Genomic DNA, 55,529 nt, shown 5'->3' on the forward strand with positions numbered 1-55,529 from the left:
GCGCTGCCGGCCATCCTGCGCTTCGTCTCCCCGCGGACGGGAGGCTGACATGATCGCGATGTTCTGCGACGACGGCTGGGTCGAGTGCATCAAGAACATGATCCTGGGCACCGTGTCCCTCGCAATCGATGGGCTGATCAAAGTGATCTTCGATCCGATTTTCGACGCGCTGGCCAAGGCCGTCGGCAGTGTGATGGGCACCATCGGAACGTTCTGGGTGTACGTCGACACGCCGTCGATCGGGAACTCCAGCACCGGTAAGCCGGACTTCGCGATCGACTGGATCTGGCAGCACACCGCGTGGATCGCGGTCTTCGCGGCGACCATCGGTGTGATCGTGGCCGGCTGCCAGATGGCCTGGACGCAGCGGGGTGAGTCGGCCCGTGACCTGCTCCGGTCGCTGCTCACCCTGGCGGTCGCGTCGACGATGGCGGTCAGCGTCGCGCAGGTGCTGATCACGGTCGGCGACAAATTCTCCGAGTGCATCGTGTCGACCGCGCTGACCGACAACGCGCAGGGGTTCGTGTGCAACCGGCACGAGGAGAACGCCGCCGGCTTCGGCCGGGCGATGCTGGTGCTGCTGGGACTGAGCGCCCCGACCGGCACCCTGGGCGTCGGGCTGATGATCGCCATCGCCATCATCGCGTTGCTGGCCTCGCTGATCCAGGTTGTCTTGATGGTGGTCCGCTACGCGATGCTGATCCTGCTCATCGGGGTGCTGCCGATCGCTGCGTCGGCGACCAACACCGAGATGGGTAAAGGCTGGTTCAAGCGAATAATCTCCTGGCTGATCGCCTTCATCCTCTACAAACCCGTGGCCGCTCTGATCTATGCGACCGCGATCAAGCTCACCTCGGCCAACTTCGCGAAGGACAAGCCGAAGACCGGCCCGCTGGCCTTCGCCGGCCAGACCGACGGCGACAAGATCATGAACATGGTTACCGGCATCACGATGCTGGTGCTCGCGTTGTTCGCCCTGCCGGCCTTGATGCGGTTCATCGCGCCGATGGTGTCGGCGACGGCCGGGTCGGCCGGCGCGGGCATGATGGCCGCCAAGATGCTCGGCGCCGACAAGGTGGGCGAGAAGGTTCAGGACTCCACCCGGGGGCAGAGCGAGAGCGACGGTCCCACTGGCTCGGAGACCCCCGGCCCCTCCCGGCAACCGACCTCCAGTACCGGCGGCTCCGGTTCACCGAGTGGCAGCGGAGGCGGCAGCAGCGGCGGCGGTAGCGGTGGCAGCGGCGGGGGCGGCAGTGGCGGTAGTGGAGGCGGCGGCGCCGGTGGCGGCGGAGGGGGCGCCGGCGGCGGTGCTGGTGGAGGTGCCGGTGGTGGCGCGGGCGGTGGAGCCGGAGCCGGTGCCGGAGCAGGTGGCGCGGCCGGTGGTGGCGCCGCAGCAGGTGGCGGCGCGGCGGCCGGTGGTGGTGCGGCCGCAGGTGGTGCCGCGGCCGGTGCGGGTGCAGCGGCCGGACCGGTCGGGATCGCTGTCGTCGCGGCCGCCGCAGCGGTCAAGAAGGGCATCGACACGGCCAAGGAGTTCACCGAGGACGTCGGCAAGGAAATAGACGGAATGGATGAGGGACCAAGTGGCAGCGGCTGACAGCGTGCGGAGCACGCCCAGGACCTACGGCAACTGGCGCCAGCCGGCGTCGGCGGGCATCGCGGGTCTGGGCACGCTCGGCACCATGATCATGATGGGCGGCCTGGTGGTGACGCTCATCGCCACCATGGCCGGCGGCCTCATCGGCGCGGTGATCTCGATGACGATCGTCGGGATCACGCTGCTGATGCTGATGACCAAGGACAAGCACGGCCAGTCCAGCCTGCAGAGACTCTCGACCCGAATTGGATGGCAGCGAGCAAAGATGGCCAAGCACAACATCTACCGTTCCGGTCCGCTCGGCCGGACGCCGTGGGGCAAGTTCCAGCTGCCCGGTCTCGCGGCCGCATCGCAGCTGAGCGAGTACCAGGACTCCTACGGCCGCCCCTTCGCTCTGCTGTTCTACCCGAGCACCCGGCACTTCACCGTCGTCATCAACGCGGAGCCGGACGGCGCCTCGCTGGTCGACGAGGACCAGGTGGACAACTGGGTCGCGCACTGGGGCCAGTGGCTCGCGTCGCTCGGTCACGAGCCGGGCGTCGTCGCGGCCTCGGTCACCGTCGAGAGTGCGCCCGACACCGGTATCAGATTGCGGCGCGAGGTCACTCACAACACCCAGGACGGTACGCCGGCGATCGCGCGCGCGATGCTCGCCGAGGTGATCCAGACGTACCCGGAGGGTTCCGCGCTGGTGTCCGCCCGGGTCGCCCTGACGTTCAAAGGCACGGACCGGCAGGGCAAGCGCCGCAAAGAAGAGGACATGGGCCGCGAGCTCGCGTCCCGGCTGCCCGCTCTCACCCAGAGCCTGAACTCGACCGGCGCCGGTGCCGCCCGACCGGTGACCGCACAGGAGCTCTGTGAGACCGTCCGGATCGCGTACGACCCGGCCGCCGCAGTACTGATCGACGAGGCTCGTAGTCAGGGCATGTCGCCGGATCTGCAGTGGACCGATGTCGGGCCGGCGGCGGCGCAGTCGTTCTGGGACAAGTACAGGCACGACAGTGCGTGGTCCGTGACGTGGCAGATGACCCAGGCGTCGCGCGGCGAGGTGTTCTCGTCCGTGCTCTCGCAGTTGGTTGCTCCGCACCCCGACATCGACCGCAAACGCGTCACGCTGCTGTACCGGCCGCTGGACGCGGCCACCTCGGCGCGCATGGTGGAAGCGGACAAGCGCAACGCCTCGTTCCGCGCGACCGCCTCGGCTCGCCCGTCAGCCCGCTCGCTGGCCGAAGCAAGGGCCGCCGACCGTACTGCGATGGAAGAAGCGCGCGGGGCGGGCCTGGTGAACTTCGGCATGGTCGTCACCGGGACGGTGATGTCCGCCGAGCAACTGCCCGACATGATCGCCGCGATCGACAACCTCGGTGCCACCGCCCGGGTGCTGCTCCGGCCGGCGTACGGATCGCAGGACTCCGCCTTCGTCGCGGCGCTGCCGCTGGGTGTCGTCCTGCAGAGCCACCTGTCGGTTCCGGCCGGAATCCGGGAAGCCCTATGAGCCAGCGGGAGGCCCAGTGAGCAAGAAGAAGAAGCCGGTCGACCCGATGCGGGGCGGCAAACGCCCGATGCCACGCGGCTGGCCCGGCATGGGCGGCGGCTACTCGACGTACCTGCAGGCTCCGGCCGAGTGGCGCGGTACGACGGTGCAGGTGTGCGGGATGTGGCCGTTCGCGGCCGGCACCGGCAGCCCGATGGTCGGCGTACCGATCGGCCGCAACATCCTCTCCGGCGCGACCATGTGCTGCGACCCGATCAGCTGGTTCATGCGCGCCAAGCTGATCTCCAACCCGTCCGTCTTCGTGCTGGGCAAGCCGGGTCTGGGCAAGTCGACGATCATCCGCCGGATGGCACTCGGCCTGGCCGGGTACGGCGTGATGCCGCTCGTGCTCGGCGACCTCAAGCCCGACTACAAGGACCTCATCGAGGCGCTCGGCGGCCAGGTGATCCAGCTCGGCCGCGGCCGTGGCCACCTGAACGTGCTCGACCCCGGCGAGTCCCGCAAGGCCGCACTGCGGCTGACCGGCAGTGCTCGCCAGGCCATCCAGGCCGACGCGCACGGCCGCCGTTCCACGATGGTGTCGGCGTTGATCTCGATCATGCGCTCGGCCCCACCGACCGACCGCGAAGAGACCATCATCGACGAGGCCCTGAAGGTCCTCGACGAACGCCACGACGGCACGCCGGTACTGCGGGATCTCCTGCGGGTGGTCCAGGAAGCTCCGGACCGGGTCCGCGACGTCGCGCTGGACCGCGGCAGCATGGAGCGCTACCGGCAGATCACCGAAGGCCTCGAGGCCTCCCTGATCGGTCTGGTCGGCGGTGGCCGGCTCGGTGAGATCTTCTCGGAGCAGACCGACCACCCGATGGCGATGGATCGTCCGGTCGTGTTCGACGTCTCCAACATCGACGACTCCGAGACGAGCTTGCAGGCCGCGGTGCTGCTGGCCTGCTGGTCGTACGGCTTCGGTGCCGTCGCCGTCTCGCAGGCGCTGGCCGATGCCGGGCTGGAGCCACGACGGCACTACTTCGTCATCCTGGACGAGCTCTGGCGAGTACTGCGCGCAGGGCGTGGTCTGGTCGACCGGGTCGACGCACTGACCCGATTGAACCGGCAGCGCGGTGTCGGGATGGCGATGATCTCGCACACCATGTCCGACCTGCTCGCGCTGGAGCACCCCGAGGACCGGATGAAGGCGAAGGGTTTCGTCGAACGGTCCGGCATGGTGATCTGCGGCGGCCTGCCGCGCGCCGAGATGGAGAACCTGACCGCCGTCGTACCGCTGTCGGGTGAGGAGCAGAACATGCTCATCGGCTGGCAGGACCCGCCCGCTTGGGACCCGGCCACCGGTGAGGAGGCGGCGCCACCCGGCCGAGGGAACTTCCTGGTCAAGGTCGGTGGCCGCCCGGGCATCCCGGTGCACGTCGCGCTCACCTCGGTCGAGCGCGAGATCAACGACACGAACAAGCTCTGGAAAACCGGCGCGGACGGCCGGCCACTGAAGGTGGAGATCGGCGACGACGGGACGGAGGAGGTCGTCGAGGAGTACACCTTCGACGACCCGGCGATGCTGCCGCCGCCCGACCCGAGCACCCGGCTGGCCCCGCCGCCCGACCCGGCCACCCGCATCGTCGCGAAGGCTGGAGTTGAGGAATAGTGGCCCAGGGCAAGAAGTCCACCGGTCCCGCCGGGTTGTCGGTCGAGTCGATCCTGGTGTTCGTCGGGATCGGCCTGTTCGTGATCGTGGTCGGCGGCATCTGGTCGTCGCTGAAGATCGCCGCCGCGATCAACAACACCCGCGACGTCGGCGGGAACCCGGTCGGCGCGATCACCGACCTGATCGACGGCACCGTGGAGTGGTCGGGCGCCGCGACCGGGGTGCTGCTGCTGGAGATCGTCCTGCTGGCCGTGCTCGGTGGCGGCGGGTACTACCTCGCCGTACGGATGGGCAGGCCCGGCTCCCGGGTCGACCGGTCCGCCCAGCTGATGTCGAAGCGCAACGAGATCTACAAGCTGACCCGCGAGGGCGCCCAGGAGATCGCCAACCGGCTCGGCGCCGGGCATGCGGGTCCCGGTGTCATGATCGGCCGCACGGTCCGCGACAACCTCGAGGTCTTCGGCTCCTGGGAAGACATGCACGTCGACGTCTGGGGACCCCGGACCGGTAAGACGACCTCGCGGGCGGTGCCGGCGATTCTGGAGGCGCCGGGGTCGGTGATCGCCACGTCGAACAAGCGGGACATCGTCGACGCCACCCGGGATCCACGCGCGGCCAAGGGACCGGTCTGGGTGTTCGACCCGCAGGAGGTCTGCGGCGAGGAACCCAACTGGTGGTGGAACCCGCTCAGCTACATCACCGACGAGACGAAGGCACGCCAGCTGGCCGAGCACTTCGTCGCGTCGCAGCGCTCCGAGTCGGCCCGTACGGATGCCTTCTTCGATGCCGCCGGCACCGACCTGCTGGCCGGCCTGTTGCTGGCCGCGGCGGTGGCCAAGCGCCCGATCACCCAGATCTACAGCTGGCTCGCCGATCCCCGCAACGACGAGCCGGAGCGCATCTTGCGATCGACTCCGGGCTTGCAGTTGTCCGCGGACGCGCTCGCCGGTGTCATCAGCGCGCCCGACAAGCAGCGCGGCGGTATCTACGGAACCGCCCAGCAGAGCGCGCAGTTCCTGATCAACCGCAAGGTGACCCGCTGGGTCATCCCGAACGGGCCGAACGACAACCGCCCGCAGTTCAACCCGTACCAGTTCGTCCGCGAAGGCGGCACGCTGTACAGCCTCTCCAAGGAAGGCGCCGGTACTGCGGGCCCGCTGGTCACCGCGTTGACCGTCGCCGTCGTCGAGGCCGCCGAGGACTACGCGAAGACCTGCGCGGGCGGCCGGATGCCCAGCCCGCTGGTCGGCGTACTGGACGAGGCAGCGAACGTCTGCCGCTGGAAGGACCTGCCGGATCTCTACAGCCACTTCGGCTCGCGCGGCATCGTGCTGATGACGATCCTGCAGTCCTGGGCCCAGGGGGTCGAGTGCTGGGGCGAGCGCGGCATGGAAAAGCTGTGGTCCGCGGCGAACATCCGCGTGTACGGCGGTGGCGTGTCCGACGCGAACTTCCTCGAGCGACTGAGCAAGCTGATCGGCGACTACGACATCACGTCGAACTCGGTGTCGTACAACAAGGGTGAACGCGGTACGAGCAAGCAGACCCAGCGGCACCACATCATGGAGGTCTCCGACCTCGCCTCGATGCCGCCCGGGCGCGCGGTGGTGTTCCCGTCCGGGATCCCGGCCACGATGATCAAGACCGTCCCGTGGATGGCCGGCCCGTACGCGGCGGCGGTGAAAGCCTCGTTCGCGCACCACGACCCGGGTGCGTCGGCTCCGGCCATCACCCAGACCGGCGCGGGCGCGTGGATCGCCGCGGGCCGTAACCAGCCCGCTGCCCCGGTCGCTCCGAGCGGACCGCCGGCACCGGTCTGGGAGCAGACCGAGGAGCAACGCCGTGGATGGTGAAGGCGAGCTCTTCTACCCACACGTCGCGGCGTTCGTCGAGGACCGGCTGGTCTACCTGTACTGCCGGCGCATCGGACAGCAGTTCGTCTGGTGCCCCGAGTGGTACCGGCATGCCGAGGCGCTGAGCCGGCTGGACTCGATCTGGCGGGCCTGGGAGCACCTGCGGCTCGACCCGGCGACCGGGATGTCGGTGTGGTGGCGTGACCATGCCGACCCGCACATGATGGCGTTGCTGGACCCGGACGGGCCGTTCGCGGCCTGCCGTGGTTCGCACAGCGACTACCCGATCCCGCCGCTGCCGGTGCAGGAGCCACCGGCCGGCCTCTTCTTCGACCAGCGGCAGCCGAACCTGCGCGGGGTCTGAGTTCGGGATCGGCGGATGTCGCCGCTGGTCCCTAGGCGCTCGGTGCTGGTAGGCCGAGGGATTTGCCGAGGCGGATCAGTTGGTGGTCGAGGTGGGCCGGGAACTGGGTGACGGTGTTGGTGAACTGCCCGAACAGTTCCAGGCTCACCAGGCCGCATAGTGACGAGAAGGCCAGCAGACCGCGCGCCAGGATCTCCGGCTTGAGCTCCCCGGGCAGTGAGGGTCGCAGCCGGTCCAGCTCGCGCCGGAGCGCCGCCGTCATCGGTGGGTCGTCCTGAGACGGCTCCAGCCCGGCATCCGCGAGCAAGCCGAGCAGCAGGAGCGGAACCCTGCTTCCGGCGGCCGTGGTCCGCTCAGGCGGCGCGTGGTACCCAGGCACCGGGCTGCCGTAGAGCAGGGCCCACTCTGCCGGATTGGCGACGGCCCACCGGCGTACGGCGCGTCCGATGGTCAGCCAGCGCCGGCCGAGGTCACCGCGGCGGATGCGAGCCTCGGCGAACTCGACCGCGTCGCCGAATGCGTTGTACGACTCCTCGATCAGCAGCGTGAGCAACTCGTCGCGGCTCGGCACGTAGCGGTAGACGGCTGACGAGACCAGGCCGAGTTCGCGGGCGATGGCGCGCAGCGAGAGGGCGGCCGAGCCCTCGGTACGGAGTTGCTGGTGGGCGATCCGGAGGATGTCGCTCATCGTCTGCTGATGCGCACGCTGTCTCGGCGTCGTCATCTGCCGATCATCACCGCTCGCCGGAGCGGGTGCAACTTCAGAGAGCAGTGCTCTTGCTTTCTGCTGACCGATCGCCAATACTGGAAGCAAGAGAGAGCGGTGCTCTCACAAATGTGAGGAGTGGGGACGATGCAGGAGATCTGGCGCTGGAGCAACCTGGGACTGGCCTTCGCGGTCGAGCTGGCCGGGCTGGGGATCTTCGCGTGGTGGGGCTGGCGCACGGGCGGCAGTACGCCGATCAAGCTGCTGCTCGCGATCGGACTGCCGGTGCTGGCCGCCGTCGTCTGGGGTCTCTTCGCCGCACCGACAGCGAACTACGGCAGCCCGGTCGTCACCGCGATCGTCAAGATCGCGTTCTTCGGGCTGGCCGGCCTCGCGCTGTGGAGCCTCGACCACTGGCTCCTCGGCACCGTCTTCGTCCTGGTCGTAGCCGCCAACCTCCTGATCATCCGCGTCGGCCACCTCACGGCCTGACCACCAACCCGCGAACTTCAGCGCCCGGTCCCCACGCCGATCCCGGCGCCCGTCCACCCCGGCGCCTCGCGCCGCCTGCGGGTCGCCGTGCGGGTGCGGTACTACTCGCCGAGGCCGAAGTCGCGGAGTTCTTTGGTTTTGGGTTTGCGGCTTCTGAGGTTCTTGCGGGCGCGCGGGGTTCGCTGCGGGGGATTGCGGACCGCTTCCGCGGCGGGCGGTTGTTCGAGCCTGCGGGTGTCCGCCTCGCGGCGGTGCTCGCGGGCGTCGGTGCCGTAGGTGTCGGCCGTGGCGTCGTCGCGGTTCGCCCGGGCGTTCTCGACCGACCCCGACACCCGTGCCCGCCCGGCCTTCGCGCGGTCCGCCTCGGCGGCAGGATCGTCCCGGCCGGCCGCACCTGCTTCCAGCCCGGCCGCCCGGCCGAAGTCCTGCCGGGCAAGCCGGCGCTCCGAGTCCGCGTGCGAACGGAAGTTGTCGCGCCCGCGCTCGTCCACATGTGCCAGCCGCAACGCCTCCGCCACCTCGGCCTCCGCCCGGTACACATCGAGCCGCCGCCGGCTGTCGAGCCGTTCGCGCTCGTCCCGGGCGTCCTGCTCGGCGTCTTCGCGATGCCGCTGCGCCTCGTCCTCGTCGGCTTCCTCGTCCAGACCGGCGGCCTCCGCCTGCGCCAGGTCGGCGCCGGCTTCCCACTCCTTGGCACGACGATCCTCGCCGGCGGCTTCCGCGCCGGGTGCGCCCTCGTCCTCACCCTTGGCGTACGCCGGGTCCAGCCCGACGCCCTGCTCGTCGTCCGTGTCGGCCATGCCGCTCCTTCCGTTCAGGGCTCCACGATGCCGCAAGGGCAGGTCAGCTGCACAGCAGGCGTCCAGGGAAGATCGCGCCCGGAGCCGCTGTTGGGGTCGAGTATGAAGATCGGCGCGGCCGCCAGGGCCAGCGGTGTGAGCGCGAGGTCGCTGCGGTACTACGAGGACGAGGGCCTCATCGTCCCTGGCCGGTTCAGCAACGGCTACCGCGACTACTGCCAGTCCACCATCGACAGGGTCGCCGTGATCCGCTCGCTGCTCGACTCCGGGCTACCGGTCCGGCTGGTGCGAGATCTGCTGCCTCACCTCGGCGCCGGCTCGGTCTGCGCCGAGTTCGTGGACGAGGTCGAGCAGTACCGCGATCGGCTAGCGCACCGAGTCGCCGTACTAAGTGCTCAGCAGGCGGCGCTGGAGGACTACCTGCGCGAGGTCGGCCGCATCGCTTGACCTTGACGCCTGTGTGAGAGTTCTACGTTCCGGTGCATGGAGAGCAACGAGACGATGCGGGCGCTGGTCCAGCAGTCGCACCGCGGACCCGATGACCTGATCCTGACCGACGTACGCCGACCGTCGCCCGGCCCGGGGGAGTACCTCGTACGAGTGGGTGCCGCCGGGATCAACTTCGCCGACGTCATGCAGACGTACGGGCGCTACGGGGGAGGACCGAAGCCGCCGTACGCAGCAGGCTTCGAGGCGGCCGGAGAGATCGTCTCAGCGGGTCCAGAAGTGGCCAGTGCGTTGCCCGTCGGCACACATGTCATCGGAGCGGGTCGGGGAGCCTTCTCGGAGTACGTCGTCATGCAGGCGGCCGAGGTGCTTCCGGTGCCGACAGGCTGGAGTGACGCCGAGGCTCTCGGATTGGTGTTGAACTGGGCGACCGCGTTGGCGGCGTTGAAGCCTGTGGGCGGTCTGGCGTCGGGGGAGACGGTCCTCATCCACGCTGCGGCGGGAGGCGTGGGGCAGGCTGCTGTGCGCCTCGCTCACCACTACGGCGCTCGAGTGATTGCGACAGCTGCGTTGGCGAAGCACGAGATCGTGAGAGCGCTCGGTGCCGACGAGGTGCTGGACAGTGCACGCTCCGACCTTGCAGCAGAGCTCACTCGCCTCACCGGTGGAGTGGACCTCGTTCTGGAATCGGTTGGACGTTCTACCTTCGCGGCCAGCCTGTCCGCCGCCAAGGGGATCACCGGACGCATCGTCGTGTACGGCGCTTCGTCCGGCGACGCTGCGGTGACTACTCACGACCTGGTCTTCACCAACCCGGTGCAGCTCAAGGGGCTGCACATCGGCGCGCTGGCCGCCGCTGTGCCGACTGTCTATCGCTCGCTGATCACAGAACTCCAGGAACTCGTTGCCCAAGGCGTCTACCCTCCAGGCCGGCCACAGCTCCACGCACTGGCCGACGGACCCGCCGTACTTCGGGAGCTCGAAGCCGGCCGGACCACTGGCAAACACGCACTCGACCCTTGGCGCTAGCTGCTCCCAGCATCAGCGGACGGCGCCGGTGACCAGCCAGCCGTCCCGGCGTTCTCGGAGCGTCAGCGTGAGGAACCGCAGCAGCATGTATCCACCGAACGCCCACCACAGCGCGACGATGCCACGATCGAACCACTGCACGCTCAGCGCGAGCGGAGCGAACAGGAGCAGCGCGATGATCCCTGCCACTGCCAGATAGGGACCGTCGCCGGCACCGATCAGTACGCCGTCCAGCACGAACACCACCCCGTTGACCGGCTGCCAGATCGCGGCAACCAGCAGGATCGCGGCCAGCGTGTGGCGCACCTCGGGGTCTTTGGTGAACAGCGGCACGTAGAGGTCGCGCAGTCCCCACAGAGCCAGGCCGCCCACCACTCCCGACACCAGTCCCCACCACATCATCCGGCGGGTGATCGCCCGGGTGCCGACGACGTCTCCCGCGCCCAGTGAGCGCCCGGTCAGGGCTTGGGCAGCGATGGCGATCGCATCGAGTGCGAGCGCGAGGAACGACCACAGTGTGAAGGCGACCTGGTGCGCTGCGACCGACGTAGTACCGAGTGAGGTGGCCACGAAGGTGGTGAGCACGATGGCTACTCGCAGCGTGAGGGTTCGTACTACGAGCGGTACTCCGGCGTGTGCGGAAGCGAGGATTCCTGGGCGGTCTGGGCGGAGCTTGGCGCCGTCCCGCCGAGCGCCACGGACCACCACGACGACCAGTGCTGCTCCGGCTGCTGTTTGGGCGATCGCAGTACCGAGTGCTGAGCCTGCGATGTTCAGGTCGAGGCCGTAGACGAGCAGGACGTTCAAGGCGATGTTGGCGAGGTTGGCCGAGACGGCGACCACCATGGGCGTCTTGGTGTCCTGCAGACCGCGCAGTACGCCGGTAGCCGCCAGCAGCAGGAGCATGGAAGGAATGCCTAGACAGGAGATTCGCAGGTAGGTCACCGCGTAGTCCGCTACGTCCGGCGAGGGGTGGAACCCAGCAATGGCGAGCGGAGCAAGCAGCAGCCCGGCAACAGCCAGTACTACGCCCAGCAGCAGGGCCAACCAGAGTCCGTCGATCCCCTGCGCGAGTGCTCCCTTGTGGTCACCTGCGCCGATGCGTCTGGCCACCGCTGAGGTCGTCCCGTACGCCAGGAAGACGCAGATGCCGACCAGCGTCTGCAGGATCGTCCCGGCGACGCCGAGGGCCGCCAACTGCGGTGTACCGAGGTGTCCGACGATCGCCGAATCGGCCAGCAGCATCAGTGGTTCGGACACCAGCGCGAAGAACGCCGGCACGGCCAGCCGGAGGATCTCCCGGTCCTGGGTCTTCCAGGTAAGGGGCATGCGGATCATTGTGCCTGGCGGGGGCTGTGCACAGAGCAGCGGACCTGTGGGTATCGAATCTTTTTCTTCTCCACAGTTGTGGGCGGACAAAACCGCAGGTCAGAGCGGGGTTGTGGATCTCTGTGCACAGATATCCACAGGGATATGCCCAACCTGTGCACACCTGAGCGCCGGGTTATGCACGGCTTGTCCACACCCCCTGTGGACGGCTGGCTACCAGGGTTCGGGGTGTCGGGCGTACGGTCGCGGGACTGACGCCGTCCGGCCGCAGTCTCGGGGTGAGAACGCCTGCGGATGCTGTCGGTGAAATTGTCGGTGCGGCTGATTACGATTCGATCAGTTGTTCGAACGGGCCGGATCCGCTGTGCGGGTGGTGGCGCGTGCGGGTGCGATGTGGTTCGGGTGGCGGACGAGGAGGTCGGACGAGTGAGCGTTGCGGAGTTCCGCGGGGGGCCTGGCGGCGGGAACGAAGAGCGCGATCCCCAGTTGGGTTTCGACCGGACCCCACCGCAGGACCTGGCCGCCGAGCAGTGCGTGCTCGGCGCGATGATGCTCAGCAAGGACGCGATCGCGGACGTGATCGAGACCCTGCGCGGAACGGACTTCTACCGGCCGGCGCACGAGATCGTCTTCGACGCGATCACCGACCTGTATGCCCGCGGCGAGCCGGCCGACGCGATCACCGTCGCCGCCGAGCTGACCAAGCGCGGCGAGATGACCCGGATCGGCGGCGCGCCGTACGTGCACACCCTGGTCGCCTCGGTCCCGCTGGCCGCCAACGCGGGGTACTACGCGCACATCGTCCGGGAGAAGGCGATCCTGCGCCGGCTGGTCGAGGCCGGCACCAAGATCGTCCAGATCGGGTACGCCGGCGAGGGCGAGGTCGACGACGTCGTCGACCAGGCGCAGGCCGAGATCTACTCGGTCACCGAGAAGCGCACCACCGAGGACTACGCGCCGCTGAAGGACATCATGGAGGGCGCCCTCGACGAGATCGAGGCGATCGACTCCCGCGGCGACGCGATGGTCGGCGTACCGACCGGGTTCACCGATCTCGACGAGCTGACCAACGGCCTGCACCCGGGCCAGATGATCATCGTCGCTGCCCGCCCGGCGATGGGGAAGGCGCTGGCGCTCGACACCCCGCTGCCGACGCCGACGGGCTGGACCACGATGGGCGAGGTCGCGGTGGGCGACGAGCTGATCGACGCCGACGGCCGGCCGACCCGCGTGGTCGCCGCCACCGAGGTGATGTACGACCGGCCCTGCTTCGAGCTGACCTTCTCCGACGGGTCCACGCTGGTTGCTGACGGCAACCACCAGTGGGTGGTCGAGGACGGCGGCCAGTCCGTCGTCTGCACGACACTCGACCTGCACAGCGCGATGTCGGGCGACTCCGGGCTGACCCCGCTGGTCCCGCGGTCCGCGCCGCGCGAGGTCGTCGGGCACGGGGTGTCCACCGGTGTCATCGGCGACGCCGACCGCCGGCTCGAGCGGGTCGTGCCGGTCGCGAGCGTGCCGGTGCGCTGCGTGGAGGTCGACAACGCCGACCACCTGTACCTGGCCGGCAAGTCGATGATCCCGACCCACAACTCGACGCTCGGGCTGGACTTCGCCCGATCGGCGTCGATCAAGCACGGCCTGACCTCGTGCATCTTCTCGCTGGAGATGAGCCGCAACGAGATCACCATGCGACTGCTGTCCGCCGAGGCGAAGGTGCCGCTGCATCACATGCGCAACGGCAAGATGACCGACGAGGACTGGGCCCGGCTGGCCCGCAAGATGGGCGAGGTCTCCGAGGCCCCGCTGTTCATCGACGACTCGCCGAACCTCACGATGATGGAGATCCGCGCCAAGGCCCGCCGGCTGAAGCAGCGGCACGACCTCAAGCTGATCGTGATCGACTACCTCCAGCTGATGACGTCCGGTAAGAAGGTCGAGTCCCGCCAGCTCGAGGTCTCCGAGTTCTCCCGCTCGATCAAACTCCTCGCCAAGGAACTCGAAGTCCCCGTCATCGCCATCTGCCAGCTCAACCGAGGCTCCGAACAACGCTCCGACAAACGCCCCATGGCCTCCGACCTCCGCGAATCAGGCTGCCTGACCGCGGACACCAGGCTGCTGCGGGCCGACACCGGAGCAGAGATCAGCCTCGGCGAACTGCTCGCCGCCGGCACGCGGGACATTCCCGTCTGGTCGCTGGACGACCGGTTGAAGCTGGTGCCGCGCACGATGACGCACGTCTTCCCGAGCGGGGTGAAGGAGGTCTTCCGGCTCAAGCTCGCCTCCGGCCGCGAGATCAAGGCAACGGCGAACCACCCCTTCCTGACGTACGACGGGTGGAAGCCCCTCGGCGACCTCGTTCCGGGCACGCGACTGGGCTCACTTCGGCACGTGCCGCCGCCGCTCGACCTCAAGCCGTGGGACGACGACGAGGTCACCCTGCTGGCTCACCTGCTGGGCGACGGCTCGTTCGTCAAGCGGCAGCCGATCCGCTACTCCAGCATCGACGAGGCGAACCTCGCGGCGGTGGGGTCCGCGGCCCAGCGACGCTTTGGCATCACTCCGATCCGCGACGAGTACGCCGCCGCCCGGGTCACCACGCTGCGCCTACCCGCGCCGTACCGGTTGGCCCGGGGCAAGCGGAATCCGATCGCCGCCTGGCTGGATGAGCTCGGGCTCTTCGGCCTCCGTAGCCACGAGAAGTTCATCCCGGCCGGCGTCTTCAGCCTTCCCAAGGAGCAGGTCGGCGCCTTCATCCGCCACCTGTGGGCCACCGACGGATCGGTTCGCTGGGACGCGAAGGTCAAGCAGGGCAGGATCTACTACGCCTCCACCAGCCGCCGCCTCGTCGACGACCTGGCCCGGCTCCTGCTCCGGTACAACATCTTCAGCCGGATCAAGGTGGCGAAGAAGCCCGGTTATCGCGACTCGTACCACCTGCACATCTACGGCGTGGAGAACCAACTCCGCTTCTGCGAGGAGATCGGCGTTCACGGCGATCGTGGCGTCAAGGTCGTGGAGGTCGCGACCGCGCTGCGCGACGTGCGCGCCAACACGAACCTCGACACGATTCCCAAGGAAGTGTGGTCGCAGGTTCGCCAGGTGCTGAGCGAGCGCAAGGTGTCGCACCGCGAGTTCGCCGCCGCGATGGGTACGCAGTTCTCCGGCTCCACGCTGTGGAAGCACGCGCCGAGCCGGCAGCGACTGGCGAAGGTCGCCGACGTCCTCGACAACGCCGACCTCGAGGTTCTCGCCACCAACGACATCTTCTGGGACACGATCACCTCGATCGAAAGCCTCGGCGACCAAGAGGTCTACGACGCCACCGTCATGGGCACCCACAACTTCGTTGCTGAGGGCATCGCCACGCACAACAGCCTTGAACAAGATGCGGACGTCGTCATCCTTCTCCATCGTGAGGACGCCTACGAGCGCGAATCAACTCGACCGGGGGAAGCCGACTTCATTGTTGCCAAGCATCGGAACGGGCCTACTGCGGATGTGGTCGTGGCCTTCCAAGGTCATTACTCGCGGTTTGTGGATATGGCGCACGACGGCTGATCAGGTTTGGCCTGTGCCAGGGGGTTCGGTCCAGCGGTGGGCTGAGGTGGATTCCTGGGACAGGAGGCGGAGGGTGGAGATGAGGGTTTCGCCGAGGATGGTGCCGATGATGACGCTTTCGGCGATCTGGTCGGGGGTGGCGCGGTCGGGGCGGGATGTGACGGCGGCGAGTTCGAGAGTGGTGAGCTTCTCGACTGCGTCGGCGTAGGTTTCCAGCAGACCGACCAGGTGGTCCTGGTCGAGGGAGCGCATGACGGCGATCGTCTCGATCAAAGTGGTGAGGGCAGGGGCGTCGGGGGCGACCTTCCAGCCGCGCGATTCGAGCAAAGCCTCGACCTGAGCGGTCGCCGCGTCGGTGGCGGCTTCCGGTGGGTTCGAGGCGAGTTGCCGTCGGGCCGTGATCGCGCGGTGGGCGCGGCCGATCTGGTCGTGCAGGGGCAACGTGTCCGAGTCCAAGCCGTCCAGCACCTCCTTCACCTGCGCGACCGGTACGCCGGCCAGGTCCACCAGAGCGCGCACGAGCCGCAGTCGGCGTACGTGCAACTCGCCGTAGCTCGCCTGGTTCGGGCTGGTCAGCTCGCCTGGGGGCAGCAGGTTCTCGCGCAGGTAGTACTTGATCGTCGGCACCGGCACCCCGGATACCCGGCTCAGCTCTGCGATCCGCATATTCGCTTGCCTCCCGCTCGTCCTTGATGGATAGTATCAATATCCATAAACGGATAGTGCGACTATCCAAAGCTGAGGAGCGTCACCGTGGCACTGAGCGATCCCTCCCGCATGATCGCGGGCGTCATCCTGCTGACCATTGCCACCATCGAGTTCGGTGGCTGGTTCATGACCAAGATCGTGCGCGGTGACGTGCCGATGACCGAGTTTCAGAAGTCGTTCGCGCGGGCCGGTCACGGGCATGCGGGCGTGCTGGTGATCCTGAGTCTGGTCGGCCTGCTGTACGTCGACTCGACCACCCTGGACGGATTCTTCCTCTGGGTCGGCCGGCTCGGCGTCCCGGTCGCGGCGATCCTGATGTCCGGCGGCTTCTTCGCCTCGTCAGCGGGCAAGGACCGGACCAAGCCGAACCAGTTCATCTGGATGCTCGCGCTCGGCGCTGCGAGTCTCGCGGCCGGCGTGATCACCCTCGGCATCGGCCTCCTCACCGCCTGACCGAGCGGAGGTTCAGCGCCGAAGCCCGCTCAACGTCACCGCGACCAGACGACGAACGGCAGCCTTGGACCGCAGAGTGTTGGCAGCCGTGAGCGCATGGAGGCAGTAGGTCGCAAGCTCCGCAGCCGGTACGTCGGTACGCAGGTCGCCCGCTGCTGCCGCCTCGACGAGCAGGTCGCGGATGAACCCGTGCAGATGCTGCCGTGCCTGGCTCACGTGATCGGCTCGGTGCAACGAGCCGGCCAGATCGGATCGCGGGTGCTGGAACGACAGCACGGCGTACGCCGTCAGTACTGCCTCCAGCCGCTCGGAGGATTCTGCGCGATCGCGGACTCGGGCGAGTTCCTCGAGGTGGGACCGGACCTGGCGCTCGTGCCAGGCGGTGAGGATCGTGTCGATGTCGGGGAAGTACTTGTACAGCGTCGCGCGGCCGATCCCGGTCGCCTTGGCGATCTGCGACATCGTCACCCCGGCCGGGCCGTGCTCGGCGACCAGTTCCGCTGCCGCGTCCAGGGTCGCGGCACGCACCGCGTCGCGATGCGCCTCGATCGTCTCGTTCCACAGCTTCGGCACGTCGAGGACTCTACTCGCTGTAGACAGATCGTCGGGTAATAAGACACTCTGTATCGCAAAAAGGAGCGATTCATGGCGAGTGCAGAAGGTCTGGTGATGACCGGGAGAGCCGATCGCTACCTGGACCAGTTCACCAAGCACTTGGCCCACCAGCCAGGTGGAATCCAGGCGCGACCCGACAGCGACGGCAGCCTGCTGGTCGACTTCGGTGCAGCAACCTGCCGCATGCGAGCGACAGCCGACAGCCTGATCCTGTACGCCGAGGCCGCACTCCCCGAGGAGCTCGGCGGACTCCAGCGCCGCCTCACCGAACGCCTCGAACAACTAGGCCGGCGCGACGGACTCGCCGTCCGCTGGACCCCCGACTTCACCGCGGCAGCACCCCAAGAAGCCGGCGATCATCGAGGTCACGGACATGCCCGCTGACCCCCACGTGGCGCGAAAAGCCGGTGGTGGTAGCCCGAAACTGGATCAGCAAGAGTCAGCCTTGGAGTTGTTGGCCGACTTTCTTGATCAGCGTGGCGAGTTCAGGCGAGGCATCGAGGCTGTACGGCGCGCCGAGGGCAGCGACGCCCGCGACGTACTGGATCAGAAGCGAAGGCGAGTCGGCGGAGATTCGTAGTACGCACGCGTCTTCGCCTGTCGACGTGAGTTGACCCGGGATCAGGCCGAAGAAGGTCGACCGCACGACAGATGCGGGTAGCTCGACAGCGATGCGGACCGAGTGCCGGTAAGAAGCCGTCGCGAAGGACTCCGCCAGGTACGACGCCGCGTCGGCGGCCGGGAGTTCGCGTGCTTGGAAGTGATGGCGGGTCGGAGCGACGTCGGAGATCCGGTCGACCCGAAAGGTCCGCCAGTCGGCGCGATCCGGGTCGTACGCGAGCAGGTACCACCGCCCGCGCAGCGTCACCAGTCGATGCGGCTCGACTCGTCGTCGGGACGGTTCCCGCCGCCGGGTCGAGTAGCCGAAGGCAACGATCTCGAGATCCCGGCAACAAGCAGCCAGTACGGCGAGCAGCCCGGGATCAACCTGGGGGTGACCGTCGCGCACCACCACCTCGGTCGCGCTCATCGCGGCCACCCTTGGACGCAACCGGGCCGGCAGCACCTGCTCCAGCTTGGCAAGCGCGCTCATCGAGCTTTCCTCGATCCCCGCAACGCCGCCCGCCGCGGCACCCGCCAGCCCGATCGCCACCGCGACGGCCTCGTCGTCGTCCAGCAGCAGGGGTGGCACGTTCTTCCCCGAAGCGAGCCGGTAGCCACCCGCGATCCCCGTCGTACCGGTGACCGGGTAGTCGAGCGCCCGGAGTCGGTCGACGTCGCGCCGTACGGTGCGGTCGGTGACGCCGAGACGCTCGGCCAGTTCGGCGCCGGACCACTCGCGCCGGCTCTGCAGTAGAGCCAGCAAGCGCAACAGTCGCCCGGGGAGGTCCTTTCGCGCGCTCACAGACCCAAGACTGGCAGATCTTTAGGACAAGATGAGTCCGGAAGGCGGACTAGCGTCCTTGGTATGACTACCGAACTGAACAATCTCGACGGCCCGGTCTGGACGCCCGACATGGACGGGTACGACGAGGCCCGGCTGGGATTCCAGCGCCTCGACCCGCACCGCCCGGCGTACATCGTGGGCGCCGCGAGCGCGAAGGACATCCAGTCGGCCGTGCACTTCGCGCGGGAGAACGGCCTCAAGGTGGCGGTCAAGGCCAAGGGGCACGGTCACCTCAACCCGCTCGACGGCGGCGTCCTGATCACCACGGACCGCCTGAACGACGTCGCCGTCGATCCCACCACCAAGACCGCGTGGATCGAGGCGGGCGCGACCTGGAAGCAGGTGATCGAAGCGGCCGCACCCCACGGGCTCGCCCCGCTGTCCGGCAGCTTCCCGAATCTCGGCGCAGTCCCGTACATCCTCGGCGGAGGCCTCGGCCTGATGGCGAGACAGTACGGGTACGCCGCCGACCACGTGCGCCGGATCGAGCTCGTCACCCCCGACGGTGTACTACGGAACGCCGAGGACGACCCCGAGTTGTTCTGGGCGCTGCGCGGCGGCATCGGCAACTTCGGCATCGTCACCCGGCTCCAGGTCGACCTGTTTCCTGTGACGACGCTCTACGGCGGCAGCCTGTACTACGACCTGTCGGCGAACCCGGGCGCGCTCGAAGCGTGGCGCGAGTGGACCGAAACCGTCCCCGACAACGTCACGTCGGCGATCGCGCTCCTGAATTTCCCCGACATCCCGCAGGTCCCCGAGCCGCTGCGTGGAAAGCAGGTCGCCCAACTCCAGCTCAGCATCCTCGACGGCGGCGAGAGGTTGATCCGGCCGCTCCGGGAGATCGGTGAGCCGGTCGTCGACACCGTCGGCGAGTTGCCGTACACCGAGTCGGCCAAGATCTTCGCCGAGCCGGATCGCGCGGACGCCTTCAGTTCACGCAACGTCCTGCTGAGCGCGCTCGACCCGAAGGGGCTCGACACGGTGCGAACCGGATCGGAGGCGCAGAAATGCATCGTCGCCATCCGCCACCTCGGCGGGGCGCTCGCCAAAGAGCCCGAGAGAGCGAACGCGATGGGTCACCGCGACGCGCAGTACTCCGTGACCGTGCTGTCGATCGGCGAGCAGGACCAGAGCGCGCGGCACCGCGCGGTACTCGAGCCGTTCGCGGATCACGTGATCGGCCGGCTGCTCAACTTCAGCAGTGCCTCGCTCGACGAAGCCGACCTCCGGGCCGCGTTCGACGAAGGGGACTACGACCACCTGTGGGAGCTCCGGGCGCGCTACGACGCCGACGAACTCCTCCAGCCGAACCACCCGATCTGAACGGCAACGGCACTGAAGGGCAGCGGTTCTAAACGGCAGCGGTCCTAAAGAGCAGCGGTGACGTCGATCTCGACGAGTTGGCCGGTGAAACCGAGCTGGGCGACGCCGAGCAGCGTGCTCGCCGTACTGAATGCCGGTGCGAGCGGCGACGCGTTCAGCCGGGCCCACACGCCACCGAGGTCGTCGCGATCCGGACTGACCACATAGATGACGGTCCGTACGACGTCCTCCGGTCGGGCCCCGACCGACTCCAGGGCGACCAGGATGTTCCGCACCACCTGGTCGGTCTGCCCGTCGAAGCCACCCTCGGCCAACTGCCCGGACTCGTCCAGTGGGCACTGTCCGGCCAGGAATACCAGGCGGTCAGCCTCGACCCTGGTCACATGGTGGTACCCGGGCGTCGCGTGCAGACCGGCAGGGTTGGAGCGCTCAATGGTCACGCGCTGAGCCAACGGCACGACCAGGGTGCCGTCAACACAATTTCAGGCGAACTCGGCGATCAGCTCGGCAAGCCGACGCGGCTGATCGAGGGGGACGAGCGTGTAGCTGTCGTCCACCTCGATCAGCTTGCCCTGGGGAAGCAGGTTCGCCAGCCGCCGGCCGTGCTCGAGCGGCATCACGCGATCCTGCGCGGCCCACACCACCAGAGCTGGTCGATCGAAACCCGGCAGGGCCTCAGCGGCCTTGATCAGAAGGGTTCTGTCGGCGAAGGCTGCTCGCAGTACGCGTACTACGTCTCGCCGGATCGCCGCGTCGCGTAGTACCGGCTTCAGCCACTGGGCGGTCGCGGCGTCACCTCGTTTGGTGAGCCAGCCGAAAGTGATCGGCAACCGTCGCATCGCGCGCAGCCGGAGCTGCTGCAGGAAGAGGCCGAGCATGCCCGGCGAGAGCTTGCCGACCAGTGCGAGCGTCTTGCCGGTGAGCCCGGGCGGCAGGTTGTCGAACGCCTCGCAGGACACCAAGACGATCCGGCCGACCCGTTCGGTGTTTGCCCGCAGCAACAACTGGACCAATGCACCGCCGGTGTCGTTGCCGACCAGCGTGACGTCGTCGAGGTCCAGGCGGTCGAGCAACTCCGCGACCAGCCGTGCGATCCCGGGCAGGGACAGGTCGGCATCGGAATGCATCGCCTGCCGGTGCGCACCAAGTGGAAGAGTCGGTACCACGCAGCGGTGGCCGGCCGACAACTCCGCGACCGTGTCGTCCCACAACGACAAGTCCATCATCAGGCCGTGCAGCAGGACGATCATCGGTCCGGAGCCGACATCGTCGTACTCGATCGTCCCGGCGGACAACGCGATCTCGTTCATGCTTGCAGCCGAAGATGCGAAACCGCTGCGGGCTGACTGAGAACGTGCCGGTTCAGGAAATCCAGCTCGGCTTCGACGACGGTCTTGTGCTGGTCCAGGAAGGGGGCGTAGTGGCCACCGGGGACGCGGACGAGTTCGGCGCGGGGTGCGCGACGAGCTGCGGCGATCGAGGGGGCGGCGAGCGCGGACTGGTCCTGGTCGGCGACGACCACGAGCAGGGGCACCTTCACCTTCGACGCATACCGGCCGGGTCGGTAGAAGGTGACCCGGAGAGCTGACCGAGCGGCGACGAACTGCAGCCAGTCGGGGTACTTGTTGCCCGGGTTCAGCGCCTCGTTGGTCTGCAGGGAGTCCGGCGTGGTGAGCAGCGCCACCGTCCCAGGCGGGGCCACCAACGGCACCAGGCGAGGCGGCCTGCCGACGAGGCTGCCAAGCGCGTCGAGGATCGCCCGGCCGGTGAACCGCAGCATGGCCGACGGCTTCTGGTGTCGCGCCGCATTCCGCGTGGCGGCCGGGCCGTCCGCGTTGGGCGTTTGCGCGATGGCCGCCGCAAGCTGTGGATTCCGCGCCGCCAGCGGGAAGATGTAGCCGCCCGAGAGCGAGAACGCCCAGATCGCGATCTTGCCCGGGTCGACCTCCGGCAGCGTTCCGGCGTACTCGATCGCCGCTTGCCAATCGGTGAGCTGCTCCCCGACGCGGGCCACCTGCCGAGGCTCTCCTTCGCTCTCGCCGAGATGCCGGTAGTCGAAGGCGAGCACGGAGAATCCGGCCGCATGGAACCGCCGAGCGAACACATCGGTCCCCGGCTCCTTGGTCACCCCGAAGCCGCCGGCCATGATCACGCACCCGCCGTTCGTCCCCGGGTAGTGCCAGGCCACACACCCGGCACCGAACCGCACCCGCACCCGCTCCTCCGACATACCCCACCAGCTCCTTCTCAGCCCCGAACGTGATTAAAGTGAACCACCCGGTTCGCAAACTGTCCAGAGCCGTACCGACGGACAGGACGTAGCCGCCCACGACCTAGTGCGCCTAGGCGTGACCGGGCAGCGGCGTACGGCGTACAGGTGGTGCACTACCTGTTGGTCGGTACGCCGTGGCTCAGTCCGCAGCGGCTTCTTCGTGGGTGAGGGCCCGGTCGAGCGCGGCGAAACCGGCCTCGATACCGGCGCCGTCGCCGCTGGTTCGCCATTCGACCAGGAAGCCGCGGAGTACGCCGAGGATCATCTCGGCGACCTCGTGCTGGCGGCGTGCGCTCCATTCGGCCGGGAGAATCGAGAGCAACGACGGCAGGTACTGCTTCGACGCTTCCCGTGCGAGTTGGGCATAGCGCCCCGAGTCGTACATCGCGAGGCCGATCGCCTGGTCGAGTACCCAGGCCTCCTCGCCGACCAGCACCGGCCACATCGCGCGCACCCGGCCGGCCAGTGTCCGGCTCGCGGATTCCTCCGCAGCAGCGGCCATGCTTCGGTCGATCCGGCGCGCGCGAAGCCGGAGTACCGCCTGGGTGAGCAGGTCTTCGGGGCCGTCGAAGTAGTAGAGCAACACCTTGTGCGTCGTACCGGCCGCACGGGCAGCACGGCGAAGCGAGAAGTCCACGAGCCCGTTCGCGCCGAGGTCGTCGGTCACCCGTTCGAGCAGTTCGAGGCGGCGCGCCTCGCCCCGCGCCGAGCCGGCCGATCGCCGATAGCCTGCGCGCTCCTGCTCGGCTTCACCTTCAGACACGTCGCCAGTATCCAGGTCCCGGCTCTGAGTACTTCGCATCGACCGGTCAGCACGCACCTAGAACGCGGCGCCCGGGCGGATCGAGTCGCTCATCAGGTCGAGCAAGGCGGTCACCGCTCGGCTCGGCCGCTTGCCGCTGAGGGTGATCGCGGACAACGTCCAGGTCAGCTCGACGTCGGTCAGCCGCAAGCGTGCGACTCCAGGTTGGTTGCCGACGTCAACCTCCGGTACGACGGCGACGCCGAGCCCAGCTCGCACGTACTCCGGGACGGTACTCAGGTCGGGGACCTCCACCTGCACCCGGCGCGGGATCCCGGCGTTGTCGAAGGCGCGGTCGACGGTGGTCCGGTTGCCGAACCCGCGCAGTTGATCGATGAACCGTTCGCCGGCCAGGTCGCGCAGTTCGATCCCCGGCTGGACGGCCAGCCGATGAGCCGACGGCACCATCACTACGAACGGCACGGTCGCCAACTCGCGCACTTCCAGGCCGGTCAGCTCGATCGGGCTCAGGCCGACCAGCGAGATGTCGAGCCGGCCGTGGCGGACGTCGTCGGCGAGCCCGCTGGAACCGGTCGGCGAAGTGGTCACCTGGACCTCGACCAAGGGGTACCGCTGGTAGAACGCCCCGAGCAGAACGGCCAGATCCACCAGCCCGAGGCGAGTCATCGTGCCGATCCGGATGTTGCCGCGGAGTCCCGTCGACGCCTCCTCGACCACCGCGCGGGCCCGGTCGAGCGCCTCCAGGGCCGCCTTCGCCTCCGGCAACAGCGCCTGGCCCGCTGCCGACAAGGTCACCCGCCGGGTCGAGCGATCGAACAGCGTGGTCTTGAGATCGGCCTCCAGGGCGCGGATCGCCGCTGACACGGTGGACTGGACCGCGAACTTCCGCTGCGCCGCCCGGGTGAAGCTCAGCTCCTCGGCCACCGCGACGAAGTACTCCAGCTGTCTCGAGTCCACGCTGTCGATTATCGACACTCTCGATAAGTGCATGCAAGAACATTCGTTGGACTCGATAGATCATCCGAGTCACCCTGAAGACATGACAACTCTGACCGACCGCCCCGGACACCAGGTCGGCTCGCGCGTGCGCTTCGCTCACGGCACCGGCTTCTGGGTGATCGCCGCCGCCTTCCTGATCACGATGGCGTTCTCCACCGTGCCGACCCCGCTCTACGCGATCTACCAGCGCCGCGACGGCTTCCCGACCTTCATGATCACGGTCATCTTCGCCACCTACGCGGTCGGCGTGATGGCCAGCCTGTACCTCGCTGGTCACGTCAGCGATTGGCTCGGTCGTCGCCGGGTCGCGCTGCTCGCCGTACTGGCTGAGGCGGTGTCCGCGGCGATCTTCCTGATCTGGCCGGACGTTCCCGGGTTGCTGCTGGCGAGGTTCATCTCCGGAGTCGGTGTCGGCGCACTGACCGCGACGGCGACGGCGCACATCTCGGAGCTGCGTCAGGTCGCCCGTCCGGAGCAGGATCCCAGCCGGTCGGCGTTGATCTCCTCGATGGTCAACCTCGGTGGGCTCGCGTTCGGTCCGCTGGTCGGCGGCATCCTCGCGCAGTACGTGTCGGCGCCTTTGGAGCGGCCGTACGAGGTGTTCCTGGTTCTTCTGCTGCTGAGTGCGGTCGGCATCACGCTGGTGCCCGAGACTGTCGAGCGGATGGAGGAGCGGCCGGCTTATCGGCCGCAGAAGGTCGCGCTGCCGAGCGCCGCGAAACCGCAGTTCTTCGCGACGGCAGCGGGAGCGTTTGCCGCCTTCGCGATCTTCGGACTCTTCACTTCACTGGCTCCGACGTTCCTGGCCGGGACTCTGCACCACACCTCGCGGCTACTCGCTGGAGTGGTGACCTTCGCGGTGTTCGTCGCGGGCGCACTCAGCCAGGTCGTGTTCGTGCAGCTCAGCCGGCAGCGGCAGTTGCAGCTCGGTCTGGTACTGATGTCGACCGGCCTGGTCGGTGTCGCCGTCGGTGGACTGGCGCCCAGCCTGTGGGGGTTCGTCGCTGGGGGAGTCGTCGCCGGTGCGGGCGTCGGTCTGGTCTTCCGTGGAGCCGTCGCGACCGCGGCATCCCTCGCGGACGCCGGCTCCCGCGGCGAGGTGCTTGCCGCACTGTTCCTGATCGCGTACGCCGGCCTGGCGGTCCCCGTGCTCTCCATCGGAGTCGGTATCGCGTTCCTCCCCGACCAGGTCGCGCTGCTGATCTTCTCCGCGATCATCCTGGTGATGGTGAACGTCGCCGGCGTACGCATGCTGAAGGCGAATTCCGGCCAGGGATAGCCTCGCGGGCATGAGCATCGAAACGTCGACTGTTTCCGTTGGGGATCTCACCGCCTATCTGGCCCGCCCGGCTTCGGCCGGTGCCGGGCCAGGCCTGTTGTTGCTGCCGATGATCACCGGGATCGGCGAGCAAGTCAGGGCCTGGGCGGACGAACTGGCCGGCCTTGGCATCACGGCGCTGGCCTGGGATCCGTTCAAGGGACGCAGTACGGACAACTCGACGAGGGAAGAGCTGAGCCAACTGCTGGGCGGCCTCGACGACGACACCGCGATCGCCGAGCAGGTCGCGCTGCTCGATCACCTGCTCGGCGAACTCGGCTGTCCGAAGGCTGGGGTGAGCGGCTGGTGTCTCGGCGGCCGGTTCGCTTTGTTGCTGGCGGCAAGGGATCACCGGGTGGCGAGCGTGACGGCGTACCACCCGACCACGCCGTCGGAGCTGCGGCCGAACCACTCGTACGACGCGATCGCCGAAGCCGCCGCGATCACCGCGCCGGTGATGGTGATCTACCCGGGCAGCGACGCCGCCGTACCGGTCGCCGACTTCGAGGCATTGCAGACCTCGTTGCAGGGAAGGCAGACCGGCGCGACCATCACCCAGTTCTATCCGGGCGCCGACCACGGCTTCTCCGACCGGTCGCGGCAGGACAAGCAGGTCAACGCCGACGCCTTCACCCTCTCCTGGCCGCAAGCCCTCGCCTTCATCCACACGACCACTACCTAGGCAGAGGCTTCAGGCCGACTGGAGGGCGGTGCGGCGGTGAGCGGTGGGGCTGGTGCCGCGGAGGCGTTTGAAGGCGACTGACAAGGCGAACGCGTTCGCGTAGCCGACCCGGCGGGCGATCGCCTCGACCGTGTCGGTCGTCTCCCGCAGCATGTCGGCGGCCAACGCGATCCGCCAGCCGGTGAGGTAAGCCATCGGCGCCTCGCCCACCAGCGCACTGAACCGCCGGGCCAGGCTGGCTCGGGACACTTTGGTGCGATCGGCCAGTTCGGCAACGCTCCACGGGTACGCCGGGTCTTCGTGCAGCAGCCGGAGCGCCAGGCCGACGACCGGATCGCTCTGCGCCTGGTACCACCCGGGTGCGTGCGATTCCGGCCGGGCGAACCACGCGCGCAACGTGGTGATCAACGCGAGGTCGAGCCACCTGTCCAGCACGCTCTGCTGACCCGGCTCATCGCGCTGGATCTCACCGAGCACCATCGACATCACGTGCCCGGCAACCGCGTCGGCCGGCACGACGAGCACCGATGGCAGGGCGGTCAGCAACCGTCGGCTGACATCGCCCTCGAGCAGATAGGTGCCGCTGACAAGCATCGCGTCGCCGTCGAGACGACCGCCGTACGTCCGTACGCCGAGGCGCGCGCTGTAGTCGACAGGTGCCCCAGGCAACGGTTCGCAGATGCCGTTCGGGTGGATCCGCAGTTGCGGCTGGGTGTGGACGTCATCGGCCACGACGTACGGCTCGGGACCGTTGAAGATCGCCACGTCGCCGGTCTCCATCCGGGTCGGCTCGATCCCGGCCCGGACGATCCAGGCGCTGCCACGGACCAGCGTCGCGAGCGCCAGGTGCGCCCCGTCGCGGATCTCGAGCGCCCAGGGTGTGTCCATGATCGTCAGGTTGAACACGCCGCCCCGTGCGCGGGTGCCGGCGAGCAGATCGTCGAGCACATCCATGGCGGCGAGCCTACCTCGGGTGCTGAGACGCACGAACATGGAACTGCGCCGGACAACCATGGTTTGTCTCAGCGATCACCGCTGAACTTGAGCCATGACGAACACACTGAACTTCACCAAGCTCCTCACCCTCACCGGCCTGGTCGGTACCGCTTTGATGGGCGGCGTCTTCTACGCCTTCGGGACCGCCGTGATGGGCTCGCTGCAGCGGATGCCGGCAGGTCAGGGCGCGGCCGCGATGAACCTGATCAACACCCGGATCCAGAACCCGTTGTTCCTGCTGATCTTCATGGGCACGGCGCTGGTCTGTGTCGCGCTCGGGATCATCGCGCTCGTCAAGGACACGCCCGGCAAGTGGTGGCTGGTCGCGGGAGCGGCGCTCTACCTGGTCGGGGTGATCGTGGTCAGCTTCGCCGTCAACATCCCGCTGAACGACAAGCTGGCCACCTTCGACCCGCACTCGACCGCCGGCGCGGCGGAGTGGCTGAACTACCTGGCCAAGTGGAACCCGGCCAACAACCTCCGCGCCGTCGCCTGCGCTCTCGGCGTCATCGCCTTCGGCCTGGCCCTTGCCTCCGGCGCCGGCTCGAAGACGACCACCTCCCCGACGACCGCCGCCCCGACGACCGCCGCCCCGACGACCGGCGTCCCGACGACCGGCGTCCCGACGACCGGCGCCGGCTCGATCGCCCGCGCCGACGGGGTTCACCAGGGCGCCCGGCCCGCCCGCGCACCGCAGTACGGATCGACGCAGGGCAACCAGTTCCAGCTGCCGAACCCGGGCTGGCAGACGCCGCAGCAGGTGGCTCCTCGTCCGCAGTCCTGGCAGTAGCCGATCGTGCCCACCAACCCTCTGCCAGGCCGTCGCTCGCCGACCGGCCTGGCAGAGCCTTGTCTACAGTGGATCCACATCCACCGTGGGTACCGTCAGCGCTTTCCCAGCTGAGGAGATGGTGATGGAGCAACTGCTGACCGTGCGTGGCGTCGAGTTGTGCGTCGAGACTTTCGGAGCGAAGACCGACCCGGCGATCCTGCTGATCCACGGCGCCTCCGCCTCGATGGACTTCTGGGAGACGCCGTTCTGCGAGCGCCTCGCGGCAGCCGGCCGCTTCGTCATCCGCTACGACCACCGCGACACCGGCCGCTCGGTGAGTTACCCGCCGGGCAAACCGGAGTACACCTCGGCGGATCTGCGGGAGGATCCGATCGGCATCCTCGACGCTCTCCAGCTCGAGCGCGCGAACATCGTCGGCCTCTCGATGGGCGGCGGCATCTCCCAGGCGCTGGTCCTCGACCACCCCGACCGGGTCGCATCCGCCACCTTCATCGCCACCAGCCCGATCGCCACCTCGACCCCGGTAGACCTCCCGCCGATGGCACCTCACCTGCAGGAGGCGTTCGCGGCCGATCAGCCGCCGACCGACTGGTCCGATCCCGACGCAGCCCTCGACGCGTTCATCCAGGAAGAGCAGCTGTACGCCGGAACCTTCCCGTACGACGAGCCGGCCCGGCGCGAGCTCGTCGCGCGGATGATCGCCCGCACGACCAACCTCGCCTCTGCCATGACGAATCACTGGATCCTCGACGACGGCGACTCCAAGGACCGCAACCTCGCCGACATCGCCGTACCGACGCTCGTCATGCACGGGACCGAGGACCCGATGTTCCGGCCGGCGCACGCCGAGGCGCTGGCTCGGGAGATCCCCGGCGCCCGGTTGGTGCTGCTCGAAGGCGCCGGTCACGAGCTGCCTCAGCAGGTCTGGGACCAGGCGATTCCGGAGCTCGTCGCGATCAGCCGGCACTGAGAAAACCTCTGCCGAGACACGGCTGAAATCTGTGCTGGCCGAAGTAGACATTCTCCTGGGTGGTGTGTAGTGTTCCTCGTGTTGACAGAGAAGAAGAGCGAAGCTGACGTGGACAGCTAACGATCTGTCCAAAAGTGTTTGTGCAGTGAGTGGGACGGCGGATCCCGCCGGGCCGATCAGTGAAGGGGCTCGGGTTTCACGCCAAGGTCAGAGTCGCGGAGCCGGTGGTAGGAAAGGGTTCCGGGCTTGACGCAACGGAAGTAGCAGTTCGTATTTCGCAGTGCTGTAGTCGCAGTAAGAAGTTCGTAGTTCGCGGTAAGAGCAGTTGTAGTTGTAGTTGTAGTTCGCAGTCTGTAGTAGCAGTTCAGCAGTTGTCAGATGCAGTGTTCGAGACAAGAAGGGGAGGGATTACACCGTCGGATCGCCCGCCAGTGCCAGTACTTCGCCGGGCGGGTGCCGTAGTTCCATCAGTAAGGAAGGTGGTCTTCGGTTACGCATTCAGCGATCCCCGTAGTGGCAGCCTTCACGTGGCGCGCTACGGACAGGCAAGTCCGGCCACACGGCCGGTAGATGGTGAAATATTCCCGACCCTGGGCCCCGGTGCTACGGCACCGGGGCCCGTCGGCATGGAGGCGCGATGACCCCAGATGTGCACACGGAGACACCGATGAGTTCAACCCCGACGACCGGCCCCGCCAACTTCGACGACGACGACTATCCCGCCTTCACGATGGGCCGGGCCGCGGAGATGCTCGGGACCACGCCGGGCTTCCTGCGCAGCCTGGACGAGGCGAAGCTGATCACCCCGCAGCGGTCCGAGGGTGGTCACCGGCGCTACTCCCGCTACCAGTTGCGGCTGGCCGCTCGCGCTCGCGAGCTGGTCGACCAGGGCACCGCGCTCGACGCCGCCTGCCGGATCATCATCTTGGAAGACCAGCTGGCCGAAGCGCTGCGGATCAACGAGCAGATGCGCGACCAAGGCTAGTGCCCTGAGCCGGACGCCACCGCGATGCACGCTCCGGGACACCGGAGCTGAACCAGCAACGTCCGCTCCGGGACACCGGAGCTGAAGCTGCAACGGCCGACCCGGAACATCGGCTGCCTGCATAAGATTTGCCTAACCCTGACGGGCCCGGCCGGTAGCGTGGCCGGGTGATCACCATTGAACGTGCCGTTACCGTCGAGAAGCCCGTCGAGACAGTGTTCGCCTACCTGTCCGACTTCGAGACCACCGTCGACTGGGATCCCGGGACGGTGTCGACGGTGAAGCTCGCGGGCGACGGCGGCGTCGGGACGAAGTACCGGAACAAGTCCTCGTTCGCCGGCCGCGAGACCGAGCTGGAGTACGTCGTCCAGCAGTTCGAGCCCGGCCGGATCTTCCAGGTGCGCGGCGAGAACAAGACCGTGGTCGCGCTCGACACGATGACGTTCCGCGAGATCGGCGCCCGTACAGAGGTCACCTACCGGGCCGAGTTCGATTTCAAGGGCGTCGCCCGGGTGATCGAGCCGCTGCTCCGCGGTCAGTTCAAGAAGCTCGGCGACGAAGCCAAAACCGGACTTCGCGCCGCGCTCCTCGAACTGTAGGTCTGACGATTTAGGCAGCCGACCGCAGCATCGTCCGGATGCCGACCGTCAAGCCGGCCGCCGCGGTGATGAGCGCGGCCAGCCAACCCCACAGCACAGCCGTCGAGCTCACGTCACCCGCGAAGAGCGCGCGCTCGGCGTCCACCAGATAGGCCAGCGGGTTGAACTTCGAGGCCACCTGCATCCATCCCGGTCCGGTCTCCAGCGGCAGCAGCATTCCCGACAGGATCATCAGCGGGAACAGGAAGGTCTGCTGCACCACCCAGAACAACCAGTCCTGCTTGCGTACCGCGATCGCCAGCGCGTAGCTGAAGGCGCCCAGCCCGATCCCGAACACGGCCAGCAACGCGAGGCCGATCACCGCTCCGTCGACATGCAGGTCGAAACCGAACGGCGTCATCACCGCGATCACGATCAGCGCCTGCCCGAACAGCGGCACCATCTCCTTCAGCGCCCGGCCGATCAGCAGCGACGAGCGGGACAGCGGCGTCACCATCATCCGCTCGTGCGCACCGGTCTGGAACTCGGACAACAGGTTCGCCCCGGTCGTCGAGGTCCCGAACAACGTCGTCATCACCAGGATCGACGGCACGAACCACTGCCAGACGCCGTCGCCGAACGCGGCGCCCATCGAGCCGCGGAGCAATGGCCCGAACAGGCCGAGGAACACCAGCGGCTGGATCATCCCGAACAGCAGCGAGAACGGATCCCGCAGTACCGGCTTGAGTTCTCGCGTCATCACGATCCGGATGTCGCGCAGGAGGTTCCGCTGCGCCGGCGAAGCGGCGGGACGGGAAACGGTGGGGATGGTGAGGGTGGTCATGCCGCTGCCTTTCCGTTGGTACCGGTCTCGCGCAGGCTGCGACCGGTGAGGGTGAGAAACACGTCGTCGAGGGTCGGCCGATGCACTTGCGCCGCAGCCACCGGTACGCCGAGTCGCTGGGCGCCGCCGATGAGCACCGGCAACGCGGCCGGCCCGTTCGTCACGCGGACCGAGATCTCGTCGCCTTCGATCGCAAGGTCGCGCGCCCCAGGCAGTTGCTCCGCGAGCCGCCGTACCGCCGAGTGGTTGCTGGGGGCAACAGTGAGGGCGAGTCGGTCGCCGGCGAGTTCGGCCTTCAGGGCGTCGGCGGTGTCGTCCGCGATCACCTGTCCGTGGTCGACCACGACCACCCGCTCGGCCATCGAGTCGGCCTCATCGAGGTAGTGCGTGGTGAGCACGATCGTCATCTCGTACTGCGCGCGCATCCGCAGGATGTGATCCCACAGGTTCGCCCGGTTCTGCGGATCGAGACCGGTCGACGGCTCGTCGAGGAACAACAGCTTCGGCGCATGCACCAGGCCCATCGCGACGTCGAGGCGGCGGCGCTGACCACCGGACAGCTCGGAGACCTTGCGCCGGGCGAGGTCCTTCAGTTCGAGCGATTCGAGCAGTTCCTCGGCGCGCAATTTCGCCGCCCGCCGGTCGAGTCCGTAGATGACGCCCTGACCGGCGAGTTCGTCGGCGACGCGTTGCGAATGGCCGGCGCCGTTGCCCTGGCCGACGTACCCGATCTGGCGGCGGACCTGGTCCGGCCGGGCGACCACGTCGTACCCGGCGACCTCGGCGGTGCCGGCGGTCGGGGCGATCAGGGTGGTGAGCATCCGCAGCGTGGTGGTCTTGCCGGCGCCGTTCGGGCCGAGGACGGCGACGAGCTCGCCCGGTTCGACGGTCAGGCTGATGCCGCGGACCGCGTGCACGGTTTCGGTACGGCTCACCGCGAAGTCCTTGGTGAGCTCTCGGGTGCTGATCACGATGTCTCCTCTGTCGGGGTCTCTTGCCGACGACATTTCCAGTAGTAGCGGCCAGGTTCTGGCCGGTACTCGTGGCAATCTGAGGTCATGTCCGAAACCTCGGCTCGACTTCTCTCGCTGCTGTCCCTGCTCCAGGCGCGCCGCGACTGGCCGGGCGCGCTGCTGGCCGAACGCCTGGAGGTCAGCCCGCGCACGGTACGCCGCGACGTCGACCGGCTCCGCGATCTCGGCTACCCGGTGCGTGCGACCAAAGGCCCGGACGGCGGCTACCGTCTCGACGCGGGCGCCGACCTGCCGCCGTTGCTGTTCGACGACGATCAGGCGATCGCGGTCGCCGTCGCGCTGCAGACCGCCACCACGACAGTGGCCGGGATCGAAGAGGGCGCCCTGCGCGCACTGGCCACTGTTCGCCAGGTCATGCCCGCGCGACTGCGGCAACGGGTCGACGCCCTGCAGGTGACGATGGTCGACAAGTACGCCGACTCACGCCGTACGAAGGTGGATTCGGAACACCTGATCGCGATCGGGACCGCGTTGCGGGCCCACGAGGTGTTGCGCTTCGACTACGCGTCGCCGGGCGCGACCGAATGGGTCCCGCCGCGCAAGGTGGAGCCGCATCACCTGGTCACCTGGGGCGGCCGGTGGTACCTGGTCGCGTGGGACCTGGACCGCAACGACTGGCGCACGTTCCGGGTCGACCGGATGTTGCCGAAGACACCGACGGGGCCGCGTTTCACCCCGCGCGAACTGCCCGCGCCGGACATCTCGACGTACATCTCGGCCAAGTTCACCGGGCAGAACCAGTGGCCGTGCCGGGGCGAGGCGATCCTGCAGGCGAAGGCGTCCGACATCGCCCGCTGGGCCGGCCGCGACGCGATCGTCGAAGAGATCACCGAGACCAGTTGCCGGCTGATCCTGAACGGCTGGTCGTGGACCGGGCTGGCCGCGACCTTCGGGATGTTCGAGTGCGAACTGGAGTTCGTCGGCCCGGCTGAGCTGAAGACCGCGGCTGCTCAGCTGGCCGTCCGGTATTCCAAGGCAGCTTCTTGAGTAAAGGACAGAACCTGGCCGCTTCCTTAGAGAGGCTAGGAGCATGACGACACAGCGGAAGTACCCAGGCGGCAAAGGCACTGTGACGCCGTACGTGGCCGTTCGGGGTGCGGCGGACTGGCTGAAATTCGTGGAGCGGACCTTCGAGGCCAAGGCGTCGCTCGCCGTGCCGAATCAGGACGGCACGATCGGGCACGCGGAGATCACGATCGGCGACTCGGTCGTGATGGCGTTCGACGCGCAGCCGGACTGGCCGGATCTTCCCAGCCTGTTGAGTGTTTACGTCGATGACGCCGACACGACCGTCGCGCGAGCCGTCGAAGCGGGCGCCACGGTGATCACGCCACTGATCACCTCGAAGATCGTGGGCGACCGCGGGGCGCGGATCCGGGATCCGTTCGGCAACATCTGGTGGATCCAGACGCACCTGTACGACGTGAACCCGGCGGACCTGCCGGCCCTGTTCGCCGACCCCGCCGAAGCCGCCGCGATGAAGCAACTCCAAGACTCCTTCGCCACCGAAATGCGGTCGCGCCGGGGTTAGTACAGAACGGGGTTCAGCGGCGAGGAGATGCGGTCGCCGGGTTGGTTGCCGGGCATCCAGGTGGCCAGGTCGGCCTGCTGGAACGAGTTCACCGGTTCGGCGATCTCCATCTCGGCGTCCACGTAGATGATCGTCATCACGCGGCGCGGTACGTCGGTCTCGTTCGGCGCCGCGTGGTGGAAGGTCCAGCCCCGGTGATAGCTGACCTCGCCCAACTCGAACGGTTCCACCACCTCGGGGAACTCCTGCTCGGCCAGTGCCGCCTGCAGGACGCGCTCCGACTCGTCGCTGATCGGCAGATCCCGGCCGTGGTCGAACGACTGGCTCCCGGCGGCGAACGCGAGCGGGCCCATCGCCAACGGCGTTGCCTGCAACGGGATCCACGCGGTCACGCACCGATCGGTCGCGAACGGCCAGTAGTACTGGTCCGCATGCCACGGTGTCACCCCACCACCGGACTCCTTGTAGAGCGCCTGATCGTGGTACAGCCGAACCGACCGTACGCCGAGCAGCTGCGCCGCGATCCGGGCGAGCCGCGGTGACGACACGAACTCCAGCACCAGTTCGCTGTCCTGCCACAGGTTCATCACCTGCAGGAACGCCTTCCCGTACGTGTCCCGCTCCGCCAACGGGAGGTGCTGGGTGTTGAGCTCGATGACCTTGCCGGTGATCTCCGGCTCGTACGCCGCGATCGTCGCCGGGCTCAGCACGTTCCGGAGTTTGACGAAGCCGTGGTCGGCGAAGTGGGCGATCGAGGCCCGGTCCAGGGCGTAGTCGATCTCGAGCTCAGCGCGGGTAAGCGTCATCCCAACAGGGTGGGCGTGTCATCCATCGTTGTAAAGCGGTCGAGTGCCCGTCGTTTACGCGGCGTCGTGGAAGACCAGGCCGAGGGTGTGACGGACGCCCGAGCGGACCGTGCTGACTCCGTGGCGTACCGGCGCGGCCGACCAGCCGCGGGTGGACTCCACCGGGCGGTCCCGGGTTGTGAAGATGAGCCCTTGCCCCTGCGGCAAAGACGTGACGGTACCGCGGGACTGGGCGCGCGGCCGCTGCTCGACCAGCAGGAATTCGCCACCGACATGGTCGACACCCGGCCGATCCAGGCCGATCACCACCTGGAGCGGAAACACCAGGTCGCCGTACAGATCGCGATGGAGCGCGTTCCAGTCGCCGGCCTGGTACCTGAGCAGGATCGGTGTCGGCCGGGTCTGACCGGCGCGATGGCAGTCGTCGAGCCACTCGTCCAACGTGTCCGGCCAAGGCGCGGGCCTGCCCAGTCGCTCGGCCCACTCGCGCGCGATCGGCAGCAGGTGCGGATAGAACGCCGCCCGAAGTTCCGCGACCAACTCCGGCAGCGGGTGGTCGAAGTACCGGTACTGCCCGGAGCCGAACCGATAGCGCTGCATGTCGATCGTCGCCCGGAACCGCTCGACTTCGCCGTACAGGCCGGAGATCTCCGCGCACTGGACCGGCGTGAGCAAAGGCGGTGTCAATGCGCGGCCGACCGAGTCGAGTTCCGCTGTGAGTTGCTTCCAGTCGAAGTCCATACCGATGGAACGCGCCCGGCCGGCGTTGTGTGAGGCTCAGATGATGCCGACGTAGGTGAGCGCGAAGGCTAGGCAGGGGGTCAGGAAGAGCGAGGCCACGATCACCACGCCCTTGAAAGTCTGGCCGGGTCCGATGAACCGGCGGTAGGCCGCGATGAGGACCGGGACCATGACGATCTCCAAGGCGAGCATGCTGCGCGGGATCACCAGGTCGGCGGCCGCCAGGACGACCGACAGCCCGGCAGCCGCGATCCAGGCAGTGAAGCCCAGCCGGTACGTCGTACGCGCGCCGAGGCGGACCGCGATCGTCCGGTAGCCGGCGGCCCGATCAGCCTCGAGGTCGGCCAGCGTGGTCGGCAGATAGAGGCCAACGGCAACCAATGTGCCTTGCAAGGCCATCAGCCAAGGGAATCCGCTCAGGTCATCGGTCACCGCCGCCCAGCCGGCCAACGGCCCGAAGGTGCCCAGGGCAAGCGAATTCACGGCGACATCGAAACCGGCTCGCGTCTTCAACCGCACGGGCGGCACGCTGTAGGCGTAGCCGAGAACGACGGCAAGCAGTACGCCGAGCGCGAAGACCACCCCGACCGCGAAACCGGCTGCCAACGAGGCGATTCCGGCGATCGCGGCGATCCACTTCGCGGCCCGGACGGAAACGCGTCCGTCGAGCAACGGAGACTTCGACTTCCGCGGATTCAGCAGGTCGCCGGGCAGGTCGTGCGCGTCGTTGATCGCGAGCACCGACATCCACAGCAACGGCCCCATCACCACGGCTCCGAGCAGCAGCCGCGGCCACTCCGAGGATGCTGGGATCAACCGATGAGTGGCGAGCAGAACCCCAACGTAATAAGGCACTGCGGATACCGCCCAGAATGCCGGCCGCCCCACGGCCAGGACATCGCGGACCCTGGCGCGGTGACGATCGACGAGCGGCTCGCCTGACCGCCCGCGGCCGGCTGAACGCAGTACGGCGTGGGTCTGGCTGCTTTGCTCCACCCCTGTGGTCACCTCACCACAGTGCTCCCGATCTGGCCGACCGCACCTCCCTCCTCGGAGTGAATCCCCTCACTCCGAGGAGTTCTCAGGCGTGAATGTGAGCAAGAGAACCAGACTCGAGCGCAACCCAGACCGACCCGTCGGCAGCCAGGGCGAGCCCGTGTGGTTCGGTTCCCTCACCGAACGACACCTCCTCGACAACGGCGCCCTCGGCGTCCAGCCGGACCGCGGAACCCGAACCCCACAAGGTGATCCAGCATCCTCCGTCGTCGGTGGCAACCACCGCGTGCGGCTTGGAAGCGCGGTCGGGCAGCGGATACTCGGTGATCTTGCCGTCCGCGGTGATGCGCCCCGCCTGACCGGCGAGCAGTTCCACGAACCACACCCCGTCGCGACCCGCGCTGATCCCGACCGGCCCGGCGCCCTCGGTCGGCAGGGGATACGTCGTCACTTCCCCGTCGATCGTCATGCGGCCGATCGCGTTGCCCTGGTTGAGCGCGAACCACAGCTCCTCGGCAGCGGTGATCATCGCCGGGAAGGCTCCCGCAGTACCGATCGGGTACTGCGTGACCTCGCCGTCCACTGTCACTCGCCCGATCACGTCCACGGACATCAACGTGCTCCACAAGGCGCCATCGGGCCCGACACACAACCCGTACGGCGAACCGCCGAGCTCGACGGCGCTCTTGCTGCCATCCGCGCCGATCCGCCCGATCTTGTCGTCACCGTTCCGGCTGAACCAGACCCCACCGTCAGGACCAGCCACGATCACACTCGGCTTGCTGCCCGCCGCCTTCAACTCGAACCGCTCCACCGCCGAGCTGTCAGGAGCCCCGACCGCCGCAAGTTGAGCGATCGCGCCGGCGTGCACCAGCGTCGTCCAGACCTCGTCACCTGCCACCGCCACGCCGTACGGGCCGTCGCCGGCTGCGCCGACTTTGATTTCCGTCCATCGACTCATGAGGCCTCCTGTTAATGCAATCGATGTTGCATTAAGATCGTGCCATGAGCCATCGCGACGACGCAAGCCCGATTCCCCGCCCGGGTGGCCGAACGGCGCGGGTTCGAGCCGACGTCCTTGCCGCCGTCGAGCGCGAGCTGGCGGCGAGCGGCTACGACAATCTCACGATCGAGGCGGTCGCGGCGTCGTCCGGCGTGCACCGGACGACGATCTACCGCCGGTGGGGGAGCGTCGCCGGACTATTGGTTGACCTGCTCGCGTCCGGTGCCGACGACGACTGGCGGCCGGCCGACACCGGAGCACTCGAAGGGGACCTGATCCGTCTCAACCGGGAGGTCCGCGACGCGCTCGTTCAGCAGCCCTCACTCACCGGGGCCGTGATCGCCGCTTCGTTCCGGACCGCCGAAGCGGCCGAGGCGCTCACGTCGTTCTGGCAGGACCGCTATGTCCGCAGCGAGATCGTGGTCAGGCGGGCGATCGATCGCGGCGAGATCCCATCGGACACCGACGCGCAGCGCTTGCTGATCGCCTGCACTGCGCCGGTCTACCACCAACTCGTTCTGCTCCGGCAGCCGATGACACGCGCAGCCGCCGATCGCGCGGCCAAGGACGCTGCCGCCGCAGCCCGCGCCCGCGTGTATCGCCGTTAGCTCGCGCCAGCGACGGATGTGTGCGCCGTCAGGTGCTTAGCAGCCGCACGAGCTGCGATGGACGAGGGTGGGATCGAGGCGGATGCTGCGGGCCGGCTGATCGGGATCATCGATGCGTGACGTGATCAGCTCGACCGCCTTGGCGGCCAGCTCTTGATGCGGCTGGGCGATCGTCGTCAGCCGCGGCTCGAACAGGTCCGCCCACGCGAAGTCGTCGAACGCCACCAGCGCGATATCCGCCGGCACCGACAACCCGGCGTCGCGCAGCGCCCGCATCGCGCCGATCGTCATCTTGTTGTTCGCCACGACCAACGCGGTCGGCGGATCCGGCAGTTGCAGCAGTTGCGCTGTTGCCCCGCGGGCAGGTTCGGCATCCGAGGAGCCGCCGCGCAGCAGCTCTTCGTCGTACGGGAGTTCGGCCCGCTCGAGCCCGAGCCGATAGCCCGCGACCCGTTCCTGGGTGGTCGCCAGTCCGGCCAGCCCGCTGACCATCCCGATCCGGGTATGGCCGCGGCTGGCCAGGTGCTCGACGAGATGCGAGGTCGCCTCGACGTTCTCCGTGCCGACCTCGTCGAGCCCCGCGCCGATCAACCGGTCGACGAGCACGACCGGTACCTGGCTTCTGTGCAGATACTCCAGCGTCTGCTCCGGGGCAGGTGATGCCGCCAGGACGATCCCGTCGGCCCGGCGTTCGTGGAGATCCCTGGCCACCTTGAGCTCGCGCTCCGGATCGTCGTGGGTGTCGGCGATCAGGATCGAGTACCCGCGCCGTTCGGCCTCCGCCTGCAGATGGTGGGCCAGCTCCCCGAAGTACGGATTGGAGATCGACGACAGCGCCAGCCCGATCGTGTCGGTCTTCGACATCACCAGTGACCGCGCGACGGTGTTCGGCACGTACCCCGTCTCGCGGACCGCGGTGAGCACGGCCTCCCGGGTGTCCGGCGCCACGAACCGCGTCTCGTTCAGCACATGAGAAACCGTCGTCACCGAAACCCTGGCCCGTCTGGCCACATCCGCCATCTTCACCACAAGGCCCATTCTCCTCTCGGGCCTGGTACTTCGGGCGCTACTGCGGGTCGTAGGCGCAGGAGCTCTCCAGGTCGCCGGTCTCGGTGCTGGGCTGGTGCGGAGTGACCTTGCCGGTCGGCTTGTTGGTGGCCTTGGCGACCGGTTTCGTCTTCGGGGCGAGTGCGTTGGCAACGATCTCACGCATGGCCGCGTAGTTGGGGTTGCGGCCGTTCGGGAAGTTCTTCTTCTTGTCCAGGTCGACGTTGCTGATCTTGGCCGACTTGACCCGCTGGCCGAGGCCGACGAACTGCGGCAGCAGATTCTGTGGGATGTCGGTGCGGATCAGCTTCTCGCCGGCCTTGGCGATCGACTGGTAGTTGGCGAGGACGTTCTGCGGGGTGGCTCGTTCCACCAGCGCCTTGATGGTGCAGTGCTGGCGGGCCTGCCGGGCGAGGTCCGCGCCGGGCACCTGGTACCGGCCGCGGGCGAACCAGAGCGCGTCGAAGCCGTTCAGGTGGCGGTTGGGGCCCGGCTTCAGGTAGCGCCCCGGCGGAATGTGCTTGTCGTCGTCACCACCGACCGGGACCGGGTAGTTGATGTTCACGGTGATCCCGCCGAGCGCCTCGACCATCTGCTCGAAGCCGGACAGGTTGATCTGCAAGTAGTAGTGCAGTTTCAGCCCGAGCGCCTCACCGACCGACACCTTCAGAATGTCGGCGCCCTGGTTGTCCGACGGGCCGAGAATCCCGTCGTGCAGTTTCGGAATGTTGCGGTACATCGCGTCCAGGTAGAACGCGTCCTGCTCGACATCGCCTTTCTGCGGGTCCCAGAAGCCGGTCGGGTAGAACTTGTGCAGCGGCGAATCCTTCGGGAACGGCATCCGCATGAAGTTCCTGGTCAGCGAGATCAGCTTGGTGTCACCGGTCCGCGTGTCGATGCTGGCAACCATCACCGTGTCGGTCCGGGTTCCTTGCCGTCCGGCCCCGTCGTCCGCGCCGAGCAGCAACAGGTTGAGCCGCGGCAGCTGGGCCCACGGGTCCTTCTTGTTCGCGATCGTCGGCCGGGTGGCGCTCTTGGAATTGCCGTCGGCGAACACGTGCGTCACCAGGTCGCGCTGCGCGAGCAGATTCTGCGCCCCCAGCGCGGTCCCGGACGCGATCGTGCAACACACCAGCCCGATCACGAACGACCCACCCAGCCGGGCCCCGAGCCCGGACCCCAACGGTCGCAGCATCTTGTACGACGTGACGACGATCGTCACCCACAAGAGCGCGACGACAGCGAGTCCGGCGATGATCCAGAGCAGCAGGTTCGGGTCGAGCGCCCACTTGATCACGTCGTCGCGCCGGGTCAGGCCGACGTACGCGGCAGTGCCGAGCAACGTGACTGTGACACCGGTGACGAAGACGCCGAGCCGCGTCCGCCCGGCCACCAAGTACGCAGTACCGGGCACTGCGGCTCCCAGGACGGCGAGTACCAATGCCCCGAGCGCAGATCGCTGCCGGCCACTCGGTGCGGCCCGGCGGGCGCCTCGTGGCTTGGCTCGCCGTGCCCTGGTCGCTCTGCTGCTTTCGGGGACTCTGCTGCCTCTGGGGGACATGGCTCCACTCGGTGGCCGGGAACAGGACGGTTGGACGCGTCCCCTGTTCGCGTCCACCTCCTCTGACTCGTTGCCGCGGCAGAAAGTTCGGGGCGATTTCAGCGCACTCACGCGCTCCGACCGAACCAGCGCTGGTTGGGAACTGCCCAGGGTGGGCACCAAGGCTGCGGTTCGATCGCTCGAGAGAAGGGTTTTGGGCCCGGCTGGCAAGTACCGGGTGAGGACGCGCTCTTCCGAAGAGCGCGGTGTGAGGAGTTCTGGAATGCGGATGACGAGGATCGCCACGCTCGGGATCGTGGTGGCGGTCGCGGGAGTGGCTCTGTACGAAGTACCGGCCAGTCCGTTCGACCACAAGGGCGTTCCGATCCGGCCTGCCGCTCACTCGTCGGTCGATCCGGACGACTCCACCGGCAAGAACAGCCCCGACGGCACGGACGCCACCGGTGACCCAGTCGCGCCGGATCCAAGCGCAAAGCCGGCCGATCAGAAGCCGGGCGACCAGACGTCGGCGTCGACGCCGGGCGACGACTCGCGGATCACCTATCCGGAGCGCGGCAGCCGCTCGTACGCCGTCCTCCCCGGCGACCCCGCCACGATCGGTGCCTCCGGCCGGCTGATGAAGTTCCAGATCGCCGTCGAGGGTGGGATCCAGGGTGTCGACCGGCCGGCGTTCGCCGAATTCGTCCGCGCCACGTACGGCGCCCCGCAGGGCTGGGCGTCGGCCGGTCAATGGCGATTCCGCCAGGTCGGGCCGGGACAGCCCGCCGACTTCCAGCTCCTGCTCGTCACGCCCGAAACGCGCGACATCCTCTGCGGCGGCGGCCCCGACCGCTACACGAGCTGCCGGATCGGCGACCGCGTCGTACTGAACGTCGCGCGGTGGGCCCACGCAGTACCGAACTACGGCGCCTCGCTGACGGCGTACCGCCATTACATGGTCAACCACGAGACCGGCCACCGCCTCGGCAACCACCACGAACTCTGCCGCGGCCCGGGTCAGCCGGCGCCTGTGATGGAACAGCAGACGCTCGGCTTGCACGGGTGCGTCGCCAACTCGTGGCCCTACCTCGACGGCACCCGCTACAAGGGCCGCGCCGGGCAGTACAACGACCCCGTCCCGGCCAGCTAGTTACTCCTGGATGATCGAGAGGATGTTGCCGGCCGGGTCCTTGAACCAGCCGATCGACGGGCCGCCGCCGCGGGAGATGCCGAGCTCGTCGTGCCTGTCGTTGTAGCGCTCGAAGACGATGCCGCGAGCGATGAGTTCCTTGGCGGCGGCGTCGATGTCGTCCACCGGGAAGTTGAGAATCGTGTACTCCGCGGGAACGTGCTCCGCCTTCGGATAGACCAGCACCGGGATGCCGCCGGCGATCCGCAGCTGCAGCATCCCGTGCACCTCGCTGACGTCGAGCCCCAGCGTCTCGCCGTAGAACTCTTTCGCCGCCGCGATGTCGTCCACCGCGAACCCGCTGAAAGCCTTCGTCTCCTTGAACATCGCGCCCTCCACTCCCGAGGCACCCCACCGGCGCCTCTCACCCGAACGTCGACGCCGGCACCGGAACTTCGACACGAACGGCCGGCACTGACCAAAGGTCGCTGACGACCTCGAGCCCAGCGTGCGCCTGCTCAACCCGCAGCGGGCGCGGACGTTGATCAGCGTTGGCGGTCGGTCCGTCGTCAGTTGTTGAGGGCGGTGGGGTGGGTGACGGCGGCGGTGACCGCGGCGGATTCGAGGCCGTCGGCGACGGTGTGGAGTAGGCGGGCCAGCTGGGCGGCATCCGCGGGGCCGAGGATGCCGGTGATGACGTCGAGGACGCGGACGGTCAGGGCGTCGAGCTGGGACAGCCGCGCCTGACCGAGGCCGGTGACGGTGAGCTGCGGCGTCGTACGGACCAGGCCGAGGGCGGCGAGCTCGGCGATCGCCAGCTCTGCCTCACCCGGGGTGGTGCCGACCTGCTCGGCGACTCCTGCCGCGGAGTCGCGGCCGTTGGAGATCGCGCTCAGCACCAGAGCCGCCGGCATCTTCATCCCGACGGCGTCCTGCAGGCCGAGGATCAGTGGGTGGGCGTGTCCGCGGACCCGCTCCACCGCGTCGAGCAGCCGCAGCGCGTCGCCGACATCGCCGATCAGGTGCTCGGTCTGAACTGTGGCGATCCCCGTGGCCTGCACGATCCGGTCAGGGACCGCCAGAGCCTTGGTTCCAGCGTCTTCGATGGTCACCCTTCCAGCCTACGGAGTCGTTCCGACAGCCCGGCGTGTCGAAGCTGAGGAAACGCTGTGAATTGCCGATGAATCTGCATCCGAAAAGACGTTCGAAACAGATCGGAAAGAGTTTCAGATTTTCTGGACAACTGCCCAAAAAATGTTCGTGACTTACCCTCCGCGTCGTCCGTTGGACCTAACGTGACGGTGAACACACGGCGCACCGGCACCGCGCTCGCCCGCGAATCCAGGCCGACCACCAAGACACACCAGCCAGGAGGACCAGTGACAACCGCCACCGCCATCCAGACGTCTGAGCGCCGACGTGTACGCGTCTGGTTCGGTGAGCACGTGATCGCCGACTACAACGCCGAGCCGGCGTTGGCCGAGCGGTACGCCCACGCCATGAGCCGTCGTTTCGCCGGACTGCGGGTCACCAACGACCCGATGCCCGCCGTCGACCGGCTCCCCGACCCCCTGCCCGGCGAGCGCATGTGGGATGTAGCCCCCCGCTAGTCCAATGATCGGCGGCAAGCGAGTGCGGGCGCTCTGCCCCTCGCTTGCCGCCCTCAATCCCCTGATGCGCCTGATCCCCTGTCCCCCACGATCGACGTCCGCACCGCCTCCAGCATGAAGCGGTGCGGACGTTTCTCTTCGTACTGCGGCAGCCGGCCACCGCATGTCGAGCCGCGTCGTGCGGCTCCGACGTCCTCCGCGTGAGCTGATCGTCAGCTTTCGTGATGGAGGAGATCGAGATGGACAAGCCTGTGCTGAACAGTCTGCTGCTGGGCAGTACCGATCCGGAGCGGTTGAAGAAGTGGTACATCGACGGGTTCCACGCCGAGGTGAACGGCTACGGCAACCTTGACCTCGGCGGCTTCGTCATGCTGATCGAGAAGCGTGACGACGTAGCCGCCGCGACCGTCGAGCCCGGGCGGGTCGTGCTCAACTTCGCCGTCGAGGACATCGAGGCAGCCGCCGCCCACCTGCGAACCCTCGCCGTCGACTGGCTGGTCGAGCCCGAGGACCGCGGCGTCGGCTGGTTCGCCACCCTGGTCGACCCCGACGGCAACTACGTCCAGCTGATCCAGATGAAACCCGAGTACTACGCCAACCTCTGATCGATGGGCCGGTCGGCCCGTGTGACGACCGGCCCACCAGAGCTCAGTACACCTCGATGTCGTCCAGGAAGACGCCGTCGGCACTGGCGGTGAAGGTGCGGGTGAAGGCCAGTTTCACGTACCGGGCCTGCACCGGCGCGAACCGAACCTCGAACCTGTTGCCCGAGGCATCGTTCGGCCGGGACACTCCACCCCGGTCGGTCCACGTCTGGCCGTCTTCACTGGTCAGCACGCGCACGGTGTCGGGACGGTAGCCGGAGTACTCGACGTACCCCTGCATGTCCGCCTCGCGCACCACCTTCGAGGCGCCCAGATCGAACGACACGTCGAACGCCTTCGTCTCACCCGGTCCGCCCTGGATGACGTACGGGCGGCCGTCGCCCCAGTTGTCGGAAATCACGCCGTCCGTCGACTCCAGCCCGGTCGAGTCCGGGAACCGGTCCGGCGGCGTCCACGACTTCGTGTACGTCTTCCCGCCGACCAGGTTCGGCCGCGGCAACGCGAAACCGGCCACCTTGAAGCTGACCAGCTCGGGCGCCGCCTCCTTCAGTCGCACATAGCGGGCCTTCCCGTCGATCCCGACGAAGTCCTCGCCGCCATCGGTCGCCGTACGCCGGGCCGCGTCGACCCAGCTCACGCCGTCGTACGACGTCTGGATCGTGTACGCCGTGGGATGCGTGGCGCCCCAGCGGAGGTAGACACCGTCGACCTGGTGCTGCGAGCCGAGGTCCGCGGCGGCGCCGGTCTTGATCGTCGCCGCAAGGTCACGAGCTGCCAGTGGCTTCCCCGCGGCCGCGTCGAGGACCAGCGACCGGATCCGGTCGAGGAAGGTGACGTCGCCGGTGAACGTCCCCGGCTTGCTGGCCAGCGCCAGCGCCAGATCCGTCGCCAACTCCGGGTGGGTCTTCTTCAGGATCGTCACGACCTCCCAGTCCTCGATGCCGTCGCGCAGCGATTCCAGCCGGAGCGTGCGCTCGAGCAGGTTGTGCTCGCGGTCGGGATTGACCACCCAGAAGTCGCCCTTGACGTCCTGGTCGTCCATCGAGATGTTCCAGTTGTTGAAGGCCCACTGCAGATGGCCGTTCGCGTTCCGGGCGGCCGCGAGCCAGCCGATCAGCCGCTGGTAGTACTCCGGCTGGTCGATGAAGCGGTTGAGGTAGCCCAGCGTCGGGATGTTGCAGTTGTAGAGCCACAGGTCCTTGCCCTGGGCCCGTGCCTGGTCGAAGGGTCCGGGGTTCCACTCGTAGTTGAGCAGGTTCGGGATGGTGATGTCCTCGCGCTGGCTCACCTCGCTGGCCACCGGGTCGGAGAAGGTGGCGTCGCCGATCTTGACGTCCGGCCAGATCGCCTTGACCTCGTCGAAGATGCCGTTCCAGCCGTTGCGTCCGGCGTCACCCTGCGGCTCGTCGCCGATGTGCATCCACCAGAGCTTCTCCCAGCCCATCGCCTTCACGTGGTCGCGCAGCGCGGCGACGTACTGGTTGACCCAGCTGGTGCCTTCCGGCGAATCCCAGGGAACGAGCTTCTTCACCGCTTTGCCGTCCGGTCCGGCGGCCAGCGTCTCCATGTCCCAGTGGGTGCCGGAGTTCGGGCCGCCGTTCACCCAGAAGCCTTCGAGCCGGCTGACCGTGCCCCGGTCGCGGAAGAACTTCACCACCTGGTCGATGGCACTCCAGTTGAAGTGAACCTTGCCGTCGGCATCGACCGTGGTACCGCCCTGCAGCAACAAAGTTGCCATCGGCAACGTGAGGTCGTTGTTCCGGTACTCCTTGCGGACCTTGGCGTAGTCCTCCATCAGCTGCCACCACTTCGGGGTGAACGGGGAGTAGCCGTAGTTCGCGAGCATCGTCTCGACCGGCGGTTCCTGATAGGACACGGTGCCGAAGAACAGCGTCCACTCGACGTCGGTGAACCCGCTGTCCTTCGCGTCGGGAATGGTGACCGGACGGACGTTCACCGACAGCGGGACGACCATGGTCCCCTGGTCGGTCTCGACCCGGACCGAGCCGCGGTAGACACCGCCGGCCGCGGACTTGGGGACGTAGACCCGGACCCAGATCGGCTGGGTCGTGTTCGCGGCGACCGTAGTACTGGGGGAGTTCGACAGGCCGTCGGGGAAGCTGTCCGGCGCAGGGCGGCTCGGCGCGTAGACGTACTGGTTCCCGCCGAACACCGAGTTGTGGTTGAGCGCGGTGAACTTGACGAAGTTGTAGGTCAGGTTCGGCGCGGGGATCTCGCGGAGCCCGGCCCGGAGCGGGCCGAAGGTGACGCGCTTGATCGTGAACGCCTTCGACCGGCGGACGGCGACCTGCCCGGCCTCGTACTCGTTCCGGGCGGTGTCGAGCGAGACCCCGGCGGTCGCTCCGCTGTCGGACGGCAGTGAGTCGGGGAACAGGTGGGTCGAGGCCCGCGCGGCCCACACCTGGGTCTGTACCGCGGGCTGCGCGGCGGCCGGGCCGTTGGACCGGTAGGTGGTCAGAGCGGTGATGCTGGCCGTCGCCACCAGGGCGGCGAGCACCTTACGACCGGTTGGATTCATCGGAGGAACCTCCTGCTGACGGTCAGGAATCCTCATTCTTGAAGCTGGGCACCAGCACGTCGACCAACCCGACTAGACCACTCAAGGGGAGCGGCAAATGGACGAGTTCCGGATCAGCGTCCCGCAGGCGGACCTGGACGATCTGCGCGACCGGCTCCGGCGCATCCGCTGGCCGCGAGCACTCCCCACCACCGGCTCCGCCTGGGATCGCGGCGTACCGGTCGACTACCTGCGGTCGGTGGTGGAGCGCTGGTTGGAGTACGACTGGCGCGAGTGGGAGGCGCGCCTGAACGCTTTCCCGCAGTACGTGACCCGCATCGACGGGCAGACGATCCACTTCCTGCACGTTCGCTCACCCGAGCCGGACGCGATGCCGTTGATCCTCACGCACGGCTGGCCGGGGTCCGTGGCGGAGTTCCTCGACATCCTCGGTCCACTCACCGATCCCCGTTCTTTCGGCGGCGACCCCGCCGATGCTTTCCACGTCGTCGCGCCATCCGTCCCGGGTCATGGCTTCTCGGTCCCGCTCGAACAACCAGGCTGGAACCATGAGCGGATCGCTCGCGCGTGGGCCGAGTTGATGAGTCGCCTCGGCTACAACCGGTACGGCGCGCAGGGCGGCGACACCGGGTCGGTGGTGTCACCGCTTCTCGGTCGCGTCGACTCCGAGCACGTTCTCGGCGTGCACATCAACGGGGGGCTGGCTTTCCCGAAGGCGCGACCAGGCGACCTGGAAGACCTGGATCCGCGCGACCGGGCGAAGCTGCGGTTGGCCGAGCACATTCGCAGTACGGGGACCGGGTACGCCGAACTACAGTCGACCAAACCGCAGACCGTCTCTTTCGCGCTGAGTGACTCCCCGGTCGGGCAGCTGGCCTGGGTCCTGGAGAAGTTCCACGACTGGACCGACCCGAACCGGGCGCTCCCCGAAGATGCCGTTGCCCTCGGCCACCTTCTGACCGACGTGTCGATCTACTGGTTCACCAATACGAGCGCGACCAGCGCGAACCTGTACTACGAGAACCGGGTGGTTGCCGAGAGCACCGGTCGTTCCGGCGTGCCGACCGGCGTCGCGGTGTTTCCGACGGATCCGGCGATCAGACACATTCTCGAGCGTGAGCACACGATCACGCATTGGCAGGAGTACGACCGGGGTGGCCACTTCGCCGCGCTGGAGGCACCCGACCTGCTGGTCGAGGACATCCGGACCTTCTTCCGTACCCTCCGTCAGTTCATCGGGACAACACCTGGCGGCCACCGGGAAGGGCGATGATTCCGCGGGAATCCGCCATCCGAGAGGGAACACGATGGGACACTCCCACGCCGGCCACACCCACGACCACGGCCACGGTGCCGGGCATGGTCATGGGCACGATCACGGTCACCACCACCCGAACACCGAGCTGGACGCGGCGACGACGGCCGCGCTGGACGAGTCGATCCCGGACAGCGACCTCTCACCGACCGAGGTGTCCCGCCGTACGCTGCTCCGCTCGGCCGGCGTCCTCGGTGGAACCGCCGCTCTCGCCGTCAGCGGCGCCGGTGTCGCGGCCGCGGCGCCGAAAGGCGACTCGATCCTCTTCAAGCACGGCAACAAGCCGCGGGTCTGGCTCGCCGGCGACCACCACATCCACACCCAGCTGAGCTCCGACGGCCTGTACCGCGTGATCGACCAAGCGCGCCACGCCGCCGCGTTCGGCCTCGACTGGCTGGTCATCACCGACCACGGTGGCGCCACCCACGCGCGGATCGGCGTCGACCTGGTCAACCCGCAGATCAAGGCGGCCCGGACCGAGCTCAAGGACACGCTGATCTTCCAGGGTCTGGAGTGGAACATCCCGGCCGCCGAACACGGCACGGTCTTCGTCGCGCCCGGTTCGCGCGAGGTCGAAGTACTGAAGCAGTTCGAGAACAGCTACGACGGCAGCGTCAACAATGCCGGGGCGAACTCGCCTGCCAACGAGCAGCTCGCGCTCGACGGCATCCACTGGCTCGGTCAGCAGGTGGATCGGCGGCGGGTCCAGGACGCGCTGTTCCTCGCCAACCACCCGGCCCGCAACGGCATCGACAGCCCACACGAGATCCGGAACTGGCGCGACGCCGACCCGCGCATCGCCATCGGTTTCGAGGGTGCGCCCGGTCACCAGGCTGGCGGCCTGCCGAAGGGCATCGGTTCCGGCGGCGCCCGTGGTCTCTACGGCAACGCGCCGAACGCGAACTCCTTCCCGGGCTATCCGCCGGAGAGTTACCGCACATGGGGCGGCTTCGACTGGATGACCGCGACCGTCGGTGGGCTGTGGGACAGCCTGCTCGCGGAAGGAAAGCCCTGGTGGGTCAGCGCGAACTCCGACTCGCACCAGAACTGGAACGAGACCTCGCGTCGCCCCGACGGTTCGGACCAGGCGCAGTTCGATCGTGACGGCCGCTACATGGACCCGGTCTACGGCAACACGGTCAACGCGCTCAACAACGACTTCTGGCCGGGCTTCTACAGCCGCACCCATGTCGGCGCCGAGCGACGCGACTACCTGTCCGTGATGGAAGGCATGCGCAGCGGCCGCATGTGGGTCGACCACGGCATGCTCGTCAAGGGCGTCGAACTCGAGGTCCGCGAGGTCGGCCACCGGTACGGCGAACCGCTCGGCGGCGCCCTGGTTGTCCGGCGCGGTCGCCCGGTCGAGCTGGTCGTCCGGATCACCACCCAGACGATGCCGAACTGGGCCAACTTCCTCCCGCTGCTCAACCGGGTGGACGTGATCCGTGGCGCGGTGAAGGGTGCGGTCAGCGACCGGGACACGTTCAAGGCGCCCGACACCAAGGTCGTCCGGCAGTGGGACACGTCCGGCAAGCGCGGCACGTTCGAACTCGTCTTGCCACTCGGCAAGGCGGAGGAGCCGTACTACGTCCGGGTCCGCGGCACCGACGGAAACCGTAGCCAGCCCGGCTACTTGGGCGCGGCGATCGACCCGCAAGGCCCGGCGCTCGACGTAGTCGGCGACGCCGATCCCTGGACCGACCTGTGGTTCTACACGAACCCGATCTGGGTCCTCCCAACCAAGTGATCATCGCCATCGATGCGGCCAGCCGCAACACCACCGAAGCCGAACATCTCTTCCACGAACTGCTCGGCCCGGCGCCCGGCCCGGTCATCGCCTCCACCCACACAATCTCAACCCCCAACCACCCCCACCTGGCCATCTCCCTAACCATCCCGGCCACCGGCTCTGCTGGTTTGGGGGTGGTTGATCGGGTGCGGGGGTGGTTGGGGGAGCGGGCGGTGGGGGCGGCGATCACGTGGAGTGGGGCCTCCGAGCCGGAGTTGTCGGGGCCGAGTCAGCTGGTTCGTGGCGCCTACGCGGCTGCGGTTGAGAGCGCGCTCGGGACGGCCGGACGCTTGGTGCGGTTTCCGGGCTCCGAGCACGTTCGCGGAGCGATGACGGCACTGCAATTGCGCGACCTCTGCGGCATCGACCACATCGAGGCTTTGGGCGGACTACCCGTCGACGACGACACCGTGATCGACACGCTCGACTTCATCCGCCCGATCCGCCGCGACGGGCGCGTGGTCCTGCTCGTCCAGCCGGCCGCGGGCGGCGCACTGATTCCCTTCGAGGTCGAACACCAACAGAAGTGCTGCGCCGATCACTGATTCCGTGGACCGCCAACACTGACTAACCACCACTGACAGTGCGTCTCAGGTGTGACGAGGCTTCCGGGGCAGCTGCTCAGACGGGTTGCTCAGTGCTGGCGGTCCGCTCTGCCCACCCGTCCGCCTCCCGGAGTACGGGTGGGAGTGGGCCGATGACGCCGAGGCGCTGGGTGCAGCGGGTCAGGGCGACGTAGAGATCGCGCAGGCCGCGCGGAGACTCCACCATGATGCCCTCCGGGTCGACGACCAGCACGGAGTCGAACTCGAGTCCCTTCGCGCCGGCCACGGTGAGCACGGTGATGTCAGGATGTTCCCCGATCGCCTCCTGGACGAGTTCGAGCCGCGACCGCGAGGTGATCACACCGACCTGGCCATGGTGCACCTCCTCGCGCGCCACCTTCCCGACGTACTGCGCCTGGTCGGTCGGCCCGACTTCTTCGTACCAAGGCCGGACGCCGGTCGACCGCACGGACTCCGGCGCCGTCGCCTCCGGGTCGACCTCGGCCAGCACGTGTGCGGCGAGGTCCATCACCTCGGCTGGGGTGCGGTAGTTGACCGTCAGTTCCGCCAGCCGCCAGCGATCTCCGAACGTCGGCGCGAGCGCCCGTCGCCAACTCGTCCCGCCACCGGCGGCGCCCGTCTGGGCGACATCGCCGACCAGCGTCATCGACCGCAGGGGGCATCGCCGTCCGATCGCGCGCCAGGCCATCGGCGACAACTCCTGCGCCTCGTCCACGATCACGTGCCCGTAGGTCCACCTGCGATCGGCCGCGGCCCGGTCGGCCAAGGTGCGATCGTCGTCGGCCTCGTACCGCTCGGCGAGTGCTTCGGCGTCGAGAATGTCCTTGGCCGACAGGACTTCCGCCTCGTCGTCATCGTCGTAGTCGGTCGATCCGGAACCGCTCAGCACGTCCAGAGAGCCTTGTGCATAAGCGATTGCGCGGGCCCGCTCGGCCTTGCGACGGGCCAGGTCCTTGTCGTCCTCACCGAGCAGCTCGGCCGCCTCGTCGAGCAGCGGCACATCGGCGGGACTCCAGTCGTCGCCGTACCGGAGCAGGTGTTCGCGGTCGAGTTCGCTCAGCTGCGGTGCCGCCGACGCGAGCCGCTTCTCGTCGCCGAAGAGATCGACCAGCAGATCCTGCGGGCTGAGCATGGGCCAGAGCAGGTCGAGCAGCTTCCGGACCGCTGGCTCGGCGAGGATCTCCTTGCGGAGCTCGGCCAGGTCGTACTCGTCGAGCAGGTTCTCACCGTCGAGCGGATCGGTGCCGATCAGGTCGGCGTACTGCTGGGTGAGGTGGTCGACGATCTCGTTCAGGAAGAACGGCCGGGCCTGATTGTGGGTGGTCTGGCGAGCCCGTGCGCTGCCGCGCGCATCCTGGACGACGGCGGGATCCAGCCGCAGTACCGTCCGGTCGACCGTGACCTCGAGGGGTTCGTTCGGCAGCCACTGGCGATCCGCGACGGCCTTCCCTATCACCTCGGCCATCACGGCCCGACCCTTCACCTCGGTGACCTCGGCGGGCTCGGGCCGGGTCGCGGTCAGGCCCGGGTACAACTCGGCGAGGGTGACCAGGCGAACACCGTCCTCGCCCAGCGACGGCAGCACCTGGCCGATGAACCTCAAGAACGTCGGATTCGGCCCGACGACGAGAATTCCGCGCTTTTCCAGTTGGGCCCGGTGGGTATACAGCAGAAATGCCGCGCGGTGCAATGCGATCGCGGTTTTGCCGGTCCCCGGACCGCCCTGGACGACCAGGATTCCGGCCAGGTCGGAGCGGATGATCCGGTCCTGGTCGGCCTGGATCGTCCGCACGATCGACTCCATCGTGCCGGTCCGTCGCGCGTTCAGCGCGCCCAGCAGGATCTGCTCGCCCACGACGCCGCGGCCAGGCTGCGAAGCCCCGGCCGCCGACCGCGTGTAGTCGAGCTGCTCGTCCTGTACGTCGATCACTCGGCGCAGCCGGGTCTGGATGTGCCGGCGCCGGACGACTCCGTGGTTCTCGACCGCGGTGGCGATGTAGAACGGCCGGGCCGCGGGCGCGCGCCAGTCGGTGAGCAGCGGTTCGTAGTCCTCGTCGTGCAGGCTGAGCCGGCCGATGTGCAGGACCTCGCCGTCGGCATCATCGAGCCGGCCGAAGCAGAGACCCTCCTCGGCCGCGTTCAGCCGGGAGAGTCGGGCGTTCAGGTCGCGGACCCGGCCGTCGCGCTGGTGCAAGGCCTGCCGGTTCCGGGTGCCGGCGACCTGTTCGTCCGCCCGGCGGCGCTCGGTCAATGCCCGCTCGTGGTCGAGCGTCGCATAGAACGCCGTCAGGTGAACCTGTTCATCCTGGACCGGATTCAGCAATTCCAACCCCTTGTGATAAAATGCGTGCGCAGAAGCCCGGGAAATACTTGCGGGTGGATTCCTTGGTGGGCCACAAATGCGAAAGTTTAACGCATTTCACCTTTGCTGGGCAGACCGCTGACGACCTCGCCGGTGCCCCGGGATTGACCTCAAGTCTTGTTGAGGTACTAGCGTCGCGAGCGTGACTGTCCATCCGCTCGTCGTGGCCGTGGTGGTGCGTTCGACCGAGCCCGGGCGGTTCGGGACGGTCGTGACCGCGTGGTTCGCACGGCAGGTGGAGCGCCGCGACGACTTCAAACTCGATCTGATCGACCTGGCGATGACCTCGCCGGAGTCGCTGCGGGAACGGATCGATGCCGCCGACGCGGCGGTGCTCGTGTGTCCGGAGTACAACCATTCCTTCCCCGGCGACCTCAAGTCCGCGATCGACTCCGTACGCCGCCCTTGGTACGCGAAGCCGGTCGCCTTCGTCGTGTACGGCGGTCGCTCGGGTGGTCTCCGCGCCGCCGAACAACTCCGCCTGGTCTTCGCCGAACTCCACGCAGTACCGATCCGCGAAACCCTCAGCTTCCACCAGACCCCGACCTGCTTCACCCCCGAAGGCGAGCCCTCCGAGCCCGGTACGACGGAGGCGGCCGCCACCTTGCTCGACCACCTCGCCTGGTGGGCCCGAGCGTTGCGGGACGCTCGCGCGAGTACGCCGTACCCGGGCTGAACCTTCGATCGAAGGTGAGTGCCCGGTGGAATAGGTGGCGGTGGGCGCGGGTTGGCTTTGAACGTGAGCCCTGAACCGATGCCCCTGTCCGTGCTCGATCTTTCGCCGGTGCCAACCGGGACTCGACCGTCTCAGGCGCTGCACGAGACCTTGGAGCTCGCTCGTACGGCAGAAGCCGCCGGTTATCACCGCTTCTGGCTCGCCGAGCACCACAACATCCCGAGCGTGGTGAGCTCGAGCCCCGAGGTGATGATCGCGGCAGTCGCCGCCGCCACCTCGACCATCCGCGTCGGCTCCGGCGGCATCATGTTGCCGAACCACTCCCCGCTCAAGGTCGCCGAGTGGTTCCGCGTCCTCGGCGGTCTCTACCCCGACCGGATCGACCTCGGCCTCGGCCGCGCGCCCGGCACCGACCAGCGCACCGCGCTCGCCTTGCGGCGCAGCCGTGAGGCGCTCAGCGCCGACGACTTCCCGGAGCAGTACGCCGAGCTTCGTGGGTACGCCGAGGGCTTCCCGGCCGGCCACCCGTTCGCGCCGATCTCCGCGCAACCCGCGGACGTACCGTTGCCGCCGGTGTGGATCCTCGGTTCCAGCACGTACGGCGGTCAGGCGGCTGCCGCCCTCGGGACCGGGTTCGCCTACGCGGGCCACTTCGGCACCCTGGACCCGGCCGACGTCATGACGACGTACCGCAGGCTCTTCCAGCCGTCGCCTCAGCAGGCGGAGCCGCACGCGATCCTCGCGCTTGCCGCGATCGTGGCCGAGACCGAGGAGCGCGCCCAGGAACTCGCCCTTGCGAACGCCTTGTCGATGCTCCGCCTCCGCTCCGGCCGCCCGGGCCCACTGCCGTCGCCCGAAGAAGCCGCGGCCTACCCATGGTCCGAAGGCGAACGCGCCGCCGTCGAAGAATGGACCGGCCTGGTCTCGGTCGGCACCCCCGACCAGGTCGCCGCCGACCTCGCCCGGCGCGCGAACGCCGCCGGCGCCGACGAACTCATCATCACCACTTCCATCCACAACCCCACCGAACGCCGCCATTCCTACACCCTCCTCGCCAACGCCTGGGGCCTCAAACCCCGCTGACTCTCCGCCCTCCGGTTGCAGTAACGACCTGCAGAGGAGCCTCTCGCCGGGGAAGGTATCCGTTCGTGGTCAGGCGGGGCCGGGGTTTTCCACAGGGGTGCCTCGGAGGTGTTCGAAGATCAGGCTGGTTTCGGCGTGGATGACGGCCGGGTCCGCGGTGAGGTGGTCGAGGACGAAGTCGCGGAGGGCGTCGGGGGAGGCCGCGGCGACGTGGAGCAGATAGTCGTTCGCGCCGCTCACGTGGTACAGGGCCAGGACGCCGGGTAGGCGCGGCGCCTTCGCGCGGAAGCGGTCAATCTCATCACGCGAGTGCGCGCCGATGCGGATCGCGACCATCGCCTGCAGCGGCAGCCCGAGTGCGCCGAGATTCACATCGGCGTGGAAGCCACGGATGACGCCGCGATCGCGGAGCGCGCGGACCCGGGTCAGGCAGGTCGACGGTGCGATCCCGGTCGCCTCGGCCAGTGCGTTGTTCGGCATCCGCCCGTCGGCGGTCAGCAGCCGGACCAGCTCCTGATCGACCTCGTCGAGCGCTGCCGGTAGCGGCCGCGGGGCCGGTCCGGGCGTCCGGCGATCCTTCGGCATATGCCCACTCTAAGACCCATGCACAGAATCCACAGCGTGTGGACAAGCCTGTGGACGAATTTTCTTCGGAACTATTGCGGTGATTCAGCACAAGATTCCATCCTCGTGCCACCGAGGAGGACTGATGACCCGACTGGACACCCGTTCCGTGCACGCCGGCCGCGACGACCTGACCGCACTGGGCGTGCACGTCCCGCCGATCGACCTGTCCACGACCTACCCGCTTCCGGGCGTCGAGGCCGGTGGCGCGTCGTACGACGACCTGGCGCTCGGCAACGGCCCCGACGGTGGCAGCCTCGTCTACCAGCGCCTGTGGAACCCGAACGTCGACCGCCTGGAGCGAGCACTGGCCGAGCTCGAGCACTGCGACGGCGCGGTCGCCTTCGGCAGTGGCATGGCTGCGCTCACCGCATGCCTGCTCGCCACCGTCGCGGCCGGCAAACCGCACGTGGTCGCTGTGCGCCCCTTGTACGGCGGCTCGGACCACTTGTTGTCCACAGGCCTGCTCGGTACGTCGGTCAGCTGGGCGACCCCGAGTGGTGTCGCCGACGCGATCCGGCCGGACACCGGTTTGGTGCTCGTGGAAACGCCGGCCAACCCGACCGTGGAGCTTGTGGATATCGCCCAGGTGGCTCGCCAGGCCGGCCCTGAGATTCCGGTACTTGTGGACAACACCTTCGCGACGCCGGTACTGCAGCAGCCGGTGGAGCACGGCGCGACCCTGGTGTTGCACTCGGCAACGAAGTACCTGGGCGGTCATGGCGATGTGATGGGCGGACTCGTCGCCGGGAAGACCGAGTGGGTCGCGCGACTTCGGCAGGTGCGTGCGGTGACCGGTGGCCTGCTGCACCCGCTGGCGGCGTACGAGCTGCACAGGGGGCTGCA

56 protein-coding genes (2 of these 56 only partly in view) are annotated in these 55,529 nt (G+C 68.1%); 31 read left to right on the forward strand and 25 right to left on the reverse strand.

The window, feature by feature from the left end; all coding sequences use genetic code 11:
• The 6 genes in view from DIZ26_RS23960 to DIZ26_RS23985 are tightly spaced (at most 16 nt apart) and all read left to right on the forward strand, a layout consistent with a single transcriptional unit that may run on beyond the window.
• Positions 1 to 48: the 3' portion of a hypothetical protein gene (locus DIZ26_RS23960; protein ID WP_112245187.1), read on the forward strand. It extends 828 nt beyond the left edge of the window; 48 of the gene's 876 nt are visible here — the last part of the coding sequence; its start codon lies beyond the left edge, outside the window; its stop codon occupies positions 46 to 48.
• A gap of 1 nt (position 49) precedes the next feature.
• A complete protein-coding gene (locus tag DIZ26_RS37970) occupies positions 50 to 1,597 on the forward strand; it encodes a hypothetical protein (RefSeq protein ID WP_198676248.1) in 1,548 nt (515 codons plus the stop codon).
• Positions 1,572 to 3,092, forward strand: coding sequence for an SCO6880 family protein (locus DIZ26_RS23970; RefSeq protein ID WP_232828553.1), 1,521 nt, complete (start codon positions 1,572 to 1,574; stop codon positions 3,090 to 3,092). The genes DIZ26_RS37970 and DIZ26_RS23970 overlap by 26 nt, the downstream gene beginning before the upstream one ends.
• Positions 3,093 to 3,108: 16 nt before the next feature.
• Positions 3,109 to 4,749: an ATP/GTP-binding protein gene (locus DIZ26_RS23975; RefSeq protein ID WP_232828554.1), complete on the forward strand. Its 1,641-nt coding sequence runs from the start codon at positions 3,109 to 3,111 to the stop codon at positions 4,747 to 4,749.
• Positions 4,749 to 6,602: a type IV secretory system conjugative DNA transfer family protein gene (locus tag DIZ26_RS23980; protein ID WP_198676249.1), complete on the forward strand. Its 1,854-nt coding sequence runs from the start codon at positions 4,749 to 4,751 to the stop codon at positions 6,600 to 6,602. The genes DIZ26_RS23975 and DIZ26_RS23980 overlap by 1 nt, the downstream gene beginning before the upstream one ends.
• Positions 6,592 to 6,966, forward strand: a complete 375-nt coding sequence (locus tag DIZ26_RS23985; protein WP_112245189.1) for a DUF4913 domain-containing protein — start codon at positions 6,592 to 6,594, stop codon at positions 6,964 to 6,966. The genes DIZ26_RS23980 and DIZ26_RS23985 overlap by 11 nt, the downstream gene beginning before the upstream one ends.
• Positions 6,967 to 6,997: 31 nt before the next feature.
• On the opposite strand, the gene DIZ26_RS23990 is transcribed toward DIZ26_RS23985, so the two are convergent.
• Positions 6,998 to 7,690: a TetR/AcrR family transcriptional regulator gene (locus DIZ26_RS23990; RefSeq protein WP_112245191.1), complete on the reverse strand. Its 693-nt coding sequence runs from the start codon at positions 7,688 to 7,690 to the stop codon at positions 6,998 to 7,000.
• 129 nt (positions 7,691 to 7,819) lie between these two features.
• Here DIZ26_RS23990 and DIZ26_RS23995 point away from each other — a divergent pair, with 129 nt between their 5' ends.
• Positions 7,820 to 8,164 (forward strand): YrdB family protein, encoded by a 345-nt coding sequence (locus DIZ26_RS23995; protein WP_112245192.1) that lies wholly within the window; start codon positions 7,820 to 7,822, stop codon positions 8,162 to 8,164.
• Positions 8,165 to 8,265: 101 nt separating this feature from the next.
• Here the strand turns inward: DIZ26_RS23995 and DIZ26_RS24000 are convergent, their stop codons facing one another.
• Positions 8,266 to 8,964 carry a hypothetical protein gene (locus DIZ26_RS24000; RefSeq protein ID WP_112245194.1) on the reverse strand — a complete coding sequence of 233 codons (699 nt, stop codon included), beginning with the start codon at positions 8,962 to 8,964 and terminating at the stop codon, positions 8,266 to 8,268.
• A gap of 102 nt (positions 8,965 to 9,066) precedes the next feature.
• On the opposite strand from DIZ26_RS24000, the gene DIZ26_RS24005 reads away from it, so the two are divergent.
• Together DIZ26_RS24005 and DIZ26_RS24010 are read left to right on the forward strand one after the other, a co-directional pair.
• On the forward strand, positions 9,067 to 9,411 hold the full coding sequence (locus DIZ26_RS24005) for a MerR family transcriptional regulator (RefSeq protein WP_112245196.1): 345 nt from the start codon (positions 9,067 to 9,069) through the stop codon (positions 9,409 to 9,411).
• A gap of 36 nt (positions 9,412 to 9,447) precedes the next feature.
• Positions 9,448 to 10,440 (forward strand): zinc-binding dehydrogenase, encoded by a 993-nt coding sequence (locus DIZ26_RS24010; protein WP_112245198.1) that lies wholly within the window; start codon positions 9,448 to 9,450, stop codon positions 10,438 to 10,440.
• 12 nt (positions 10,441 to 10,452) lie between these two features.
• On the opposite strand, the gene DIZ26_RS24015 is transcribed toward DIZ26_RS24010, so the two are convergent.
• Positions 10,453 to 11,769, reverse strand: coding sequence for an MATE family efflux transporter (locus DIZ26_RS24015; RefSeq protein ID WP_112245200.1), 1,317 nt, complete (start codon positions 11,767 to 11,769; stop codon positions 10,453 to 10,455).
• Positions 11,770 to 12,063: 294 nt separating this feature from the next.
• Here DIZ26_RS24015 and DIZ26_RS24020 point away from each other — a divergent pair, with 294 nt between their 5' ends.
• Positions 12,064 to 15,330 (forward strand): replicative DNA helicase, encoded by a 3,267-nt coding sequence (locus DIZ26_RS24020; RefSeq protein ID WP_269815404.1) that lies wholly within the window; start codon positions 12,064 to 12,066, stop codon positions 15,328 to 15,330.
• Here DIZ26_RS24020 and DIZ26_RS24025 read toward each other — a convergent pair whose 3' ends face one another.
• The gene (locus tag DIZ26_RS24025) at positions 15,331 to 15,996 is read right to left on the reverse strand and encodes a MerR family transcriptional regulator (RefSeq protein ID WP_112245202.1); all 666 of its coding nucleotides are present in this window, start codon (positions 15,994 to 15,996) and stop codon (positions 15,331 to 15,333) included.
• Positions 15,997 to 16,083: 87 nt separating this feature from the next.
• On the opposite strand from DIZ26_RS24025, the gene DIZ26_RS24030 reads away from it, so the two are divergent.
• Positions 16,084 to 16,491, forward strand: a complete 408-nt coding sequence (locus DIZ26_RS24030; protein ID WP_232828555.1) for a hypothetical protein — start codon at positions 16,084 to 16,086, stop codon at positions 16,489 to 16,491.
• A gap of 12 nt (positions 16,492 to 16,503) precedes the next feature.
• Here DIZ26_RS24030 and DIZ26_RS24035 read toward each other — a convergent pair whose 3' ends face one another.
• Positions 16,504 to 17,064, reverse strand: coding sequence for a TetR/AcrR family transcriptional regulator (locus DIZ26_RS24035; RefSeq protein WP_112245206.1), 561 nt, complete (start codon positions 17,062 to 17,064; stop codon positions 16,504 to 16,506).
• Positions 17,065 to 17,136: 72 nt separating this feature from the next.
• Here DIZ26_RS24035 and DIZ26_RS24040 point away from each other — a divergent pair, with 72 nt between their 5' ends.
• Positions 17,137 to 17,490 (forward strand): DUF2218 domain-containing protein, encoded by a 354-nt coding sequence (locus DIZ26_RS24040; protein WP_112245208.1) that lies wholly within the window; start codon positions 17,137 to 17,139, stop codon positions 17,488 to 17,490.
• Between the two features lie 55 nt (positions 17,491 to 17,545).
• On the opposite strand, the gene DIZ26_RS24045 is transcribed toward DIZ26_RS24040, so the two are convergent.
• Entirely contained in the window at positions 17,546 to 18,511 is a 966-nt protein-coding gene (locus DIZ26_RS24045; protein WP_112245210.1) for a helix-turn-helix transcriptional regulator, read from the reverse strand.
• Between the two features lie 63 nt (positions 18,512 to 18,574).
• Here DIZ26_RS24045 and DIZ26_RS24050 point away from each other — a divergent pair, with 63 nt between their 5' ends.
• On the forward strand, positions 18,575 to 19,879 hold the full coding sequence (locus DIZ26_RS24050) for an FAD-binding oxidoreductase (RefSeq protein ID WP_112245212.1): 1,305 nt from the start codon (positions 18,575 to 18,577) through the stop codon (positions 19,877 to 19,879).
• 44 nt (positions 19,880 to 19,923) lie between these two features.
• On the opposite strand, the gene DIZ26_RS24055 is transcribed toward DIZ26_RS24050, so the two are convergent.
• The 5 genes from DIZ26_RS24055 to DIZ26_RS24075 all read right to left on the reverse strand — a co-directional run bounded on the left by DIZ26_RS24055 (position 19,924) and on the right by DIZ26_RS24075 (position 23,871).
• Complete coding sequence (locus DIZ26_RS24055; protein ID WP_198676250.1) at positions 19,924 to 20,319, reverse strand: RidA family protein; 396 nt, start codon at positions 20,317 to 20,319, stop codon at positions 19,924 to 19,926.
• A 42-nt stretch (positions 20,320 to 20,361) separates the two neighbouring features.
• Positions 20,362 to 21,189, reverse strand: a complete 828-nt coding sequence (locus DIZ26_RS24060; protein ID WP_112245214.1) for an alpha/beta fold hydrolase — start codon at positions 21,187 to 21,189, stop codon at positions 20,362 to 20,364.
• Positions 21,186 to 22,109, reverse strand: coding sequence for an alpha/beta hydrolase (locus tag DIZ26_RS24065; protein WP_112245216.1), 924 nt, complete (start codon positions 22,107 to 22,109; stop codon positions 21,186 to 21,188). Before DIZ26_RS24065 ends, DIZ26_RS24060 begins: the two co-directional genes overlap by 4 nt.
• Before the next feature lie 181 nt (positions 22,110 to 22,290).
• On the reverse strand, positions 22,291 to 22,914 hold the full coding sequence (locus DIZ26_RS24070; RefSeq protein ID WP_112245488.1) for a TetR/AcrR family transcriptional regulator: 624 nt from the start codon (positions 22,912 to 22,914) through the stop codon (positions 22,291 to 22,293).
• A 57-nt stretch (positions 22,915 to 22,971) separates the two neighbouring features.
• Positions 22,972 to 23,871 (reverse strand): LysR family transcriptional regulator, encoded by a 900-nt coding sequence (locus tag DIZ26_RS24075; protein WP_112245218.1) that lies wholly within the window; start codon positions 23,869 to 23,871, stop codon positions 22,972 to 22,974.
• Positions 23,872 to 23,953: 82 nt separating this feature from the next.
• Between DIZ26_RS24075 and DIZ26_RS24080 the strand changes: the two genes are divergently transcribed.
• The gene (locus tag DIZ26_RS24080) at positions 23,954 to 25,192 is read left to right on the forward strand and encodes an MFS transporter (RefSeq protein ID WP_112245220.1); all 1,239 of its coding nucleotides are present in this window, start codon (positions 23,954 to 23,956) and stop codon (positions 25,190 to 25,192) included.
• A gap of 10 nt (positions 25,193 to 25,202) precedes the next feature.
• Positions 25,203 to 25,913 carry a dienelactone hydrolase family protein gene (locus DIZ26_RS24085; RefSeq protein WP_112245222.1) on the forward strand — a complete coding sequence of 237 codons (711 nt, stop codon included), beginning with the start codon at positions 25,203 to 25,205 and terminating at the stop codon, positions 25,911 to 25,913.
• 9 nt (positions 25,914 to 25,922) lie between these two features.
• Here DIZ26_RS24085 and DIZ26_RS24090 read toward each other — a convergent pair whose 3' ends face one another.
• The gene (locus DIZ26_RS24090) at positions 25,923 to 26,867 is read right to left on the reverse strand and encodes an AraC family transcriptional regulator (RefSeq protein WP_112245224.1); all 945 of its coding nucleotides are present in this window, start codon (positions 26,865 to 26,867) and stop codon (positions 25,923 to 25,925) included.
• Between the two features lie 94 nt (positions 26,868 to 26,961).
• Here DIZ26_RS24090 and DIZ26_RS24095 point away from each other — a divergent pair, with 94 nt between their 5' ends.
• The 4 genes from DIZ26_RS24095 (at position 26,962) to DIZ26_RS24110 (ending at position 30,256) form a co-directional block, all read left to right on the forward strand.
• On the forward strand, positions 26,962 to 27,699 hold the full coding sequence (locus tag DIZ26_RS24095; protein ID WP_232828556.1) for an anthrone oxygenase family protein: 738 nt from the start codon (positions 26,962 to 26,964) through the stop codon (positions 27,697 to 27,699).
• 124 nt (positions 27,700 to 27,823) lie between these two features.
• Positions 27,824 to 28,672, forward strand: coding sequence for an alpha/beta fold hydrolase (locus DIZ26_RS24100; RefSeq protein ID WP_232828557.1), 849 nt, complete (start codon positions 27,824 to 27,826; stop codon positions 28,670 to 28,672).
• 667 nt (positions 28,673 to 29,339) lie between these two features.
• Positions 29,340 to 29,657 (forward strand): MerR family transcriptional regulator, encoded by a 318-nt coding sequence (locus DIZ26_RS24105; protein ID WP_112245228.1) that lies wholly within the window; start codon positions 29,340 to 29,342, stop codon positions 29,655 to 29,657.
• A gap of 167 nt (positions 29,658 to 29,824) precedes the next feature.
• The gene (locus tag DIZ26_RS24110) at positions 29,825 to 30,256 is read left to right on the forward strand and encodes an SRPBCC family protein (protein ID WP_198676252.1); all 432 of its coding nucleotides are present in this window, start codon (positions 29,825 to 29,827) and stop codon (positions 30,254 to 30,256) included.
• A gap of 10 nt (positions 30,257 to 30,266) precedes the next feature.
• Here DIZ26_RS24110 and DIZ26_RS24115 read toward each other — a convergent pair whose 3' ends face one another.
• Entirely contained in the window at positions 30,267 to 31,079 is an 813-nt protein-coding gene (locus DIZ26_RS24115) for an ABC transporter permease (RefSeq protein ID WP_112245230.1), read from the reverse strand.
• Complete coding sequence (locus DIZ26_RS24120; protein WP_112245232.1) at positions 31,076 to 32,050, reverse strand: ATP-binding cassette domain-containing protein; 975 nt, start codon at positions 32,048 to 32,050, stop codon at positions 31,076 to 31,078. Before DIZ26_RS24120 ends, DIZ26_RS24115 begins: the two co-directional genes overlap by 4 nt.
• Before the next feature lie 87 nt (positions 32,051 to 32,137).
• On the opposite strand from DIZ26_RS24120, the gene DIZ26_RS24125 reads away from it, so the two are divergent.
• Both DIZ26_RS24125 and DIZ26_RS24130 read left to right on the forward strand, forming a co-directional pair.
• Positions 32,138 to 33,100, forward strand: a complete 963-nt coding sequence (locus DIZ26_RS24125) for a helix-turn-helix transcriptional regulator (RefSeq protein ID WP_112245234.1) — start codon at positions 32,138 to 32,140, stop codon at positions 33,098 to 33,100.
• A gap of 43 nt (positions 33,101 to 33,143) precedes the next feature.
• Positions 33,144 to 33,644, forward strand: coding sequence for a VOC family protein (locus tag DIZ26_RS24130; RefSeq protein ID WP_112245236.1), 501 nt, complete (start codon positions 33,144 to 33,146; stop codon positions 33,642 to 33,644).
• On the opposite strand, the gene DIZ26_RS24135 is transcribed toward DIZ26_RS24130, so the two are convergent.
• From DIZ26_RS24135 to DIZ26_RS24150, 4 genes are all read right to left on the reverse strand, one after another.
• Positions 33,641 to 34,450, reverse strand: a complete 810-nt coding sequence (locus DIZ26_RS24135; RefSeq protein ID WP_112245238.1) for a phytanoyl-CoA dioxygenase family protein — start codon at positions 34,448 to 34,450, stop codon at positions 33,641 to 33,643. The two genes, DIZ26_RS24130 and DIZ26_RS24135, sit on opposite strands and share 4 nt — an antisense overlap.
• A 54-nt stretch (positions 34,451 to 34,504) precedes the next feature.
• On the reverse strand, positions 34,505 to 35,191 hold the full coding sequence (locus DIZ26_RS24140; RefSeq protein WP_112245240.1) for a 2OG-Fe(II) oxygenase: 687 nt from the start codon (positions 35,189 to 35,191) through the stop codon (positions 34,505 to 34,507).
• A 36-nt stretch (positions 35,192 to 35,227) separates the two neighbouring features.
• Complete coding sequence (locus tag DIZ26_RS24145) at positions 35,228 to 36,199, reverse strand: UbiA prenyltransferase family protein (protein WP_232828558.1); 972 nt, start codon at positions 36,197 to 36,199, stop codon at positions 35,228 to 35,230.
• A 73-nt stretch (positions 36,200 to 36,272) separates the two neighbouring features.
• Positions 36,273 to 37,148, reverse strand: a complete 876-nt coding sequence (locus DIZ26_RS24150) for a Vgb family protein (RefSeq protein WP_112245242.1) — start codon at positions 37,146 to 37,148, stop codon at positions 36,273 to 36,275.
• A 44-nt stretch (positions 37,149 to 37,192) separates the two neighbouring features.
• Between DIZ26_RS24150 and DIZ26_RS24155 the strand changes: the two genes are divergently transcribed.
• Complete coding sequence (locus DIZ26_RS24155) at positions 37,193 to 37,798, forward strand: TetR/AcrR family transcriptional regulator (RefSeq protein ID WP_112245244.1); 606 nt, start codon at positions 37,193 to 37,195, stop codon at positions 37,796 to 37,798.
• Between the two features lie 36 nt (positions 37,799 to 37,834).
• On the opposite strand, the gene DIZ26_RS24160 is transcribed toward DIZ26_RS24155, so the two are convergent.
• The gene (locus tag DIZ26_RS24160) at positions 37,835 to 38,818 is read right to left on the reverse strand and encodes a LacI family DNA-binding transcriptional regulator (protein ID WP_232828573.1); all 984 of its coding nucleotides are present in this window, start codon (positions 38,816 to 38,818) and stop codon (positions 37,835 to 37,837) included.
• Between the two features lie 46 nt (positions 38,819 to 38,864).
• Positions 38,865 to 40,259, reverse strand: a complete 1,395-nt coding sequence (locus DIZ26_RS24165) for an LCP family protein (protein WP_232828559.1) — start codon at positions 40,257 to 40,259, stop codon at positions 38,865 to 38,867.
• Positions 40,260 to 40,668: 409 nt separating this feature from the next.
• On the opposite strand from DIZ26_RS24165, the gene DIZ26_RS24170 reads away from it, so the two are divergent.
• Complete coding sequence (locus DIZ26_RS24170) at positions 40,669 to 41,535, forward strand: DUF3152 domain-containing protein (protein WP_232828560.1); 867 nt, start codon at positions 40,669 to 40,671, stop codon at positions 41,533 to 41,535.
• Here DIZ26_RS24170 and DIZ26_RS24175 read toward each other — a convergent pair whose 3' ends face one another.
• Both DIZ26_RS24175 and DIZ26_RS24180 read right to left on the reverse strand, forming a co-directional pair.
• Entirely contained in the window at positions 41,536 to 41,901 is a 366-nt protein-coding gene (locus tag DIZ26_RS24175; RefSeq protein WP_112245248.1) for a VOC family protein, read from the reverse strand.
• A 182-nt stretch (positions 41,902 to 42,083) separates the two neighbouring features.
• Positions 42,084 to 42,626, reverse strand: a complete 543-nt coding sequence (locus tag DIZ26_RS24180) for a MarR family transcriptional regulator (RefSeq protein WP_112245250.1) — start codon at positions 42,624 to 42,626, stop codon at positions 42,084 to 42,086.
• Between the two features lie 267 nt (positions 42,627 to 42,893).
• Here DIZ26_RS24180 and DIZ26_RS24185 point away from each other — a divergent pair, with 267 nt between their 5' ends.
• Positions 42,894 to 43,124 carry a hypothetical protein gene (locus DIZ26_RS24185; RefSeq protein ID WP_112245252.1) on the forward strand — a complete coding sequence of 77 codons (231 nt, stop codon included), beginning with the start codon at positions 42,894 to 42,896 and terminating at the stop codon, positions 43,122 to 43,124.
• A 239-nt stretch (positions 43,125 to 43,363) separates the two neighbouring features.
• Complete coding sequence (locus DIZ26_RS24190) at positions 43,364 to 43,729, forward strand: VOC family protein (protein WP_112245500.1); 366 nt, start codon at positions 43,364 to 43,366, stop codon at positions 43,727 to 43,729.
• A 43-nt stretch (positions 43,730 to 43,772) separates the two neighbouring features.
• Here the strand turns inward: DIZ26_RS24190 and DIZ26_RS24195 are convergent, their stop codons facing one another.
• The gene (locus tag DIZ26_RS24195; RefSeq protein WP_112245254.1) at positions 43,773 to 46,268 is read right to left on the reverse strand and encodes a glycoside hydrolase domain-containing protein; all 2,496 of its coding nucleotides are present in this window, start codon (positions 46,266 to 46,268) and stop codon (positions 43,773 to 43,775) included.
• A gap of 97 nt (positions 46,269 to 46,365) precedes the next feature.
• Here DIZ26_RS24195 and DIZ26_RS24200 point away from each other — a divergent pair, with 97 nt between their 5' ends.
• From DIZ26_RS24200 to DIZ26_RS24210, 3 genes are read left to right on the forward strand one after another with little or no spacing between them, the layout of a single operon-like run.
• Complete coding sequence (locus tag DIZ26_RS24200) at positions 46,366 to 47,541, forward strand: epoxide hydrolase family protein (protein WP_112245256.1); 1,176 nt, start codon at positions 46,366 to 46,368, stop codon at positions 47,539 to 47,541.
• 34 nt (positions 47,542 to 47,575) lie between these two features.
• Entirely contained in the window at positions 47,576 to 49,330 is a 1,755-nt protein-coding gene (locus DIZ26_RS24205) for a histidinol-phosphatase (RefSeq protein ID WP_112245258.1), read from the forward strand.
• Complete coding sequence (locus DIZ26_RS24210) at positions 49,327 to 49,917, forward strand: hypothetical protein (RefSeq protein ID WP_112245260.1); 591 nt, start codon at positions 49,327 to 49,329, stop codon at positions 49,915 to 49,917. Before DIZ26_RS24205 ends, DIZ26_RS24210 begins: the two co-directional genes overlap by 4 nt.
• 76 nt (positions 49,918 to 49,993) lie before the next feature.
• Here the strand turns inward: DIZ26_RS24210 and DIZ26_RS24215 are convergent, their stop codons facing one another.
• Positions 49,994 to 52,261, reverse strand: coding sequence for a HelD family protein (locus tag DIZ26_RS24215; protein ID WP_112245262.1), 2,268 nt, complete (start codon positions 52,259 to 52,261; stop codon positions 49,994 to 49,996).
• 181 nt (positions 52,262 to 52,442) lie between these two features.
• Between DIZ26_RS24215 and DIZ26_RS24220 the strand changes: the two genes are divergently transcribed.
• On the forward strand, positions 52,443 to 52,976 hold the full coding sequence (locus DIZ26_RS24220) for an NADPH-dependent FMN reductase (RefSeq protein ID WP_112245264.1): 534 nt from the start codon (positions 52,443 to 52,445) through the stop codon (positions 52,974 to 52,976).
• Between the two features lie 78 nt (positions 52,977 to 53,054).
• Positions 53,055 to 54,059: an LLM class flavin-dependent oxidoreductase gene (locus tag DIZ26_RS24225; RefSeq protein WP_112245266.1), complete on the forward strand. Its 1,005-nt coding sequence runs from the start codon at positions 53,055 to 53,057 to the stop codon at positions 54,057 to 54,059.
• 69 nt (positions 54,060 to 54,128) lie between these two features.
• Here the strand turns inward: DIZ26_RS24225 and DIZ26_RS24230 are convergent, their stop codons facing one another.
• Positions 54,129 to 54,644 (reverse strand): Lrp/AsnC family transcriptional regulator, encoded by a 516-nt coding sequence (locus DIZ26_RS24230; protein WP_112245268.1) that lies wholly within the window; start codon positions 54,642 to 54,644, stop codon positions 54,129 to 54,131.
• Between the two features lie 124 nt (positions 54,645 to 54,768).
• Here DIZ26_RS24230 and DIZ26_RS24235 point away from each other — a divergent pair, with 124 nt between their 5' ends.
• Positions 54,769 to 55,529 carry the 5' portion of a trans-sulfuration enzyme family protein gene (locus DIZ26_RS24235; RefSeq protein WP_112245270.1) on the forward strand. 391 nt of this gene lie beyond the right edge of the window, so 761 of the gene's 1,152 nt are visible here — the first part of the coding sequence; its start codon is at positions 54,769 to 54,771; its stop codon lies beyond the right edge, outside the window.

This window comes from Kribbella monticola (assembly GCF_003261635.1).
In the GTDB taxonomy this organism is placed as follows: domain Bacteria; phylum Actinomycetota; class Actinomycetes; order Propionibacteriales; family Kribbellaceae; genus Kribbella; species Kribbella monticola.

Bases quoted from the DNA above. Each gene is read 5' to 3' on its own strand.
- DIZ26_RS37970 (WP_198676248.1), top strand. From the start codon at position 50: ATGATCGCGATGTTCTGCGACGACGGCTGGGTCGAGTGCATCAAGAAC.
- DIZ26_RS23970 (WP_232828553.1), top strand. From the start codon at position 1,572: ATGAGGGACCAAGTGGCAGCGGCTGACAGCGTGCGGAGCACGCCCAGG.
- DIZ26_RS23990 (WP_112245191.1), bottom strand. From the start codon at position 7,690: ATGACGACGCCGAGACAGCGTGCGCATCAGCAGACGATGAGCGACATC.
- DIZ26_RS23995 (WP_112245192.1), top strand. From the start codon at position 7,820: ATGCAGGAGATCTGGCGCTGGAGCAACCTGGGACTGGCCTTCGCGGTC.
- DIZ26_RS24000 (WP_112245194.1), bottom strand. From the start codon at position 8,964: ATGGCCGACACGGACGACGAGCAGGGCGTCGGGCTGGACCCGGCGTAC.
- DIZ26_RS24005 (WP_112245196.1), top strand. From the start codon at position 9,067: ATGAAGATCGGCGCGGCCGCCAGGGCCAGCGGTGTGAGCGCGAGGTCG.
- DIZ26_RS24010 (WP_112245198.1), top strand. From the start codon at position 9,448: ATGGAGAGCAACGAGACGATGCGGGCGCTGGTCCAGCAGTCGCACCGC.
- DIZ26_RS24015 (WP_112245200.1), bottom strand. From the start codon at position 11,769: ATGCCCCTTACCTGGAAGACCCAGGACCGGGAGATCCTCCGGCTGGCC.
- DIZ26_RS24020 (WP_269815404.1), top strand. From the start codon at position 12,064: ATGCTGTCGGTGAAATTGTCGGTGCGGCTGATTACGATTCGATCAGTT.
- DIZ26_RS24025 (WP_112245202.1), bottom strand. From the start codon at position 15,996: ATGCGGATCGCAGAGCTGAGCCGGGTATCCGGGGTGCCGGTGCCGACG.
- DIZ26_RS24040 (WP_112245208.1), top strand. From the start codon at position 17,137: ATGGCGAGTGCAGAAGGTCTGGTGATGACCGGGAGAGCCGATCGCTAC.
- DIZ26_RS24050 (WP_112245212.1), top strand. From the start codon at position 18,575: ATGACTACCGAACTGAACAATCTCGACGGCCCGGTCTGGACGCCCGAC.
- DIZ26_RS24060 (WP_112245214.1), bottom strand. From the start codon at position 21,189: ATGAACGAGATCGCGTTGTCCGCCGGGACGATCGAGTACGACGATGTC.
- DIZ26_RS24065 (WP_112245216.1), bottom strand. From the start codon at position 22,109: ATGTCGGAGGAGCGGGTGCGGGTGCGGTTCGGTGCCGGGTGTGTGGCC.
- DIZ26_RS24080 (WP_112245220.1), top strand. From the start codon at position 23,954: ATGACAACTCTGACCGACCGCCCCGGACACCAGGTCGGCTCGCGCGTG.
- DIZ26_RS24085 (WP_112245222.1), top strand. From the start codon at position 25,203: ATGAGCATCGAAACGTCGACTGTTTCCGTTGGGGATCTCACCGCCTAT.
- DIZ26_RS24090 (WP_112245224.1), bottom strand. From the start codon at position 26,867: ATGGATGTGCTCGACGATCTGCTCGCCGGCACCCGCGCACGGGGCGGC.
- DIZ26_RS24095 (WP_232828556.1), top strand. From the start codon at position 26,962: ATGACGAACACACTGAACTTCACCAAGCTCCTCACCCTCACCGGCCTG.
- DIZ26_RS24100 (WP_232828557.1), top strand. From the start codon at position 27,824: ATGGAGCAACTGCTGACCGTGCGTGGCGTCGAGTTGTGCGTCGAGACT.
- DIZ26_RS24105 (WP_112245228.1), top strand. From the start codon at position 29,340: ATGAGTTCAACCCCGACGACCGGCCCCGCCAACTTCGACGACGACGAC.
- DIZ26_RS24115 (WP_112245230.1), bottom strand. From the start codon at position 31,079: ATGACCACCCTCACCATCCCCACCGTTTCCCGTCCCGCCGCTTCGCCG.
- DIZ26_RS24125 (WP_112245234.1), top strand. From the start codon at position 32,138: ATGTCCGAAACCTCGGCTCGACTTCTCTCGCTGCTGTCCCTGCTCCAG.
- DIZ26_RS24130 (WP_112245236.1), top strand. From the start codon at position 33,144: ATGACGACACAGCGGAAGTACCCAGGCGGCAAAGGCACTGTGACGCCG.
- DIZ26_RS24135 (WP_112245238.1), bottom strand. From the start codon at position 34,450: ATGACGCTTACCCGCGCTGAGCTCGAGATCGACTACGCCCTGGACCGG.
- DIZ26_RS24140 (WP_112245240.1), bottom strand. From the start codon at position 35,191: ATGGACTTCGACTGGAAGCAACTCACAGCGGAACTCGACTCGGTCGGC.
- DIZ26_RS24150 (WP_112245242.1), bottom strand. From the start codon at position 37,148: ATGAGTCGATGGACGGAAATCAAAGTCGGCGCAGCCGGCGACGGCCCG.
- DIZ26_RS24155 (WP_112245244.1), top strand. From the start codon at position 37,193: ATGAGCCATCGCGACGACGCAAGCCCGATTCCCCGCCCGGGTGGCCGA.
- DIZ26_RS24160 (WP_232828573.1), bottom strand. From the start codon at position 38,818: ATGGCGGATGTGGCCAGACGGGCCAGGGTTTCGGTGACGACGGTTTCT.
- DIZ26_RS24170 (WP_232828560.1), top strand. From the start codon at position 40,669: ATGCGGATGACGAGGATCGCCACGCTCGGGATCGTGGTGGCGGTCGCG.
- DIZ26_RS24175 (WP_112245248.1), bottom strand. From the start codon at position 41,901: ATGTTCAAGGAGACGAAGGCTTTCAGCGGGTTCGCGGTGGACGACATC.
- DIZ26_RS24190 (WP_112245500.1), top strand. From the start codon at position 43,364: ATGGACAAGCCTGTGCTGAACAGTCTGCTGCTGGGCAGTACCGATCCG.
- DIZ26_RS24195 (WP_112245254.1), bottom strand. From the start codon at position 46,268: ATGAATCCAACCGGTCGTAAGGTGCTCGCCGCCCTGGTGGCGACGGCC.
- DIZ26_RS24200 (WP_112245256.1), top strand. From the start codon at position 46,366: ATGGACGAGTTCCGGATCAGCGTCCCGCAGGCGGACCTGGACGATCTG.
- DIZ26_RS24205 (WP_112245258.1), top strand. From the start codon at position 47,576: ATGGGACACTCCCACGCCGGCCACACCCACGACCACGGCCACGGTGCC.
- DIZ26_RS24225 (WP_112245266.1), top strand. From the start codon at position 53,055: ATGCCCCTGTCCGTGCTCGATCTTTCGCCGGTGCCAACCGGGACTCGA.
- DIZ26_RS24230 (WP_112245268.1), bottom strand. From the start codon at position 54,644: ATGCCGAAGGATCGCCGGACGCCCGGACCGGCCCCGCGGCCGCTACCG.